Source organism: Alteromonas sp. a30 (genome assembly GCF_026788005.1).
Taxonomy (GTDB): domain Bacteria; phylum Pseudomonadota; class Gammaproteobacteria; order Enterobacterales; family Alteromonadaceae; genus Paraneptunicella.
In genome coordinates, this window is sequence record NZ_JABEPE010000001.1 from 461,370 (window position 1) to 517,362 (window position 55,993).

A 55,993-nucleotide genomic window follows, 5' to 3' on the forward strand; every position below is an offset into this window, starting at 1 on the left:
TGAGCGTGAACCAGCTCGGCTGGTTATCAACTATGGTCGTGACCCGAATTGGTTGCAGCGTTTATTTATGCTCACCGCCGATAGCCAGTCGGTGGGACATTCGTTGCAGCATCATCATCGCGATCCCGGCCCTCGCTGGTACATTCATGGTGCCGGCGGATTTCTTTCAACCACTTACGATATGTTGCGCTGGTATCAAACCTTGCGCACTCGTCCCGAAAATATTTTACAAAAAGCGTCTTGGGACAAACTCTTCACACCTTACATTGCAGAGCAAAATAAAAACACAGAGAAGCTTACAAGCCACTACGGCTACGGTTGGTCAATTGATAGGGATGAGCACGGCAATGAGCGAATTTCCCACTCTGGTTCGAATGGCTATAACCTAAGTGAGTTTACTTATTACCCAACTTTGGATGTGTTTATTTTTAAAACCACCAATAATTGGGATGATTCACCCGAAGATCTGATCAAGCAATTTGATGCATTAATTTTGGAACAAATTCTGCCGGAGCAGAAAAAGAAAAAGCTGGCACAAAGCCAGCTTAATTAAACGCAAAGAGCTAAACAATAAGCTCTACAGGTGACTGTCAGAATTACAGTAATTCCACCGCCATTGCGGTGCCTTCACCACCACCAATACACAGTGATGCGACACCTTTTTTCACGTTACGTTGCTTAAGTGCATTCAACAGTGTTACCAAAATACGCGCACCCGAAGCGCCAATAGGATGACCCAATGCACAGGCACCGCCGTGAACGTTTACTTTCTCACGGTCAAGTTCAAGATGTTTAATTGCCATCATAGTCACCATGGCAAAGGCTTCGTTAATTTCAAACAAATCAACATCGTCTACCGTCCAGCCCGCTTTGCTTAATACTTTACGAATCGCTTCAACAGGAGCAACAGTGAAGTTTTCAGGTTCAATAGAGTTAGTTGCGTGCGCCACAATGCGCGCTAATGGCTGTAAACCCAGTTCTTTCGCTTTGGATTCTGTCATTACCAATAATGCTGCTGCGCCATCGGAAATAGCACTTGAGTTTGCGGCGGTTACTGTTCCATCTTTTGCAAAAGCAGGACGTAGTGTTGGAATTTTTTCAGGCATCGCTTTGCCCGGTAATTCATCAACAACCACTTCTACATCACCTTTACGGCCTTTTATCGTCACAGGCGTAATTTCATCGGTGAACAGGCCGTTTTCAATGGCCGCTTTCGCTCGTGTCAGCGTGTTCAAGGCATACTCATCCATTTTTTCACGAGTCATACCTTCACTGTCCGCAGTGTTCTGCGCGAAACAGCCCATCGCTTGACCGTCGTAAGCATTTTCTAGCCCATCAAACGCCATATGATCAAGCATTTGAGCATGACCAAAACGGTATCCACCACGCGCTTTTGGCAACAAATAAGGCGCATTGGTCATACTTTCCATACCACCGGCAACCACGACCTCCGCAGAACCCGCTTTCACTAAATCGTGGGCCATCATGGTGGCTTTCATACCAGAACCACACACTTTATTGATCGTGGTAACGCCCGCAGATAAAGGCAAACCCGCTTTTAATGATGCTTGACGTGCAGGTGACTGACCTAAACCAGCGGGTAGCACACACCCCATGATCACTTCATCAATTACATTTGCATCAATGCCCGCATCAGCAACTGTTGCTTTAATCGCCTCTGCACCTAAATCTGTTGCAGAAAGCGCAGACAACGATCCCATCATCGCGCCCATTGCTGTTCTTTTACCTGCAACAATAACAATATTCTCGTTACTCATGGGTGTTTGTCCTCATCTGAGTTATAAGCTAAAAAATGGTGTGTATCCTGTCTGTCCTGACTTTGCGTTTCAATAGTGCTTTCGTACACCTTGTCTAACGTACAAGATTTTGAACGCAGAAAATATCAACCCAAAGCGACTAAGTCATTTCAATATTGACGACTCGAGCAGCATACTTTACCTTTACGTAAACCAATAGTTACGTAAACGTAAAGTTAAGGCAATGACGGAAAGGATATATTCTATCGGGGAGCTGTCCAGAGAATTTGACATCACCCCAAGATCAATCCGCTTTTATGAGGAGCAAGGCTTACTTGCGCCTGAGCGAAATGGTCAAAACCGTGTCTATAAAAAGAAGGACCGTGTCAGGCTAAAACTAATATTACGAGGCAAACGCCTCGGGTTTTCCCTTTCCGAAGTCAAAACCCTATTTGAACTGTACGACGATAGTTCCAACTCGAAAGCGCAGTTGGAAGCAATGTTGCGCATGACGGAAGAAAAACGCGCCATTATGTTGCAACAAATGGACGATATTAAAATGTTAATGAGTGAACTTGATGATGTGGAATTCCGTTGTCGAGAAGAACTAGCTGAACTTGATGGAGGCTCAGAAGAATGAACGCACCCTACCCTACTTTAAACTTCGGCTTAGGCGAAGAAATCGACATGTTACGCGATCAAGTATATGCCTTTTCGCAAGGTGAGATTGCCCCACTTGCAGAAAAGACCGATGCCGAAAACTACTTCCCTAACGAACTCTGGTCAAAACTGGGCGAAATGGGGTTATTAGGCGTGACGGTCTCTGAAGAATATGGCGGCGTAGACATGGGTTATCTCGCGCACGTTGTGGCGATGGAAGAAGTCAGCCGCGCCTCTGCGGGCATTGGCCTAAGCTACGGTGCACACTCTAACTTATGCGTAAACCAAATCTTCAAAAATGGTTCAGCAGAGCAAAAAGCTAAGTATCTCCCCAAATTGGTTTCTGGTGAACATGTTGGCGCATTAGCCATGAGTGAACCAAACGCGGGTTCAGACGTAGTAAGCATGAAATTGCGCGCCGAGAAAAAGGGCGATCGTTACATACTAAACGGCAACAAAATGTGGATCACTAATGGTCCAGACGCTCACACTTATGTGATTTATGCCAAAACCGATGTTAATGCGGGCTCTCGTGGCATCACCGCCTTCATCGTTGAGCGCGACTTCCCAGGTTTTAGTCGTGCACAAAAGCTCGACAAACTAGGTATGCGTTCATCTAACACTTGTGAGTTGGTTTTCGACAACTGCGAAGTGCCAGAAGAAAACATTCTGGGTGAATTAGGCGGCGGTGTTCGCGTCCTTATGAGCGGCTTGGATTACGAACGTTTAGTGTTGTCAGGCGGCCCCTTAGGCATTATGCAGTCGTGTATGGATTTGGTTGTGCCTTACATCCATGACCGCAAACAATTTGGTCAATCCATTGGAGAATTCCAGCTAGTTCAAGGCAAGGTTGCTGACATGTACACGCAGATGAATGCGGCACGCGCTTATGTTTACACTGTTGCCAAAGCGTGTGACCGAGGTGAAACCACACGTAAAGATGCGGCTGCTGTGATCCTCTATTCTGCCGAGTTAGCGACCAAAATGGCACTTGATGCTATTCAGCTTTTAGGCGGCAATGGTTATATCAACGAATTCCCTGCGGGCCGTTTGCTGCGCGATGCGAAGCTGTATGAGATTGGCGCAGGCACCTCGGAAATTCGTCGTATGTTGATTGGCCGCGAATTGTTTAAAGAGTCTGAGTAATTTGAATAAACGCTGCTCATCTACAGACCGGTTTCAAACTATCAGTTACCTGTAGAGAATTAGGAGCAAGTCCTCAGCCGCAAGGACGCGGCCACAGAAGTTATATGAGCGCCTACATGGAGGTATTTACGGCGAGTTTGCGATAAGTCTCTATGGGGTGACTGACAATGAAACACCGTTGTTTAGGTTAACCAAATAAGCTAGCTAAGCTAACAAAATAGGTTAGCTAGATAAGCTAACAAATTAAGCTAGCGAACTAAGCTAACAAATTAAGCTAGCGAACTAAGCTAACAAAATAGGTTAGCTAGATAAGCTAACAAATTAAGCTAGCGAGCTAAGCTAACAAGTTAGGTTAACTAGATAAGCAGCGTGCTTGGTGATAGCTTGAACAAAAGATGAAAAACGAAAACACGCTACAAGTTCATCCATGAACGCTCGACCTCGGCATCCATGCCTCGGACGGTTTTCTTTCTTTTCATTTTTTCTTCTCTATCCCCTTTGCATTGCCAACTTAGATTTAGCCAAGCTAATTGCTAATCTCTTGAATTAATCTCTTGAGTTAGTTTCTTAAATTAGCCCCTTGAATAACCTGTTGCACTGGAGAGTCATGTGCCACAAATAAAAAGCAAAATTAACGACAAGTCTCAAGAATTTGCGGAAAACCAACAACATATGTTGGCGCAAGTTAACGACCTGCGCGATAAAATCGCTCAAATCAAACTCGGTGGCGGCGAGAAGTCCAATAAACGCCATACCGATCGCGGAAAACTACTTCCTCGCGAACGTATTAACGCCCTGCTTGATCCGGGTTCACCCTTCCTTGAGTTTTCACAACTCGCCGCATGGGAAGTGTATGAGGACTACGTACCTGCCGCCGGCATTATTTGCGGCATTGGGCGCGTTTCCGGTCAAGAATGCGTTATCGTTGCCAACGATGCCACGGTAAAAGGTGGTACATATTATCCGCTCACGGTTAAAAAGCATTTACGCGCGCAAACCATTGCAGAACAAAATAATCTGCCATGTATTTATTTAGTTGATTCAGGCGGCGCCAACTTACCGCGCCAAGACGATGTATTCCCTGATCGCGAACATTTCGGACGCATCTTCTTTAATCAGGCGAATTTGTCGGGTCAGAATATCCCACAAATCGCCGTGGTAATGGGCTCTTGTACGGCCGGAGGCGCTTATGTGCCGGCAATGGCAGACGAATCCATTATCGTAAAAAACCAAGGCACCATTTTTCTTGGTGGACCACCTTTAGTCAAAGCGGCAACCGGTGAAGTCGTCAGTGCCGAAGACTTGGGGGGCGGCGATGTACATTGCCGAACTTCTGGAGTGGTAGATCACCTTGCTAATAACGATCATCACGCGCTACAACTGGCTCGTGATGCTGTAGCAAGATTAAACCGCACTAAACAGCCCAGTATTGATATTCGTGCTCCTCAAGAACCGCTTTATGATCCGAAAAGCATTTACGGCGTGATCCCCAAAGATACCCGCAAACAATACGATGTACGAGAAGTTATCGCACGTATTGTCGACGGTTCCGAATTTGACGAATTTAAATCACTGTACGGGACAACGTTGGTGTGCGGTTTTGCCCGCATTATGGGTTATCCGGTCGGGATTGTGGCCAACAACGGCATACTCTTCTCCGAGTCAGCATTAAAAGGCGCACACTTCATTGAGCTTTGTGCCCAACGTAAAATTCCGTTGGTATTCTTGCAAAACATCACTGGTTTCATGGTGGGTAAACAATACGAATCCGGCGGCATTGCCAAAAACGGCGCGAAAATGGTCACAGCCGTTGCTTGTGCCAAAGTACCTAAGTTTACCGTGCTGATTGGCGGTAGTTTTGGTGCCGGTAACTACGGCATGTGTGGTCGCGCTTATGACCCACGCTTCATGTTTATGTGGCCTAACTCTCGCATCTCCGTAATGGGCGGTGAACAAGCTGCTGGCGTACTTGCCACGGTAAAACGCGACCAAAAAGAGCGCGCAGGTGAAGAATGGTCCACAGAAGAAGAACAGAGCTTTAAGCAGCCGATTATCGACACCTACGAAGAACAAGGTCATCCCTATTACGCTTCTGCGCGTTTATGGGACGATGGCGTTATCGACCCCGCCGACACGCGCCATGTATTAGGTTTAAGCTTATCCGCTGCGCTAAATAACCCCATTGAAGAAACACGCTTCGGCGTCTTCAGAATGTAGGAGTTCAACATGTCTGAATCTGTTTTATTCTCGGTTGATAATAGAGGCGTTGCCACCGTTACCCTAAACCGTCCAGAAAAGCACAATGCCTTTGACGATGCGTTAATTGCTGAGCTTTCTAGCACGTTTGATAAAGTGGCTGCGGATGACAGCATCCGTGTGATGATCTTGGCATCTGAAGGCAAAAGCTTTTGTGCCGGTGCCGACCTAAGCTGGATGCAGCGCATGGCAGAATACGGCTTCGAGGAAAACCTCGCCGATGCCAACGCCCTTGCAGACATGCTTTGGAAGCTTAACTTCATGCCAAAACCCACTATCGCGAGGGTGCAAGGTGCCGCATTTGGTGGTGCCGTTGGTTTGGTTGCTTGTTGCGACATGGCGATTGGTAGCAAGCTTAGCAAATTCTGCTTAAGTGAAGTGAAATTAGGCTTAGTCCCAGCCACCATCAGCCCTTATGTTATTGACGCTATTGGCGCGCGTTTGTCTCGCCGTTACTTCACCACCGCCGAAGTCTTTTCTTCACAGCAAGCCTACGAAATGGGTTTGTTAAGCGAGTCAGTAACCGAAGAAGAGCTAGATGGCAAAATTGAAGACCTCGTTGGCAAAATTTTGAAAAATGGCCCGGTGGCCGTAGGTGCTGCCAAACAACTGATTTTTGACGTGGCTAATCGCCCGATGGACAAAACCATCGCGCAAGAAACCAGCCAATGCATCGCCAACATTCGTGTCTCACAAGAAGGTCAGGAAGGTTTACATGCCTTCTTAGAAAAACGTGCCCCTAACTGGCAGAAGGACTAACCATGTTTAAAAAACTCTTAATCGCCAACCGTGGCGAAATTGCATGTCGCGTCATTCGTACTGCAAAGCAAATGGGAATTAGCACGGTAGCCGTATACTCAGACGCCGATGCTCACGCCCTACATGTTCAATCTGCCGATGAAGCTGTGCATATTGGCCCATCACCAGCAAAAGACAGCTATCTACAAGGCGAAAAAATTATCGAGATCGCCAAGGAGCTTGGTGTGGATGCGATTCATCCGGGTTACGGTTTCTTGTCTGAAAACGCTGATTTTTGCCGCTTGTGTGAACAAAACAACATTGAGTTTGTTGGCCCACCGGTTGGCGCTATTGAAGCCATGGGCAGCAAATCTGCGGCAAAACGCATTATGGAAGAGGCCAATGTACCATTAGTGCCGGGCTATCATGGCGACGACCAATCACCAGAAGTCATCAAAAAAGCCGCCGATGATATGGGCTACCCTGTGCTCTTAAAAGCGGCCGCGGGTGGCGGCGGCAAAGGGATGCGTCAGGTGTGGTCGGAATCAGAATTCGATGCAGCTCTGGCTGCCGCGAAGCGCGAATCCATGAATAGCTTCAGCGACGACCATATGTTAGTGGAGAAATATCTCACACAACCGCGTCACGTTGAAATTCAAGTGTTCTGCGACAAATCCGGCAACGGCGTGTACTTATTTGAACGCGATTGTTCTGTGCAACGTCGCCACCAAAAAGTCATTGAAGAAGCGCCTGCGCCGGGCATGACAGAGTCCTTGCGCCAGCAAATGGGTGAAGCCGCGTTAAAAGCTGCCAAAGCCATTGACTATGTAGGCGCAGGAACCGTGGAATTTTTATTAGATTCCGATGGTTCATTCTATTTCATGGAAATGAACACGCGTTTGCAGGTTGAACATCCCGTCACGGAACTTATTTCGGGCCAAGACTTGGTTGAATGGCAACTCCGCGTTGCCAACGGAGAGCCATTACCGAAACAACAAAGCGAACTGCGTATTAACGGTCATGCTTTTGAGGCCCGCGTTTATGCGGAAGACCCCAACAACGAGTTCTTACCAGCAACCGGCAATCTCACCTACTTGCAACCGCCACTGGAAAACCGCTATGTGCGGGTAGATACCGGTGTATTGCAAGGCGATGATGTATCGGTTTACTACGACCCAATGATTGCCAAACTGATTGTATGGGACGAAAGCCGCGACAAGGCGCTCGCTCGTTTAACCAAAGCCCTGAGCGAATATCGCATTAAAGGTTTGGTCAACAACATTCCGTTTTTGTACAACCTTGCGAAGTCTGCTCCCTTCCAAAATGCCGAATTAGACACGAGCTTTATCGAAAAACATAACGACATTTTGTTCGTTGAACACAGCGCCAATGTTGAGCAGTTTGTACCAATGATGGCCGTGGTGCTGTTAATGCAAAAACAAGCCGACCTGCGTGCTAGCAACCAGCGCGTTATTGCCGATAAAGACCCTTACTCACCTTGGGCAACCACCGATGCATGGCGCGCTAACGAAACCCATCAACAGCATGTTGCGCTTGATGTGGGTGGTGATGTTCATGAAGTGGAAGTTGAGCAAAAAGAAGCCAACAACCACACCCAAGAACATAGTTTTGTTGTGCATTATAACGGTCATACATCACACATCAGCGTAAAACGCCAAGGTGATGTGTTTAACTTCAACGCTAACGGCCATCGTCAAGCGATTACCATCGCCCAAGACGATACTGGCTTCTCGCTTTATGCTAGTAAAGTCGCGCTGCATTTTGCTGAGCATAAGCCGGACCTTGGCTTAACAGACGAAGATCACGGCGCTGCCGGTTTCACCGCCCCCATGAACGGTACGGTAGTGAAATTGCTAGCCGATGTTGGGGACACCGTTGAAAAAGGCCAAGCATTAATGATTATGGAAGCCATGAAAATGGAACACGTACTTAATGCGCCCGCCACCGGTAAAGTCACTGAGTTCTTCTACCAAGAAGGCGATTTAGTCGACGGTGGCGCTGAGCTTTTAGCTTTTGAAGCGAGCGAGGAATAAGCCATGAATCACACTTCAATGGCCTACCCCAAACGCGCTACCATTTTCGAAATGGGGCCAAGAGATGGCCTGCAAAACGAAAAAACATTGATCAAGATTGAAGACAAAATCGAGCTGGTAGCAGGTTTAGCAGAAGCGGGATTAGTAAAAATTGAAACGGGCTCATTTGTGTCGCCCAAATGGGTGCCGCAAATGGCGGACAGTGGTGAAATCTTCAAACGCATTGAGCGCAAAAGCGGTGTGCACTACACCGCCCTAACGCCAAACATGAAAGGTTTCGAAGCTGCACTTGCCGCCAAGGTTAGCGAAGTGGCGATTTTTGGTGCCGCCTCAGAAAGCTTCACGCAAAAAAACATAAACTGTTCCATTGCCGAAAGTATCGAGCGTTTCCAACCTATTATGGACGCAGCAAAAGCGCACAACATTCCCGTAAGAGGCTATGTATCTTGCGTGGTAGGCTGCCCTTATGAGGGTGATATTGCCCCAGAAAAAGTCGCCGAAGTGAGCCAAATCTTATTTGAGATGGGCTGCTACGAAATCTCATTAGGCGACACTATTGGCGTAGGAACACCGGTTAAAATTCAACAAATGTTGGATGCGGTCATTGCTAAAGTGCCAGTGGAGAAGCTTGCGGTTCACTTCCACGACACCTACGGCCAAGCACTTCCGAACATTCTTGTTGCCTTGCAAAATGGCATTAGTGTCATTGATAGTTCAGTAGCGGGGCTTGGTGGCTGCCCTTATGCCAAGGGCGCGTCTGGGAATGTGTCTACCGAAGATGTTGTATACATGCTGCATGGCATGGGCATTGAGACTGGCATCGACTTGGACAAACTAGTACAAGTAAGTGCCAAAATTATGGGGGCGTTACAACGTCAACCGCAATCGAAAGTATCGCTTGCGTATCTGGCCAAAAGCCAAACGACCGCATAAAAATAAACCAATCTTTAAATAGCGACTTGTTTTCAACACTGTCGCTATTTTTCCCTATATCTTAATTTTAAGTATTTTTTTATCCGAAAATAATTCTTTATTTCTTTTCGTACATTTTATTCCATTAGAAAACTTGAATAATTGGTCAACAACCGATATATGTTAGCTGTTTTAACAAGTCTATATGTTTTAAACACATATAGTAAAACTCGCCACTCAACAAAAGAAATAAAAAAGAATAAAACGTTTTGTCTCATTTATATTCAACTATTGATTCAACGAATCAAGCAAGCCAGCTTGATCAAGTTTGCGTTCCTCCTGAATATGGACCACAAGTTTTATTTTTTAGCGGCGGTTCGGCTCTGCATAAAACATGTCAGGCCCTCATTGAGCATACACACAATTCAATTCACTTACTAACGCCTTTCGATTCAGGTGGCAGCACAGCGGAATTACGCAAACATTTAAACATCCCGGCTTTGGGTGATTTACGCGCACGATTAATTGCGCTAGTTGATAAAAAAAGAGAGGATTATTGCGAAATTATTGCCCTCTTTTCACACCGATTTAGTTCGACTATTTCACAAAAAGATGCACTCAACGTTTTGCAAAACCTCATTATTGGTCATGTAAAAAATATCAGTAAAATTTCACAACCTTTAAGGGAAATAATTCAACACTATTTGCGTGTTTTTGTAAAAAGCATCAATAACGATTTTAATTTTAGTCGAGCCTCAATTGGTAATTTAATTTTGGCGGGTGGTTACTTAACATATAAGCAATTAGAGCCATGCTTGTTTGAGTTATCTGACAAAATGTCTATCCGAGGTAAAGTACGACTCACAGTAAATGAAAACTTTCATCTAGTGGCATCACTAGAAAACGGTGAAACCTTAATTGGTCAACATAAAATTACTGGAAAAGAGACCTCACCAATCCGCAGCCCTATTAGCTCAATCCACCTTTCAGCAGAGCTACACAACAACCATCCGGTGAATTGCTGTATATCCGATATAAACCGCAAGCTCATAGAAAATGCCGATTTGATTTGCTATCCACCCGGCAGTTTTTACAGCAGTATCGTTGCCAACTTCCTACCCTATGGCGTTTCTCAGGCTATTAATAATAACCTTAATGCAAAAATTTACATTCCAAACTTGGGGAAAGATCCTGAAAGTCTTGGGCTTTCTACTAATGATAACATTGAAAAAATTGTAAGATTTTTAGGGAAACACCTATCTGTAAATAAAGGATATGAAAACAAACCGAGTAATTTGCTAACTCATATATTAATTGACCATAATAAACAGTATTATAATGGTCCAGTTAATGAAACCAAATGGAGAAAACTCGGCATTCAGGTAATAAAGCGCGATTTAATCTCTGATAAATACGCCCCTTATTACGATCCCGAGAAACTGTCAAAAGCAGTCCTGTCACTTGGTTGATTTTAAGGTCAAAAAAAGAAACACTTTGCCACTATGGTGATTAAGTAATGTCAGTATTATTAAGAAACATTGGTGTACTAATCACTTGTGCTTCGTCATTCACTTTACCCGTTCAGGCGCAAACCCAAATAAAAGGTTTAATTCAAGGACAGTATGCACTTATTACGGATGATGAAAAAAGCTTTCTTTATGGTGGGAATGGTACTGGATTGTTTAAATTTGATGACGAACATGACTCACCAGAAATTAGTCAGGCATTAATCCAGTTTACAACCGGAATAACGTCAACATTAGAGGTAGAAGGTGTGCTTAATCACACCCGGATACCCAACACTTTCACTCAATTTAGCCAACTTAATCTACGTTATCGCCCACTTTGGTCGGCCCGATATCGATGGCAATTCCGTGCAGGTATGTTTTACCCACAATTTGGTTTCGAAAACCCTGATATAGGCTGGCAATCTCCTTTTAATTACACCAATTCAGCTATTAGTAGTTGGATTGGCGAAGAATTACGAACCTTAGGTGGAGAGGCAAAATTAACCCTACCCGGTCGTGTTCGTCGAAGTCCTCATACCTTTGAATTAATTGGTTCCCTATATAAAAGCAATGACACAACAGGCACACTACTTAGCTGGCGAGGTTGGAGCTTCCACGATAAACAAGCGCTTTATAACGAAAAAATTAACTTTGCAGCGCTTCCTTCCCTTCAGCGAGAAAACTTTGTTCCCTTGCAAGCCTCGCGTGTTGAGCCATTTCGAGAAATCGATGGTAAATGGGGTGTGTATTTAGGCGCACACTGGAATTACAAACACCAGTCAAAATTGCGTTATTACTACTACAACAATCAAGCGGACGAAAATATTGTTGCTCGTGGTGGTCAGTATGCATGGCAAACCTTATTTCACAGTGTGTCTTGGCAATACCTAATCAACCGTAATTTACGATTTATCGCTCAGTTCATGGATGGCAATACCTCAATGGGCATCAACAAAGTCAATGTCGATTTTCGATCTTGGTATGGCTTACTCAGCCAGAAAATAGATACCCACAGGGTAAGTTTACGGTACGACTACTTCAAAACTGTCGATAAAGACCAGTATCCAAGCGACCAAAATGATAGTGATGGCTTCGCAATTACGGCTTCCTACAGGTATGATTGGACCCCCAATATCCAGCTAGGGTTAGAGTATATTTACACAGATCGCTTTCAAGCGAATCGGGTGCAATGGGGATGGGACCCCAATATTACTCAAGAACAACTGTTGGCGGTGGCACAATACCGTTTTTAAGTGAACACACATCAACAAAAACGAATACGTGTAAAGCCGGCATCAAAGCTGGCTTTTTCATTTTTGAAAGTCAAAAAGGATCCTGTTGCCGAGTGATGAAATTTTTGCCAACGTTAATCAACAACACTCTCTTGCCAATAATCGCGCTCACGTTTGGTTTTACCGTCGTTTCATTCTTTCAAGCAGAAACGCTTTTTTGGTTACAAGATAAAAGCTGGCTGCCTTACCCTTTACTGGTCGTTGCGGCCGTTATCGCATCTCAATTTAACCAAAGCCGCTATTTTTATGCTTGCTTACTCTGGTTACTACTTTTTGCAAGCCTCGATTCACCTTCTCTTCTAACGCAACCTTTCTCACCAAGCACATTGATGCTGGTACTTTCAGGTATTACAAGCCTGCTTGTCTGGCAAAAAGATAAAGGGTTAAGACTTTCTAGTCTCATCCTGACCAGCACTATGATAGTGATAGTTGCCGCTGCCATTGCTTGGATACTCAACTCAGCAATGTTGACCTCACTGCCTGCTTACCAGCTCAGAAGTAACGATTTCGCCGTTTTATTTCCCACTTTAGCGCAACACTTCTCTTTACTTGAATTCAGCCTATACGCGCTATTTTTCGGATTAGCCATGCTCCGAACCTTGATTACCCCGCAGCTTAACCACTCCCTATTGGCCGCATCAATGCTGTGTTTGTTTGTGGTGAACATGAACTTTTCATTGTCATTATTAGCCTTTGCCGCCAACCTTTTTGCTCTGATTGCTGTAACCGTCGTACTGTTAAATAGCCATAGAATGGCCTTTAAGGACGAATTGACCGGAATTGCATCGCGTCGAGCATTAATGCACTTTACGCAATCTTTATTTAACAATTACACGTTGGTTATGGCGGATGTGGACCATTTTAAATCCTTCAATGATAAACACGGGCATGATGTGGGAGACCAAGTGCTGCGTATGGTTGCCCAACAACTCAACCGCGTAAGCAAGGGCGGGAAAGCTTTTCGCTATGGTGGAGAAGAGTTCACTCTGGTTTTTCCGGGTAAAAAGCCAGAGCAAGTATTTGAAACCATCGATGCATTACGGGAAAGTATTGCCCAATACCCAATGACCATTCGTCAAGCGGATAGGCCAATTGCCAAGCCTAAAGCGAATTCACAAGATACTAAACCCAAAATCAATAAACAAACCGTCACTGTTACCATGAGTTTTGGCGTTGCTTTCAAAAACAAACAAATAAGTTTTGAAAAAGCATTAAAACAGGCTGACGAGGCTCTTTACAAAGCGAAAAAAGCAGGAAGAAATAACGTACAAGTTGCATAAGTACCAAATGGCAATATACGCTTCTGCTTACATCGCTTTATAGCGAATATATACGATTTTACGTACACCTGTAATGCACTTTGTTAAGCACATTCTACTTCTTTATCAACCTTTTTCTGAATCAAAGGTTCATTGTTTAGCTCTCTAAATAAGTGACGCCCAAGGCGTTCAATATTAGCCATTGTGGTCATTTCATTCGCACTAAAGAAGTCTAAACGAATTCCCGACAACACTTCTTCCTGGAACGCGCGAGCAAATGCATCCTCATCCATATTGATTGCCCTCGCTCGGCTACCAAATTGAATATCAGCAACTTTCTCAGTTTTGGGTTCTGTACCGTCAACCAGCCATTCAACCGTTACTCCTGTTCGCTGGTATATCTCATAACATGCTTTTAATGGCGGAGTTTTAGCAACTTTCCAGCCTTGTATAGTGCTTGGTTTAACGTTAAAAAATTTGCTTAGTTGATTATCATTTTCAACGCCACAGGCGCGATACATTCTTTTAAATATCGCCACAATATCAAAGTCCATAATTATTACCCTCTAGTGAAATAACAGACTTACGTTATACGTTTTTTCGTAAATTTGTGTTGACCATACAAATTTAATTATTTAGATTTACTTCCGCAATATATATGAACTTTGCTCAAATATCATTTGAACATAAGTGCAAATATTAAAACCTAGTTAACATTAAACCGAAAATATCTAGAAAATAATTCAACATAATTACATTGGTAAATTTTTTACATTAAAAATAATGATTATAAGTTATGTATAAAATTTTGAATTGGGGATACAACAATGAGATTTATTAAAGGAAATGATCTACGCTCTATGCGTCTAATCGCAGGTTTAACGACAGTAGAAATGGCGGAAGCTGCGGGAGTTAAAACACGAAAAACATATGAAAACTGGGAGAAAAACGTTGGTACGCCCAACGTCAATCAATTCATTGCGATGACCAAGGCATGCCACTTCCCACCAGCAGATGTTATTGTTCACTTTATGAGTAAAGAGCAAAACAATATGGCCTTGCTAATTGCACAAGGAAAATAATATTTTTTTCTACCATTGAGAGAGTGGCCGTTTGCGCTGTTTATAAGCAGTAACAGCGCGCGGTAGCAAAAAGCGTAAGGCAATTTTTAAATCTTTTATATCCTTAATTCATTTTGACGAACTTTCATATTTTAAAACTATACGAAAATACATATTTCCCCTTTACCCAGCCAAGTCAATCCACTCACACTAAGGTCAGTATTAAAACCTAGTTATATTTACCTGTATGCCAAACAAATTCCAAAAATTATCCCCTTAATTGGGTTTCTATCTTGCTTGAAAGCAAAGTTGGCGCTAGCATTAGCCTAAACACTTCAAAAAAATCGAACAATTGAGTCACATGTACCGCCAGAAGACTACACTCGAGCAGTGGAGAATTTTACAAGCCGTTGTGGATTGTGGAGGCTATGCTCACGCCGCCAAAACGCTAAATAAGAGCCAATCCTCTTTGAATCACGCCGTCGCCAAATTGCAAGGTCAGTTAAATGTGCAACTATTGGAAGTCAAAGGTAGAAAAGCATTTTTAACCAAAGCAGGGGAAGTGATGCTAAGGAGAAGTCGTCTTCTTAGTCAATCCGCACAAGAACTAGAAGAATTAGCGAATAATATTAATCAAGGTTGGGAGCCTGAAATCATCATTGCCGCTGACTTAGCCTTCCCTAGACCGGTGCTCCTACCGATTTTAAAACATTTTCAACCCTTATGCAGAGGCAGTCGCATTACATTGCTGGATACGGTATTAAGCGGTTCAGAAGAAGCGGTTAAAGATAAAAGCGCTGATATTGTTATCACAAATGAAGTTCCAAGGGGCTTTTTACACGAACCCTTAATTGAAGTGAATTTTGTCGCCGTTACCCACCCACAGCATCCGCTCACCCAGTTGCCATCTCCTATCGATCCGCAAGAGCTACAGCAACATGTGCAAGTGGTTATTCGAGATTCCGGGCAAAACCCTCATGATGATAGAGGCTGGTTGCGTGCGGAGCAGCGCTGGACAGTGAGTCAATTTCACAGCGCTGTTGATATATTATTGGAAGGCATTGGCTTTTGTTGGCTGCCTCAACATCATGTTGAACGCTATATTGAAATGAAGCAGCTTGTGACGCTTAACGTTAAAGGCAGTAGCTTCAAACGGGTGACTTTATCTTTAGTCAATCCCAATTCAGAACAGATGGGGCCGGGAACACAAATGCTAACCGAAATGATCCTTGCTGAAAGGCAAATTTCACAATAGGCTATGCGTTAGAGCTAAAAAGCTAGAACCGAAAGAAAGGTGGTAAACCAAGCTATGCGGATGACTCGCGAAGAACTCAGTCAATTAATGTTAGATAGCGCTCAAAATGCGATAGAAACAACACAGCAAGAGTTCAACATTGAACTAGACGGTTCAGCCGACAGTATCAGTAAAGTAGATGATATTTTATTAAGCTGGATTGGGCGCTATAAGGATCAAGCGTTAGAAGATAAAGCCGTATTTACACTCTGCAATATCTACGGAGCTTACATTGGAGAAGTGTATCGTCAATTGGTCGGTGGTGAATGGGCCTATGATGCAAGTGACGAAAATGCGCCTTACGTGGTGTTAGAATACGCCGATAAATCCTATGCGTTTGCAGGTATCTGCTATCAACGACTGGTTAACGATAGCACTATTAGCGTGAAAAAATACTTTGATAAAGCCGTAGCCAACGCCACACAATAACACCTTTCTTAATCCGTTTTTTCTACAGAAGTTGATGTATCTTGTTCGGCTTCTGTAGGTTGTGACCAATCTTCTACAAATGCGCTAAATAATCGGCTTTTCATGCAATAGCTGGCAGCCATCCCCGCAAAAACAAAAGATAGCGCAGTTGACCAGTTAAAACGCCAGTGTTGCTGCACTGCCATGGCAATGTGGGAAGCCACATCCAATGTTAATCCAAGTAAAATAATTGGCTTAAGCCAGAAAAACACCCAGCGATGCCCAGCTTTTGCTAGCCCTTCCCGAAACGACACAATCGACGCAGCAAACCACGCAGGCAATGCTAAAACAAGCGCTAAATAAAAATCATGGTTGTTTGGGTAGAATAATGCCAGTAAGGCACTGCTATCCTGTCCGAAAGTAGATAACGATAGCACCAACACCAAATAAGGGCGTAAAAGCAGCAGAATAATCAGCCACAACAAAGCATGAGGCTTAACCCTACCGTGTTGATCTAAATGATTAAGAGGAAGGTAAGGCGTCACAGGTTATTTCCTTTTCACAAGCATCGAGTTTAGTGACCCAGCACTTTCGCGGGTTCCACCTTACTGGCTTTAATCGCCGGGTACAAGGTAGCAAGCACACTTAAGACAAGGGCGATCCCTACTGTTAACCACACATCCTGCCAATGTAACTGAGAGGGTAAAAAGTCGATAAAATACACATCGCCAGACAAGACCTTGAACCCAAATAAGTGCTCGATGAATGCCGCAATATTGGATAAATTTAAAGCAAAAACAACCCCAACAACAGCGCCAATCAGGGTACCAAAAATACCGTTTACAATCCCCTGCACTACAAACACACTGGCGATAGTGCCTGACGTAGTCCCCATCGTTTTTAACATGGCAATTTCAGTTTGTTTTTCTCTCACCGACATCACCAAAGATGAAACAATATTAAAACTCGCCACCGCTATTACCAAGGTCAAGGCAATGTACACGACCGTGCGCACCAGTTGAATATCCTGATACAAATAGCCGTGGGTGCGCGTCCAATCTGAAATATATACATGCTGTGGTAATAAATACCCTAATTCACGTGTTTTGCTGCTGGCGATAAAGGGATCATCAAAGTGCATCGACAAACCCGAAGCTCCCTGCGTAACGCCCAAAGTTGCAGCGGCAAGATCGATATGCATATAAGCTAGAAAGCTATCTAAGTCGCCACCCATGGTAATTTCCCCCACCACGGTTAACCATAGAGACACAGGCGCAGACAACTTTAGCTCCGCGCTTGGTTTAGGCAAAAGCACCTGTACTTTGTCTCCCACGCTTAAGCCCAAATGTTGCAAAACACTTTTGCCCAACAAAAGCGCATTAGGCTCTTGTTCAAAAGCTTGCCATGCATTTTCTGGGGCAATCTTCAGTGCATTTTTCTGGCTAGCCTCTGCAACATCAATCCCCGTTAAATGTACGGCTTTATTTCTTTTGCCTCTTTGCAGCAGCGCGGTAGCTTTAATAAAAGGCTGAATATGGGTAACACGCGGATCCTGCGAAAACTGAGCCTTAATTTCCTGCCAATCTTCTAGTCCAGTGGGAGCAACAGCCGTTAATTCACCATGGGGGACCGTTGCTAACAACCGCTCTTTTAACTCTTTTTCAAAACCATTCATCACCGACAGCAACACAATCAAGACAAAGCACCCTAGGCCAATTCCCACGGTAGATGAAGACGCGATAAAAGCATTAAATCCACTACGTTTTTTGCTTTTACGGAAGCGTAAAGCAAGCTCCCACACCAAACTATTCATGAACGAAGCTACCATTACTTAAATGCAAAGTTCTATCTAACCTTGCCGCCAACCTCACATCATGGGTAACAACAACAAAGCTGGTTGAAAAGGCTTCTTTCAACGACAGCAGTAATTCATAAATTGCCTCACCGGTCTTGTCATCTAAGTTCCCCGTCGGTTCATCTGCCAACACCAATTTAGGGTTGGTCACTAAAGCTCGGGCAATGGCAACGCGTTGTCTTTCCCCGCCAGAAAGCGCCGAAGGCTTATGTTCTGCTCGCGCCGCTAACCCGACTTTTTCTAACAATACCTCTGCTTGCTTCATGGCTTGGACCTTTTTCATTCCACCAATTAACAATGGCATCGCCGTATTTTCCATCGCTGTAAATTCTGGTAATAAATGATGCTGTTGATACACAAAACCTAAATTTTGATTGCGAAAGTTAGCTTGTTGATTTTCAGTGAACGTATAAATATCCTCACCTTCAAATAACACTTCCCCATTCGATGGTTTATCGAGCGCGCCAAGTAAATGCAATAAGGTACTTTTCCCTGAACCGGAACTGCCCAAAATCGCTACTTGCTCGCCTTTTTCTACATCAAAGCTCACATTATTGAGTACCGTAATCGGCTTAGGACCTTCTTCATAAACTTTGGTCAAATTATGACAAGACAATAAAACTGAACTCATAGTTTTCCTTTTAAATCAATGGGGAAGACACACAGATGACCAAGGCTTTTACTCATTTTACTCATAACGAAGCGCCTCAGCTGGACGCACTTTTGCAGCACGAAATGCTGGGTATAACGTTGCCACTAAACACAAAACAAGCGATAACAAGATCATGCCTAGCAATTGATGCCACTGTATCAACACGGGCAGCACACCGTTAGGCAAATACAAATGAATGGGAATACCCACAAATAACAACAATTCATTAATATTAAACGCCAGTGTTAAGCCCAACGCACTGCCAAGCGCTGTGCCTTTTAATCCGTTACTGAGCCCATTAACTAAAAACACTAGCCACACTCCCCGCTGCGTTAAGCCCTGAGTTTGCAATATAGCGATGTCGCCCTGCTTTTCCGTTACCACCATGACTAAGGCTGAAACAATATTAAATGCCGCCACGGCAATAATGAGCAACAACATCAGGCTCATCATGTTTTTTTCCATTTTCACCGCATCAAACAGTGGGCCTTGTCGAGTGCGCCAATCATCAAACTCTACTGACAACAACATCAATTCAGTCTTTACCGCTTGATATTGAAAGGGATCGTTAAGAAATAAACGGGTTTGTGACAGCTCATCTGTTGACTTACGTAACAAGCGAGCTAAATCTTGAATTGCCACTAAAGCAACGGAGTCATCAATTTGTGACCCCATCTCAAATATGCCAACAATACGGAATTTTCGTTGACTCGGAATGCGACCAATTAGGGTATAACGCGTGCTTTCAGCACTCATAATACGAACCTGATCGCCAACATTAACATTTAATGCAGACGCCAATGCTCGGCCAATAACAATGCCATATTCACCCGCTTGCAAAAGCGACAAGTCGCCACTCAGCATACCGTCATTAACCTGAGACAAAGGCGCAATCCGATTGCTATCAATACCTTGCAATACAACCGGCCTTAATGCCGAATACGACTGTACTGCTGCTTCCACCTCAGCAAAGGGCATAAAAGCCTGAACATCAGGATGCTGTTTAATATCTGAACTTAAGTCAGTAACGGATTGTGCCACGACAAAATGTGGAATAAGCCCTAAAATACGCTGTTTGAGTTGACCTTCAAAACCGTTCATAACTGAGGCCACAACAATTAAAGCCGCAAGTCCTAACGCAATACCGGAGACAGAAAAGAAGTTAATAAAGGCGATAAAATGATTACTTTTGTTGCTATTGGCATAGCGCCAACCAATATACAGAGGAGCAAACAAGTTCACGCATCCTTTCCTAATACACTAAAACCACGAATTCTGACATATTCACACCCTGTTTACCTCATAAATGTGTTTAAGAATAATTCACCTGTAACGATTTGTCGTAAACCTTACCGTATCACTCTTCTGCCTACCCTTTGTAACATCAGCTTTATGCCTAACTCTTGAAAAATAAAAGACAATTAACAACGGCTAGCTAGTGACGAAAGGCATTGATTGGTCGATAATAAACAACAATAAACCTCCAATAAGCCTTATTTACCCATGTCTAATGTTGTTAATTTCAGATTCATTTTAATCGCTATTGTCAGCTTTATCCTTAGCGCTTGTTCTTCTAGTTCCCATGTTTTGCTCGGAAAAGAAAAATCGCCGATTTCACCACAAATGGTAGTGGTCTACAGTACGCCCCCCGCTTCCTATGAAAAGATTGCCGTAGTTAAATCATCGAGCCGCAACGCTTGGCGCTTTACCGAGAAAGGCAAACGCGCAGCAGCGATGGAAAGATTAAAAGAAGAAGCCGCTTCACTTGGTGCCAATGGTTTGCTTATTCAGCATCGGGGCCAACAGCGTTCCGGTTTTGTGAGTACCGGCGCAGGTAATATGGATGCTGATGAAACAGGTGACGGGGAAGGCTTGCCCCTAACCCATGAAACTCTTGAAGGAATCGCCATTTGGGTTAAAAAATAATGCATTTTCACTGTCGCCCTAAAAAAGATCATGCTTGCTTAAGTTGGGGCGGCACCCAAAACGCTCAACAATCCAACACGAGAGTGTGGCGTTTTACATCAATTCTTGGCTAATTCCGCGCCCTGCTTGCGCCAATTGGCTTTTACATGCATTATTCTGCGTTACTTATTTTCACGCGAAGAGGTGAGCAGTGTTACTCGGGAAGCGGTTTAACTTATTATTTATATTAACAGGGCTGGTCTATCTTCTATTATTGCCCTATCGTTCGTTTCCTTTCGACGCTTTGCTCAAAGTGATTCCAATCTGCATTTTGTTCTTCGCAGCATACTCACAACTAAGCGGGAAATTACGCACGCTGGTGTTACTTGGCATCGGTTTTTGCGGCCTTGGTGATGTACTCCTTAACCTTAGCTTTACCGACAGTTTCACCTTTGGCTTAGGTGCCTTCTTAGTCGGACACCTGTTCTACATCAGCAGCTTCCTCAAATTTGCCAACAAACATAATTTTATCGTTAAAATACTACTCATTATCCTCGTTCTTGCCAGTCTTGTAATGCTTGCACTGCAAATTCTCCCTAAAACGGGCGATATGTTAATCCCCGTTGCCAGCTACATGACTGTGATTGCGCTTATGGGCGTCTTCGCCATTTTAAGTTGGCGAAAAACCAGCCTACAAATATGGGGCGCACTCATTTTTATCATTTCCGATACCCTGATTGCGTGGGGGATGTTTCTCACCCCCGTGCCGAACCAAGGCCATTGGGTGATGTTGACGTATTACATTGCACAGTTATTCATTATTAGTGGCATGCTGAAGCTATTTACCGAAAGGCAGCTTAACCAGTTTCTATAGTCAGAATGGCACAACGTATTGATGGTGAAATGGCACAATGTTTATACCTGCACCTTTTTCAGTGGAAGATAATGCGACTATCGCCGACTTCCTAAAATACAATAGTTTTGGGCTGCTTGTTTCTATTATAGATGGGCGCCCTTTCGCCACCCCACTTCCCTTCTACTACCTTGAAAATACACAACATCTAGAATGTCATCTTGCAAAAGCTAACCCTCAATGGAAAAGCATTACTGAGCAAGAGATATTAATAACGATACAAGGCGCACACGACTATATTTCCCCTACATGGTATGAAAATAAGGGCGTACCAACGTGGAACTACCAAATGCTGCACCTCTATGGCAAAGCAACGGTTATAACAGATGAACAGCGTTTAGCTAAAATGGTAGGCACATTAAGCCAGAAGTATGAGGCAGGAAGACAGGTGTCAGAAAGTGAAAAATGGGATGGGAAATACAACGAAAAAATGCTCAAAGCCATAGTCGGTCTCGATATTGAAATAACCGAAATACAATGCAAATTCAAATTGAGTCAAAACAAAAGCGAAACCGACCAAACTCGCGTTATTGCCGAGCTTAAAAACGCGAATTCACCGCGCTTAGCCAAGGAAATGGAAAAACAACGTAATGCAAATTAAGCTTGTTCCTGCTGACGAATCCCACAAGGCCGCATTACTTGCACTACGCAAGCTGACGATGACGGAACACCTGCAAAGCTCAGGTGTGTTTATTGATGATAAGGAACACTTGCGTCGTTTAGAGATTAACTACGCTTATCAACATCTCATTCAAACCGAGTTCAATGGTTCAGTGCAAACGGTTGGCGGTGCGCAATTTTTAGAAAACGATGTTCAAATAAAGCTATTTCAAATTCAAGTGTATCCTGAGTTTCAAAATCGCGGCATCGGCGCAGCGGTCATCGACATACTCAAACAAAAAGCCCAAGCTTCGCAAAAACCGTTGCGGCTTACGGTATTAAAAACCAACCGCGCCAAAGGCTTATACGAAAACTTGGGCTTTTCTCAATATGGCGAAGACGAATTAGAGTTCTGGATGCAATGGCTTCCAAACTAAACTTGTTCGTCATGGCCTTTTTAATTAATGGTTACTTGATGTCAGAAAGTTCCGCAAGTAACGTTTGATAAACCGCTTCAAGTGCCAGAATAGAGGTTGCCTGCTCTACTTTTTCCTTCGCTGCCACATGAAAACCAGCCAATTTGCCAAGGCGTTCATGAGCCTCAAATGACTTTTCCTTAATCATGCGCGTTAAGTCATCAACAGATACCCCTCGCGCCTGAGCCTCCTGAGACAACAACGCATATCCAAAAGAGCCTTCGGTAGCACAATCCGTTGTAGCAGAAGCAATCAAATTCGTTTTGTAGGCATACTCCCTTTCTTTGCCGGGATAAAAGTCGACAGATTGCATGCGCTTTTCATCAATCATCAAGGCAAGCTGCTTTAACACTAGCCGTTTCTTTTGGGTAAGAAGTACCGATTTTTGCTCCTCTGCATTTGCCGCGCGAACCTGACCATCTTGCAAAACATAAATGTCATTTGTGGTGTAATTTTCAGGCGCGTCGTACCATGTGTAGTCATCTTGAGCGTACACAACCGGACTCGCCTCAGCTAAAGTCCCATCTTCATTAAATCTTAAATACATCCCAATCTCCTAAGAATCCAGCGTCTTACCTAGCACTAAGCCAGTTAGTTTAAGCTTCACATATGACTTGTTATTCACGTTCCAACCCGCTTTTAAATCGCCCTCGCCTAGCAACGAAATAATGTGAGAACCGGTGTGAAACCAATCGTCCGTGTACCGCCATTGGTACGGGGATAGACTCAGCGGATAATCCCCCTCTAGTCGCTTTCCAATTCTAATGACATCTGCCGAATGATAACTTGAACGATAACTTACCTCGCACACCACCGCCTTCACATCGGTTAGGTCAATACCAAAGTTGATATTCTCTACCTCATCTCGATGTTTAAACTCGTAAATGCGATAAACTGGCTCATCGAGCATGTACACGTCGTTATGATTTGGGAAGTTATTAGCAAGCAATTTACCGTGGATAACCACATCACCAGAAAACACGGCATCGCCAGAGACTTGCTGTGTACCAGCTACGCTTTGGTTGCCACCTGTGTTTTGGTTTCCCGATAATGTTTGGTCTCCCACTACATTTTGAGCGCCTGAAACGTTTTGAGAGCCACCAATTTCTTGGCTGCCCGAAACCGCTTGATCTCCAGTGACATCTTGTCGACCTGATACCGACAGGTTTCCCGTTACCGACTGATTTCCCGCAACACTTTGATCTTTGGCAACTGTCACGTTCGCTAAGAACTCAGCATCGCCAGTAACTTGCTGTTTACCCAACACATCCAAATCTTGTTGATACACTCCTTTGCTGGCGTAAATCAGGTTTTCGGATGAGTGCGTGCTGCGCATAACACCGGCAATGCTAATGCGATCGTTGTCGTCATTGCCAAGCTCCACATCCCCTTGCAGATGCTCAACATCTTTAGCAAAGGTTTCGCCATCAATAATTAAATCGTTATGCAATCGCAACACGCCTGAAATAGTGGTGTTGCCTGTGATGTTGGCATCACCTGCTATGTGCGCCGAGCCAGAAACACTGCTATCGCCGCCGATAGTTTGACTTCCAGCAATCTCTTGATTACCAACTGTGTTTTGGTTTCCCGTTACCGACTGATTTCCCGCAACACTTTGATCTTTGGCAACTGTCATATTCGCTAAGAACTCAGCATCGCCAGTGACCTGCTGTGTACCAGCTACGGTTTGATTGCCCGTTAATGATTGATTGCCTGCAACCGCTTGGTCTCCCGCAACGCTTTGGTCTTTAGCAACTGTTATATTCGCTAAGAATTCAGCATCGCCCGCGACTTGTTGTGTACCAGCTACGGTTTGATTGCCCGTTACTGATTGATTGCCTGCAACCGCTTGGTCTCCCGCAACGCTTTGGTCTTTAGCAACTGTTATATTCGCTAAGAATTCAGCATCGCCCGCGACTTGTTGTGTACCAGCTACGCTTTGATTGCCTGCAACCGATTGGCTCCCCGCAACACTTTGATCTTTGGCGACTGTCATATTCGACAGGAACTCAGCATCGCCAGTGACTTGTTGTGTGCCAGCTACGCTTTGATTGCCAACTGTGTTTTGGTTTCCCGTTACCGACTGATTTCCCGCAACGCTGTGGTCTTTGGCGACTGTCACGTTCGCCAAGAACTCAGCATCGCCAGTGACTTGCTGTGTACCAGCTACGCTTTGATTGCCTGCAACCGCTTGGCTTCCCGCAACGCTGTGATCTTTGACAACTGTCACGTTCGCTAAAAATTCAGCATCGCCAGTAACCTGTTGTGTACCAGCTACGCTTTGATTGCCAACTGTGTTTTGGTTTCCCGATAATGTTTGGTCTCCCGCTACATTTTGAGCGCCTGAAACGTTTTGAGAACCACCAATTTCTTGGCTGCCCGAAACCGCTTGATCTCCGGTAACATCTTGTCGACCTGATACCGACTGATTTCCCGTTACCGCTTGGTTTCCCGCAACACTTTGATCTTTGGCGACTGTCATATTCGACAGGAACTCAGCATCGCCAGTGACTTTTTGTGTACCAGCTACGCTTTGATTGCCCATTACCGCTTGGTTTCCCGCAATGCTGTGATCTTTAGCAACTGTCATATTCGCTAAGAACTCAGCATCACCAGTGACTTGCTGTTTACCCAGCACATCCAAATCTTGTTGAAACACTCCTTTGCTGGCGTAAATCAGGTTTTCGGATGAGTGCGTGCTACGCATAACACCGGCAATGCTAATGCGATCGTTGTCGTCATTGCCAAGCTCCACATCCCCTTGCAGATGCTCAACGTCTTTAGCAAAGGTTTCACCATCAATAATTAAATCGTTATGCAATCGCAACACGCCTGAAATAGTGGTGTTGCCTGTGATGTTGGCATCACCTACTATATGCGCCGAGCCAGAAACACTGCTATCGCCGCCGATAGTTTGACTTCCAGCAATCTCTTGATTGCCACCTGTGCTTTGATTTCCCGATAATGTTTGGTCTCCGGCAACACTTTGGTCTTTGGCGACTGTCATATTCGCTAAGAACTCAGCATCGCCAGTGACCTGCTGTGTACCAGCTACGGTTTGATTTCCCGATAATGTTTGGTCTCCCGCTACATTTTGAGCGCCTGAAACGTTTTGAGAACCACCAATTTCTTGGCTGCCCGAAACCGCTTGGTTTCCCGCAACGCTGTGGTCTTTGGCGACTGTCATATTCGCTAAAAATTCAGCATCGCCAGTAACCTGCTGTGTACCAGCTACGCTTTGATCTTTGGCAACTGTCACGTTTTCCAGAAACTCGGCATTACCCGTTACATGCAGGTGTTTGCTGGAAAAATCTTGATTCTCACTACCCGCAAGCTCGGCTTTTTTCGCGAGCCGTTCTTCCATATCAAGGTAAAGGTCGTCTGCAAGTTGCTGAATATCGTCGGTGTGATAGCGATAGGTTTGCAATCGATAGGTCACGTCCTCGGGCATCAAATCCCCAGAAGCCTCAATGGCTTCAATATTTGGCTCTTTATTCATAATGCGTCCAGAAGTGTTAAACGTTATAAGAAGTTCCAATGATAAGAATCAGAGGTTTGGAAGGGGCTAATTCAGCACCGGGGTTCGGTTGTTGCTGAATCACCACGCCCTGTTGTGCAGCATCACTCACCGCTTGATGCAAGGTTTCAAAAGCAATACCGGCATTCACTAATTGGGTTTCTGCAAAGGTTTGGGTGTTGCCAACTAAATTGGGCGCGACAAAACTGTCAATTTGCCCGTCCGCTTGCCTTGGTGTTGGTGAAAAGTTCAGTTCAATTTTGCTGTAGTGTTTGGGGTCAAGGTGCTCAAGCGTTGATAAATACGGAATAATCACCTTGTTGCTTTCTGTGCTTAAGAGCACAGACGCTTCCAATTTGACATCGTTGAGCACAAAGCCTTCGCTTTGCACTTGTGCCAATTGCTCGGCAAAGTCGTTAATTAAGTCTTTGGTTTCAAAAGCTAATCCAATATTAGCAACCGGTTCACCTTTGCTTGGCTCATCTTCATCCTCAACCGGCGGTTGATACAGTGCTGCTCTGGCGCGAAGTGTTCGAAGCTGCTCGGCAGCCGAAGGTTGAATTACTAAGTGGGCTTGCTCCCAACGCCCACCTACCAATTTGGCTTGCCAAGCGGGAGCGTCATCAAAATGCGCCTGCACACGCGAGTCCAAGTGGTTGCCTTCTTGTTGTGAAAGCGGGTAATACATAAACAGCGGGTATTCGTCGCCTTCTAAACGGAACAAACGATTGTTGTTAATTTCGTGATGTGAACGTCCGGTTTTCCACAGGCGAAAATCACTCAAATAGGCTGCAAAAGCAGGTGCCTTTAAGGTGTGATCAGCGCCAACAAATAACGATCCTGATGTTGGCAAATCGTAGGCTGGCGCTATTCGAACTTGGCTCCCTTGCGCCTCGCCATTAATGAAAATACGGGTTTTGCCATCGCGTTTATTCCACGTAATGGCGACATGTGTCCAGCGACCTGTGACCAAATTCACATCGGTTTGCAACTGCGCACCAGCAATATCCAAAGTAAGCGCCAGAGGATTCGACACCTTAACCCCAAGGGTACGCTGTGCATCATTGCCCACGTATTCCATCACCACAGATTGAGAAGTGGCATGATAAGAGCGATACCAAAACTCAAGGGTGAAACGGTTTTGGGGGAAGTTTTCCACGTTAGGTACGGAAAAGTGCGCTTCTTGCTGGTCTAAATGCAACACGCTGATATTAGGAATTACCACGGGCAAATCTTCGTTCTGCCACTCAATGAGGGTACCTTCTAATGTGCCGGAAACGGCGCCAGAATTGTCCGATTCACCCGCGTGATAGGTCGCTTCATTGAGCCCAACGCTTTGAGTAAGCGGCAGCCACGAATGTAAATCGGTTTCTGTGCCCGTCATCCATTGCGTAGACCACGCCTGAATTTGCTCTGGGTTTAAACATTGTTGCCAGCGGCGCACATCAAAAATATGCCCGTTTAACCCGCGTCCAATTTGCAGCGCTGCGGTGTTATCTTGCCAGTGAGCCTGAAGCGAATCTTGTGCTAAACACTCACCGTTTACAAACAAACACACCTGAGCATTTGCACTGTTTTCAATGGTAAACGCCACATGCACCCACTGACTAAACAGGTTCGCAATAGGCGCGCTTAAAGTTAACGTTTGAGAAGAAGCCCCAACATTCAACGCTAAGTGATTCTGGTTATTGTCGCGATACAAACGTAGCGCATAAATAAGCTGATTATCACTTTGCTTGCTGATGATATTCGCCTGCTCGTCGATGGCGTTGATATGTATCCAGCAAGACAGCGTAAAATCTCGATTTTCGCCCACCGCGCTATCGGCGTTTGACGAAATAAAAGCATTCTTCCCGAGATCGAGAATCGATCCGAGCATGAGTTCAGTCATAGTGAATTTCCAAAAGCTAAATTAAGGGCCGTTAAAGCAATGACGGTTAACAGCCACAAAAAGTGATGAGGCAAAAAAACAAATTGGCGAAGCTGGTAGACGTTAGGTGTTAATTAATAAGCTCTGACGACGCCCACACACATCAATCACCAGTGGAATACGGGCTTGCTGATCGACAAGGGCCACCTGCATTTTCAATGAATACACACCTTGGGCATTAGCCGATAAACGCGGCTGATGAATGTAGGTTGCATTGGGGTTTTCCTCAGTGCCAAGAGGTCGGTCGTTAACATAGGCCGCTAAAGTGCGATCGATATTGGCTTCAATGACCGGAAACTGAGCCACACCCGAAGCTTCGGTAATCGCTTCTCCTGAGTCGGAAAACAGTTGAATATTCACCGTTAGTTCATTGCCGGAAAAGGCTTGGCTGACCACGCTTGGATGTGCCACGTTTAACGGTGTATCTAGTGCAATAAAGCGTGTTTGAATAGCACTTGCAGCAACCGCATTTTTATTGGAAGCTGGCAATAACGACACTCTTGCTCCTAAAGCGCCAGCGGTAAGGGCCACTTTTAAATCCACGCCCAACTCGGGCATATGAAAAGGCATATTCGCGCGTAAAAGCTGCAAACGTGTTTGCGTGGCTTCCGCAGCAATGCCGTTTAACAGGGTAGCAATCCCAAAATCTGATGCAGGCATAATGCGTTCCTCTTATCCGTTAACATTGTTGTTAGCGGCGTCAATTACCGCCTGAATGCCTGATAGCGTTAGCGCATCTAAAGATGCCAATGCAATTTGCCCCAGCGCGTTTAAATAGGAAGACATATTGTTATTATCCAAGTCCGTCACACCGGCGCTTGTCAGCAAATCAGCGGTAATGGCATTCACAGTACGAAGTTGTAAGAAGCTGATAATTTGTGCTAGGGAATTGGCTTGCTCAACGGCGGTTTGTAGCGCGGCATCATCACTTACGCTGGTCATTTCAGCTAATCGCGCACGATAATGCGCTAAGTTGCGCTCGACCGCGCCATTCACGCCTGCGGCAAACAGGGCTTCCATCACTAACGGGCGTAAATCACGCTTGGCAACATAATCGGCAATCACCGCAAAGGCGTTGGTACGAGTGACTAATTGCTGTAGTGCTGGAATGTGTGGTAATTCGTCTGGGTGCAATTGGTTAAGCCGCGCTTGATAACGACTTAAATTCTCTGGCAGAGCGTCGCTAATACCGGCTTTGGCTAAGTCATTTAAGCTTACGTTTTGCGCGGTGTGGGCAATCAACTGCGCCTTAATGCCATCGAAGGCTTGCTCGGTCACATCTTCCAGCATTTGTGCCACGCGCTTTTCGAACAACCCCGGCGCATTGGTTGGCACTAACGTTGCGCGAATTTCGCTGGCAGCATCAGGAGTGAAATGCCCAGAAAGGAAATTACGCTCGTTCAACAACTGACTGTATATCTGCACGCCTTGGTTATTGTGCGCTAATTGCAGCGCCATTTTTAGGTTCACTTGGGTTTCGCCCAACTGATAAAACTCCGGTACAAACCCCAATTCCAGAAGGGAATATTTGTGGCGACCAAACAATACCTGATCCGAGGGCTCAGCTCCCGCCATACGCTGAGCAATGCTAAGCGATTCTTGATTTAGCTTTTCCTGCGTTTTTAAAATGCTGCCTGTAACGGCTTCTAGCACCGAGTTAAGCGGCGCTTGAGAGAGCTGCGCAGCCAGTTGATTGGGCGCATTGGTGTAGTTAAAAGTTCCCATACAATCTCCAGAATAGTGATTAACGTACTAAATGCCCGTTGCACAATGTCGGTTGCTATTAAAGCCATAAGACACAATGAGTTAGCGCGATCTAATACAGGTAAGCGTTGGTTTTATTCGCCCCACTCCACATCAATGGCAATGGGCATAAAAGGCAGTAAATAAGAAGTAAAGGATTGAATATGTGCTTGCAGCAAAATATCGCGCCCTTCCGGTTGCACGCGCAACAGCCATGTGCCACCGCGTTCACCAAATAATCCGGGACGCTGTAGTAGCGCTTCGCGAACCGCTTGCGCGGAGGCAAACGCTAGCGTGTCGAAGCCGCTAACAAAGCGCATTAACCACGCGTCAGCGGCATGTTTTTCTTGCTCGCTAAGTAAACAGTCGCCCCAAATGTTATTGGCAGGATGCAACCCCACCAGCACTTTCAACAAAGGCACTTGCGGTTCGCAGATTGTGGGACCTAAAAGTGCGGTATCGTCCGGCTCGCCAAGCACTAAATAATTGAGCCAATACAGGGCTTTTTGCTGCAAGGCGTGAGATTTGAACCAGCCGCTATCTTGTTCCAGCCAGCCTAATTCGCTAAAACACGCTTGTAGATGCGGAATAAACAAGCTCAAACCGGCATTATGAATAGGCACTAAATCCAGCGGTGCGTTACCCTCTATCCATTGCGGCCCAAGCATAAAGGCCGGGTGCTGCATAGGCGATACTGCGCTATCGACATTAGCCGACACCGGGTTTTCAAACGCCTTGCTCAAGAGCCACTCCAAACCACGTTGCCATTGTTCTTGACTTAAAAACGCGTTACTCACCGATACGGTTTTAGGCGCATTTTCAAGCAGTGCTAACCAGTGAGAAAAGTGTGGCAGCCCTGACCATGCTTGCAGCAAAATTGGCAAGGCTTGCATGATGCTTTTGCCTGCCATTTCGTTGCTAAAAATGGCGTGCCATGCCACTTGTGCAAGCGGGTCGAAAGACATCAACACCGGCGCTTGTTGCTGACGTAATGCATCTTGTGATTGCTTAAACAAAGCCAACAAAAAGGCCGCTAGCGATTGATTGTGTAATGATTCCGGCCAGTGTTCCAACAACGCCAACTTTTGCGAAAACGACGCGTGCGACACCCAACGCTCACGTAGCGCAGCATGCTGGTTAAAACACTCAATTAGCGCCTGAGCGTCTTGGGGATTATCCACATTTAACTCATCAACAAGGTTAAAATCGGCATCCTTAAACCACCACGGCAACACACCGTGTCGTAAAAAGAACAACAAGGCGTGTTCGTTGTCCTGAGACTCATTCGCTGCGGCTTGGTTTTCTATGTCATCAAGTCCAGCATCTTGCTCACCACGAAAGGCATACTGCTCATCCAACGGGTTGATTTCGATAAATCCATCGTCTAACTCTTCGGCAAACTCATCAGCAAAATACTCAGCGGCGGCTTCTAAATCGGTTTCATCAAAATGATCGGCAAAATCGCCATTCGTATCGCCAAGGTTTTTACCGAAGTCATTTCCACGATGAGCATTTGACTCGCCCTCCCCAAAAGTGCGATGAAACTCAGCCACTTCTTTGAAAAAGTCTTGATATTCCGTGGGTAATTCATCCCAATCAGGCCCTCGAAAACCATGAAACGCGCTTGATTGAGCAGTTGAATTAGCGGTTGAGTTAGCCGCATTATTCGCAGTATTCGAAGGCGTGTTCGCGGCATTGAGCGGCAACACCTTGGCTTTGTTGTCTTGAATTTGCCGTTTAATACTGGATTGCAGTAATTGGGGCAAATCCCGAACCACGTTTTGTTCATCAATGCTGTGACGGAACTCACCCAAATCAATTTCCAAGCGGTCGATGCGAATAAGCTCGTTACTTGAAGAAAGCCGCGTTAAGGCTTTGTCTAAAGCCGGTTTTAACGAACTCCTAAAATAACGGCTAACCGCATCTTGCTGACGTTTCGCATTGCTTTCATCCTCACTAGAAAACGCAAAAACCACGCGGTTAATCAGGTGCTTAGCCATACTGCCTCCTGCGCTACACTAAATGAGCAAGCAGAGGGTTGGCAGCAGCATCTACCTTTGCATTCAAGCTGTTTTCATTAGCCTCATTTTCGCTCGATTCATTTTCGCCAGCTTGGCTCACATCATTGGTTAGCATCGCTTGATAAGCGCTTCGCCATGTATCGTAAAGCCCTTTAAATGTTGGCCATTGCTCATCCGATAGCCAATGAATATGCGGGGCAATGTGGGCTGGAAGTTCTTGACGAATTTGATTTAACAACACCTGACGAAAACCCGTCTGCGCTAAACGCCCAACGTCTTTGTTGATCACTACATCCACTTGCATGGCATAAGGATTGGTGTAGTGCAAACCACGCACCCAACGCGCATCGAACACAAAACGAATTTGCCTGTTTTCTGGGTTAAGCTTTAAATCCAATGCCAGTTCAAGGGTGTGTTTATCCATCACTCGAACCGCGTAAGCACCCGTGTATTGTTCATCTAAAGTGTTGGCAAAGTTCGCATCTGGGGAAGCGCCTTCAAGCGCTTCTACATTGCCTTTGGCATCGGCAACACCCGCAAACGCCGCGCCAAACACGCTAATCACATCACCTTCTTGCAACCCATGTTCGGGCGCTTGCAAAATGGTGTAATAGTTACCGTCTTTTCGAAGCTCAGCACGCAATGTTGCGTGACGCTGAATGCTGGGCAAATCGGCTGTTGTTTTTGGGTACAACAAGGCGCGCTCAACCATTACAAAGGCGTTTTGCTCATCGGTAGTTAAGCCACAGAACGCATGAATACGGCGCTCAGCACCCGACACGGTTTTGGGGTTATGGTTTTGCTGCGGGTTTTGCGGCTGGTCTTGCTGCTGATTTTGCAAAGGTGCGGCATAGTCCGCGCCCAAAAAGCGAGTTTGCCCAAGCTCGGCTAATTGCGCCAAACAGGCTTGCTTACTTTGCAAATACTGCAAGAAGCCGTCGGTGCCAAAGCTAAAGCCTAACGAAGAATGATCGTTAAAGGCTTCGCCCAAACGCGAGAATAAATGATCTAATAAACGGTTTTCGCGCTGTGCATGTTGTTCGTGTGGCAGCGTGGTCAGTTCGCTTTCTACCAACCTTTTAATTTGCGACCAATAATCGTCAAGGGTAAGCACATCCATATCGGTCGCGCTAAATTCCCCTTCTTGATAAGTGCGCAACGGACGTTGTTTGCTGTTAAGCAGCTCGCCCATATTGGCTAATTGTTGATGATAGTTGGCAATAATTTGGTCGAATAACAACAAATAACCTTGCAACTGCTTCACTTGCGCAAGACGTGCGGGGCCAACGGAATCCGGCAATTGGTTATCAGCAAGGCCGTAAACCACAGGGAAATCCTGTTGCAATGAACGGTAGCTTAAATCCGTTGCAGTGCCTTTTGGCAAAGTAACATCGCGCCATTCAACGCTTTGTTTTAACGCTCGCTGACGTTCTGCTTTTTCCTGCAATTTTGTGCTGAGCACCTGCGAGTCGACTTCGCACAACACATTTTGCTTGAAGCAATCAATAAAGCCTTCAACCTTGATGTTTTCTGAACTTGCATCATCACCGTCGTCAACTACCGTCAGAATTGGCTCTAATCGTGGCACGCGCCCACTGGAAATAGGCAGTACCCATTGTCGCCAATCGTCATCTCTAGGGTTGGCAAAATTCGATAGCAACAAACTATGCACCACTTCCACTTGCTCAAAATCCAAAATGATGCGAATCAAATCCGACACCCGAATTTCTTCACGAATAGCAATATTGTTCAGTGAGGACTCTGAGTAAAAGCCATTTTCTAGCTTCGGCCCTTGGTAAATCTCGTTACTCGATAACCCTTGCGCCAACAAATCCGCTTTGTTCTGGGCTCTGAGCGGCGGGTTGATGTAGTGAGAAATGGCTTCGTGGATGTCAATTAAGGTTTGTTCCACATCGGCGCTGGCTTTTAAGCTAATGCCGCCTTTAATTTTAACGAATTCGGGCTCTAACAGAATCACTTCTTGCCATTGTTCACTCAAATTACGTTGTTGCTTTAACTGCGCTAACAAGGCTTGTGACAACTCAAACCGTTCACCCGAATCCAGTTGATGATTCGGCACTAATTCCACCAGCGCACGATAGCGCCCAGACAAGGTAATTTCGTGTTCGCCTTGCAGCTCATCGAAGGTGAAATCTTGGGTTGCCGCGTTCCAATAAAGCGGATTCTCGTTAGCAATGACTGGCTCCACCTGCACATTTGCCACCAACGGATGGTCTAGCAAAATACGGCGTCGATCGTTAATGCTAACGGGCGCGGTCGTAAGTGCTTCGTCGGCAGTAAAAAACTGGTTCGGCACGGTTTGCGCTGCGGGAAAGGCTAAATCTGGTAGCGGCTCAACTATATTACCGCGACTTTGCAGTAAATCCGCCAGCGGCAAATTTAGCTTGTTGCCTAAGCGCAAGAACTGGGCGATACACTGTTCTAAAATGGTGACGCCGGGGTCGGATGTGCTGTGGTCTGTCCATGTTGTTGATGCCAGTTGCTCAGCATCTTGCAGAGCCGTCGCTTTTAAGGCATCGAATTCGAGCGGGATTGATGCGTAGGTATCTGACACAATGATTCTCCTAACCGGTAAGCTTCATGATGAAATACAAGGCACAGAATGGAGGCATAATATCCAGTGCTTCACCGCCCCCTGTTGCATCCATAGTGATATCGGTCTTGGCTTCATCTAAACTAACATTTGAACTACTGCTATCCAGCGTGATACCCGTTGTTGCCCGACTCGTGTCTTTATCACCATCATGGGTAGCCTGTGTTCTATCGTCTGCATCATCCCCGTCGTTATTTCTGTGACCGCGATATACATGCGAGTGACCGGGGTCATTAATGTTATGATTATGGCCGGGGTCGTTAACGCCGTGATTATGCGCCGCTTCATTTAGGGTATGTTTATGGCTTGGCATGTTAGCGACCGAAATCACTTTGGTTTCGCTACCTGATTTTTGCAACAAGCTTCTTTCCGTTAGCCCACTGCCTTGGCCTGCACCAATAATGAAGCGACTACGTAAATCCGGTGTCCCGTTTTCACCATCGCATAACGCCCAACCATTAGGCACCTCGGTGCCCGACCACATGATAATTGCGCCCCTTGGCATAATTTGGTGGATCGCCCGTTCTGTTAATAACTTACCCGCATCTAACCCATCACCAAGATCATTGGAAATGGTATTCACCGTTTGACTCGCGCCAAGCTGTAGGCTGGTAGATATTTGCGCCGTGGCACCAACCTGTAAATGCTCATACACATTCACCGAATCGTTAATTTGCAGGGCGTCGCCATCGCCAGAATTCAAAAGGCCGGGAATCGATACCTGATCACCGTTGGTATCGCCCAATTGAATTGTGCCGCCATTGGCTTGAGCAACCGACTTAATATCAATTTCCTGATTAACCGTCAGCTTGCCTTTAATTTCCACGTCACTATCCACCACTAAAGCATCGTGCAAGTACATAGGGCAATGCATATCCACTTGTGGCGACGTGCTGGTGGTCAACGCATTAAAGCTAATGCCTCCAAAGCGGTTAATGTGCATAAACGACTGGTCACTGGTTTCGTTTACAATGCGCGTGTCACCGTTAACGTAAAAGTTCGCCCCCTCGATTTCGCTTTCCACTTGCGAACGCACGTAAATGTTACCGGCGTTGGTAATGCGTGTTGGGGTATCATCGTTGGCAAAGTCTTCAACGTACAAGGCATCGCCCGCATCGTCGCTTTGGTTAATGTGTAATTTAGCTTTGGGTTTGCTCATGCCTAAACCGATGTTACCCGAGCCATCTTCCATGAAGAAATGCGTGTTACCAGAAGGGTCGGCAATGGTGTAACCGGAGTCGTTGTCGGAGAGCAAACTCATACGCCAATGATGGTTATCATCATTGTAGAAATCCAAAATATTTAATCCTGCCCCGTTACCTTTAATACGCACAGGCAAGTAAGGTTCTAACGGTTTGCTAATGCCGTCATCTAAGGCATTAAAACCGGAATCAAATACATCGGCGTAATCTTGCGCGGTGGGTTGTGCGCCGGTACGAAATTTCTGTTTTAACTCGCGACGATTCTTTGCTGTCATAGCGTTACCTTATTCTTTATTTGAACGAAAAAATGGGGGACCAAAATTGGTTTAATGTAGATATGAATTTGTTTGCTTAACGTGAGTTACTGCACGATGTTGTCCAGTTCAACCACCATGTAGCCAACACCTTGATAATCTTCTGGGTCGAAGTGTTCGCTAGCGATAACATCAACACGGTGAAAATCGCTGGACACCAGCATGGCGTCTGGGCGATCAACCCGCACCGAACCGCCTAACACCGGCTCCCACACTTGCCTTTCTTCATCAGTACCCGCATTCAGGGTGACGCGCTTAAAGCAGGTCAAGTTCGCCACGTAATCTACGTATTCTTGGCGTTCAAGATGGTCAATTACTTCCGAGAAATAGAAGCGATTACCCATTTGAATAGGCTCGGCTTGTGCATCCACCCAAGGCGTTAACAAGGCTTTAATCGCCTCCACCACATGAGTTTGATAAATACCCGGCCCAAAACCTTGGTTAAAGCGCACCGCTACGCGGAAACGAATTTCTTCGTGTACCGGATTAATCACATTCAGTTGCACTTGCGGCGGCGCAACGCGGCTTAACTCGGTTTGAATTTGAGTGAGCAAATCCGGCGATACCGCAGGCTTTAACACGTTATCAATAGGTTGGCCTTTCATTTCCGGCAGCACCACCAAGGTTACTGCTCCCGGAGCTTGCTGAGTTGCCTGTGATCCAGATACACCGGGTTCTGCCGATGGCAATTCGTTGTCTGCCAAGCATTTCACCTGACGAATTTGCGCAAAACGCGCTAGTAGCAATCGCTCATAATCCCACAGCGTGACCGCCCGGTTTCGATGCCGCAAACGCTCGCTAACATCACGGTAAAACGCGGTATCCGATGCTTCAGCGCGTCCAGAAACCGAGGCATATGGCTGCTCAACCGAGGATATTTTCCCGTTTGCATTTACCAAACCTTGCACCGAACCTGCGCTTAAAATGGGGTCTGTGTTAGCGCTAATGGGAGTAACACGATTCGCGCGCATGGCTTGCGGGGTAATGGCTTCGATGCGTGCGGCAGAATCGGCGTTGTTTAGTACCTGTGCCACCAACCAATGTTTGCCTTGCGGTAACAATGGGCCGTTTAGGGCGATATCGTCGGGTAAGCGCACGCGGATCAAACCAGAAAAGCTCATGGAGCGCGTGGTGTCGTCCAGCAGATTTTCCGATGGCAAGGCTTTTAAACCTTGCTCACTACGGTAATACCAATGCAGCGCTGGTGTGGATAAATTCGCTTTACCGGTTCCTGAAACGACTTGCACCAGTAAGTTAATTTCATCTTGCGGATTGGCTTTTTCCAGTCCCAAATACAAATACCCTTCGTCGTCGAATTGCGGCAACAAACTCGCGCCTAATTCTAAGCGATTGGGGTTAATGGTTTGGTTCACATTAATGCCACCAAACGGATGCAAATGCGCTAAAAGAGAATGCTCGTCGGTATCGTAAATATCCGGCGTTAATACCTCTTCCGCCTGATAATCCACACTAAACGACCTTACCTGAGGCGTGTACGGCTCGTTAATTAATGGCAGTTCCGCGCCTTCGCTTTTCGAGGCTTGCAAGCTAAGTTTACGCACCACATGCGGATACAGCTTGTGCTGAAAATCAGGGTTGTTTAGCGTCAGTTTAAAATAACGCTCGCTGTCTAATGGCGACGCTGGTGCCACCGTTGAATAGCGTGGCAAAAACTGGTAGCTAGAATGCGCAAAGCCGTGTTCAACCTCAATATGGCTGGTGTTTTGCGCATCGGTATTGAGTAGCAGTAAGTCCTGCTCTTGTTCAATAAAGCTGCGCTGATTAAACAAGCTCATTTTCACCTGATACGCTGAATTACTCAGCGCAGGCACTTGGTCTGGATAAGCATCACGATACGCTTGATAGTGCTGGCCCAAGTTTTCCGGCAAATCCACCCATTCCATGTTCAGCCGAATGTTGGAGAGCTTTTTGCGCGCCAACTCATAGTGACTAAAGTACAAAGACGACCCCGCATAAGGCTGCGAGCCAAAAGGTTGGAATGGCTGCTCCGCTGCCAACAGGGTATCGTCGTTGGCTAACTGCAATTGGGTTAAGCCACGCACATCCACATGGACTCGCACATTATGCAAACGCACATGGGAAAAGTATTCGTAGGCGATATCCACCGCTTCTTGGGCTTGCGTGGTATCAACAATATTGGCCAGTTTAATTTGTAACACAGGTTCGATAGGCGCAAATCCCGGTACGGCTTCTGAGGCTGGCGCAGGTGTGACTGCTGGCAACGTGGAATCTAAATGAATATCGAACACAAACCCCGGATAGGTTGAAAACTTCTTAATTCGGGGGTCGTCAAAGTCCGCTTCGGTTGTCGGCTGAATATTCACTAACGCTTGTGCGAAAGGCTTTTCCGGGTCGTTATCGTCGGTGCCATCCGTGGGTTCAACCAGTTGGCGAATACTTAAGTTAAGGCCACTTGGGAAGCGCAACATACGGTTTAGGTCGCGTCCGCTGAAGAGTAATTTGTCGTTAGCACTATTGTTTGAATCGCTGTTTGCAGCGCTGCGCCCAACTAACCCCTGCGGAACAATATCGCCCACAATGCTTCTATCACGCAGCGTCAGCGAGGTAATACGATGATGTGTTGAGGCGTTACTGGAACCATTAATGCTGCTCATCATGCTGGCGGGTAACACGCCCAACAACGTGACTTTTGCGGTGAGATTATCGGGCAGAATTTCGGTAACACTTAGCACTTCACCTGAGTGCAAAATCACGTAATCGCCTTGCTCGATAATTTCACCCGCGCTACCAAAACCGCCATCGGCTGGTGCCAGCGACACTTCTTGCTTGACTGGCGCGTAGGTTAACGTGGTTAATGGCGAGGTACTTTGAGTAAAGGCAAGCTGTGGCACATGCCAGAATTGCTGGTTCGATAAGCCTTCAACTTTACTTAAGTAGATAAGCTGAAGCTGGGTTGAGGTGGCGTTATACACTTGCCAAATAGAGCCATCATCCCACACCACGCTATCGCCATTTTTGATGTTCACTGCACTCACAGGCAAATTGGTTAATACCAACAATGCTTCTGGCGAATGCGCGGCAACTAAATCGTTACCAATATTTTGAATGCTATAGCTAACTTGCTCGCCATGTGTTTGGGTGTTCAAGGTTTGCCAGCCATCGTCGCCACTTAAGCGCAAATCAAAATGCAAAGTGCCTTGGTCTTTCGCCAGTTGCAAATCATCTAATGGGAAATCCGCTTGCTGACACGCCACTTCCACACGAATACGTCGCTCGCCTTCTGCCAAATGCAGCAGCGGCGACACGACCGCCAAACCCGGGCCATAATATTTGTCGCTGCCTACGGCCACATCAAGGCGACCAAAAGCGGGATTGGAGCCATCTAAGGTGGCGTTTTCTTCGGCCACGATATGCTTAACATCGTATCTGCCGGGGCGCGGCGTTTGTTTATTGCGGCGACTAAATTCAATGCGCTGCAATTTGTAAAAGAAGCGATACCACGACGTTTCTGGCGCTTGGGTTACATCTAAAATCTGGCTTATGGGCAAACCATAAAGCGATGCAGAAGTTAAATGGCGCTCGTAAATAAACAGGTAATCGGCAACGCTTAAATCCAATTTAGACAAGTAACGAGCCACTAATTTCGTGCTGTCTTTTAGGTTTTTCGGATCATCTTTTAGTTGGTGGTATAAGGTTTCTAAGGTGTCAGAGGTTGACGGCATTGCCGGTAAACGGTCGCCTGGCTGCGGATCGCCAAAAATATATTCAAACAACACTTGTAGCTGACCTTTTTCGCCTTTGGTAGAAGGCAGATATTGGGTCAGCAAGTTTTGCATTTGATCTTGTTGATAGCGCTTGGTAAACGCCGCTTCCACCTTGCTCATCGCCACAATCCACTCACTCTCATCGGGGAAGGTGTTCGACCAGCCTACCGCTGCTTGATACAAGCTCATGTAACCTTCAAACACAGCCACATCGGTAAAGCCAAGCTGATGCAGCACGTAGTTAATGTAGTCCTGTTTTTGCGCCACATCGTTGCTTGTACCGCCTTCACCAAAGGTCTGATAACGATTAAGCAAGAAGGCTAAATCAATCGTTTGTGGGATATTTCCGCCAGCTTGCGTGCCGTAACGGGGAAAAACGCTGCCTTCAATATGCTGAGTGAGCTTGTATTGGAACAGAATATCTAAATCGGTTTTTGCCATTGAGCGCACGTGAACATCTAATGCACTATCAAAATCACCTACATCCACAAAACCAAGCAAATTCACGATGTAATCTTGGAATTCTCGGGTATAACCTTGCTCAACGGGGTTGAACAAAAAGCGGTCTACCAAGAAGGCTAAATCTACCGCTTGGTCGAAGTAACGGCCTTTAGGGAAGCTCGGTAACACATCACCTTGGAAGTATTGACCAAGCGCCCAGCGTAGTGCGACTTCAAATCCGTTTTGGTAAGTTTGCCTGAGTTGATTAAGGCTAATGTAGTGGCGATTAACACGAACGGATTTCACTTCGCTAAGCTGCGCTTGATTCACCTGATAATTGGCATCTAAAGCAAACTGAATCGGGTTGCCATCGGCATCGTTTCCGGCATTAAATAAGGTCCCTTTGGTTAGCGTAGTGCCTGCGGAATTGCTCGGGGATTTCGCAATAAGATGCACGTAATCCGCTTGCCCTTTTGCTGGCGACATTTGCAATACGTCGCGATAGTAAAAGTCTAAATGCTGTTGCGTTAAGGTAGCAAAACGCGCACGCACCGCCTGACTCATTCTTAGGAAAATGCCGACTAACACGCGTTGTGGCTGACTCAAATAGGACAAGCGATCTTGCTGTTCGCGCTGCAACGACAAAGGCGCATCGGCTTCCACCGCAAAATCCGTAGGGTTGGCTAAGTACGCGAGCATTTCTGCGGGATCAGCTTCGAAGAGTCCTTGCCAATCTCCCGCGTCTTGGTTGTCTAAATCGAAATAGCGGATATGTGCGGCTAACTGTTGCATTAGCGCTAATTGCTGTTCAACGGAACGCTCTTCAATAGACACATACTCTGCGCTAAGCTGCGCAGCCAAACGCTCATACTGCTGCGTGCCGTAGCGCGCAATCGCTTGATTCATATTCATAAATTAATTTTCCAGACAAGGGGGTTGCAAGAAAGCAAGGGGGCCGTTAAGTGCTACGCTGTTTTGATATAAAACTTCGGGTCGGCAAGCTGTACACGCACTTTCCCCATGTATACGTTCGTGTCGGTAGAACCATCACTTGGCGACATGGCTTTTAGGTCGTTGCTTACCTGCACATCAAAGGGTTGACCTTTCAGTACGATTGGGTCTTTTTGAGCGATAGTCGTCAGCTCAGAAACATGGGTTTTGGGTAACGATGTCAGCGCGACTTTAATCACACCAATAATGGAATGCGTTGCCGTTGAGTAATTCACAGACACCGTAATGGAGTCGACATCCGGTTGCTTACACAACGCCTTTTTTTCGCTTTTCCAATGACTGCTGCCCTTCAAGGTAATGTGCAATTCGCTGCCTGCGGCTTTGCAAATCAACACGCCACTTGGGGTATTTTTAACAACCGCGGTTCCCGGTAAAAACGTGACGGCGGGCGTAACGGCGATGATCAAGGTGTCATCGGATTTAAGCGCGATATCGAGCATACGCGTTACCTCCTAAAAACGACAAAGCTACACGGGCAAGCCAGTATTCAAATTAAATGGAATTTGCGTCACCGCGCTTTCACCTTCCGGTGTTTGATAGGCAACCTGCACAATAAGCTCGGCATCGTTATTCGGATTCGGCCCAACTTGAATATCCTGAATGCCAATGCGCGGCTCATGTTCGTCGATAGACTGCTCCACAATGTCTTCCACTAACTCCAGCAATTCAAACGACATGCCTTGAAACGCGTAAGCAGACACATCGCAACCATAGCTCGTATGAAAATTACGTTCACCAGGGGCGGTGGATAACATGATCTGCAAACACTTGGCTAAGTTATCAAGCCCTGTTTGCATTAACGGCTGGCGCGTGTCTCGCTCAAATGTCGGCGGGAATGCCCAGCCCACTTGTTGTAACGGGGGAATATCAGCCATGATAGCTCCTAAAATTTAAAGTGAAATGGGGTAAACGACAACGCTATTACTTGGGTTTGTCGACATCCATTGCTTCGGTTGCGAATTGAATATTTTTTGCTTGAAATGTGAGGGTATCGTTGGCGAAATCGTAGGTTAAATAGGTTTTTCGCTGAGTTTCATTTCCTTCTTCGTCGTATTCGATGGCGTTGTAGGAAATGGTTTTTTTATCAATATCTTCTTCTAATTCAAAAGATAGGTAATTTCCGGACATATAAGCTCTCCCGATAGCGCGTCATGAGTTAACAACAAGGATGCAATCTATGCTTCACGCTGAAACAGTGGTAGGTCGATACCCGCCAATGCAACGCCATGAGCAGGATCACTTTCAGTAAAGCTAACAAGAATTAAGTCTCCCTTTTTATAGGAGGGCCACACCTGACGGCGGTTTTTATGCTCTACGTTATCTTTCTTTTGCTTGTCGCCTTTGACCTTTGAGCTTGCACTACGAGTTATTTTTCTGAACGTAAAAACAGTATTAATATCAAATAAATGCGCCTTTACATCGCCATCTTTTCGCGGTGAATCGTCGTTAACAACGGCAATGTGAATACCTTGAAGTCCAGGAAGAATCGACTTTGCTGGGGGGCGCTGCATATCGGGAAATTCTTCGATATGAAATTTTGGTGATGAGCCCCACTCCAAGGTGGTTTCCCAACCTTTTTCGGTAATTGAATGGTTAATTCGGGTCAGCAACGCTGTTGCTTTACTTGGATCACCTTCAAAATCAATAAGATTTCCCATTCCCTGACCAACAAAAAGTTTACGGCCCAGAAAAAGGGCAATATTGCCTTTTTCATCAGGTTTATCGGGTTTATCTTGTTGATAACGCCCTTCATCCACAAGATCATTGTTTATCAATTTCATTTTCCCGCGCAGCAAGGCATTTCGAACCTTCCATTCTCGCGCACGCGCCATTTGAATACCAAAATGAGAGGTAGACTTTTCGAGACGTTTAGGCAGATAAGATGGCCACGCATTAGGTAATGCCAAGGTTTTTGCGGGCTTATTGCTGTTTTGGTCTCCCGCTAACAATCCACTTCGATAATTTAACAACAGGTCTCTGACTTCTTTGTTGTTATCTTTAGGCTTATCATTGTGATACTGAAATTCGCCGTAGTTGCCCCCAGCCGCCTCGGCATTTTCGATTTCAAGAATTTTACTCGCTGTTTTTTTGCCAAGAAGATAGTCATAACCTGCACCTGTATCAGGTTTTAATTGCACTGTAGGTTGAACAACTGGCTTACCGACATGTTTCTCAAACTCAATTTTATCCAGCGAAATTTTACTGTTACCTTGATTTGCGCCTATTTTGTAGTCGCCTAAGTGTGATGTGTGCTCATAATTATTCATATCCAGCGGCTTTTGCTGGAAAAACATCAGCTTCTGTTCAAGCTTTTCATCCGCGCTAATTTCCTCAACAATCCAAGCTCGATAAAGATCCGCAAGGCACACTAAAAAGTCCCAATCCGAAATATGTCGCTGCATAAGAGGATGCATTTCTGGGTTTTGTTCGAAGGTAAAAGAACGGTGTTGAATTTTTTGCGTTAGTGCATTCAGTGGGCTTTTTAAGGTGATATCGACTAAATCACCGTCGGATGTAATCTTTGCGTCAATTTTAACGATAGTCCCAATAAAGAGCAGCTTTGCTTCGTTTTGACTGACTTTAAGGGTTAACTTGGAGCCTAATTTTAATCTACGCTTAATGAATTTATCGCTTGGGTCTAAAAAAGTAATGTTAGCGGTGGGAATACGATTAACTTCCCTTGTGACTCTTATCGAATCAATGACTAAAGGGTCCTTCTCACCAGCAATATTTTTATCATTAGTGGTATCAATCAATTCAATTTTTAAATTCGACATAGCACTACCCGTTATCCGATGAATCTTCTTTGAATACGCAATCTAATTCGGCTCTAAGCACACGACCATCGCGAGTAAAATGCGTGTAATTGATATCAACGCTGTCTAAATAACAGGGGTAGATCTTCTTTCTTTTCGCTTTAAATTTACCGGCCTCAAGACCTCCAGGCCGATTAAACACTCTTCCCCAAACCAACCCTAAATAGGCATTTTGCGCGTCTTTATCGCCATCTTTTAGGGTTTTTTGCGTAGTTAAATTAAGAAAGCGTTCAATAGCACGCCCAACATGGCCGTCTCTGGCTCCCAACGGGACGGCATTGACACCTGAATGCAACGGGCTGACGTTTGAATTGGCAAAAGTTGTATCTTTGTATAGCCCTTTTAGCTTTTCTTCATTTGCGATTGCCAATAACCGGCTTGCAGAATAACCAATGTTCTGAAAATTATCCGCTTCATAGTTATTCAACAAGGTGAAAACATTCCTACCCGAGTAATGAAACGCAGATGAATCGGTTAGTACCAATTTAAAGGAAATTTCTTCGGCCTGATTACTAGCAACAGATAACGATGCCCCCGTTGAATTCAAACCGACCTGACCCGCTAAGGTATTTTTGTATTTTATTTTCATCGACTCTGGATTAATCGGCGCAACAAACCCTCGGTCCCATTGCCGTTTTTCTCTTTTAACATCGCTGTAAGCACGAATTTCCAATCGACTGGTCAATGCGGTAGCAATGGCATCACTACCTATAGCGGCATGGTTAATAGGCATGGTTTAACGCTCCTGAAGTTGTTCCAGTTGCTTACGTAGTGAAGCCACAGAGACAGTTGAGTTTGACGATGAAGGTGCTTTTTTGCGTGAAGGTTCTGAGTTGGCTTTAGACGATGACTTGACTTCTGCTTTGATAATCAATTCTCGGATTTCAATCATGCTCAACCCCCTTAATACAGAATGTGCGCAAATTGGTGACCGCTGCCACCCTCAGCATAGATTTGATGTCGATGGCTGTAAGCGAATTCCATACTTTCCATGAAAATACCGTTTTCATCGGAATCTAAATCTGAATTCTCCCATTTAACAGGAATCGCATTGCGAAATAACCACGCTTCCAGGGGCTTACTATTAGGGTCATTAAGCGTGACAAGCACCTCACCAGGGATCGAAATAAATTGATTCATGGCAAGAGAGAATTCTTTGCTGGTAAGGGAACTCCCAGTATTAACAAAGCCGCGTTTTAGCACTAAATTATCGTGGCTGACGCGCGATGGAATATGCATCATTTCGTTATTAAACCCGCCTTCTGAAATAACATCGGTTTGCACTGTAGACGATAATCCCGACACCTTGTTAAAGCGAAAGTCCAAAGGGTTGATGCCAGACTTTACTCCATCGTATGAACTATCATCGATGTTATCTGCAAACCCTAATAATGTGGAAAATGCCGCTAATTCTTCGATTCGCAAATGGGTTATTGTGTTAATCACGACTTTTGCAAATTTGAAATAGTTTAAGTAACCGGGAAAAAAGGTCACTTGGAAATAAGAAACCACGGGCGGTGCGTGCTTGCCCGCATTAAAACTTAAACCATTTCTTAGGTCTTCTGTATGATCAACAAAGCTCATTTTTCTTCCCCCACAAATCCATCCGTGACTTTCATCGCATCAGCAATAAAGGTTAGCTCGGCAACATTGGCCCCTTTGTACGGGTTGCGTTTAATGATAGCTTTTTGCGGAATGCCATTGGTAAGTTCAATAAAAGGCCGAAAGTTGTAACTGGTTCCGCTTGGGTCTCCGTTGCCAACGTAAACTTTTACGGTATTTCTATCCAACGCACCTTTGTTGATAATCTCAGCCCACTTGTAAATACTGCGCTCGATTGAGCCTTTACCAGAAATGGGGTCAACATCGGATGTAACATCGTCAACTGTTGAACGTCCTTTATAGTCATTTTTAAAACGACGATAATTTTGAACCGTATCACCACTGCTGACTTTTAGTGACTGACGAAAAGTAAACTCAACAGGATTCGTGGCAGCCTTTACATTGGCTAAATTACCTGTGCCTTCAGTGTAAAGACCAATGCCAACATCGGCTTTCATGCCAACAATATTGTCGAAATGAAATTCGCTATACTTACCTGCTTGGTATGAGGCATCGTGATAAACAAGAATAAACTGATTGTTGATAAAATGTGCAGCCATAACTCCCCCAAAAAAAGAGCGCGCGAAGCCGGGTCAAAGACTCCGCGCACGGCTAAATAGCTGTGTTTAATTGTCAGTCACCCATAGAGATTTATCGCAAACTCGCCGTGGATACTTCCATGTAAGCTCCGCAGCCGCTTCCCTGCGGCTGAGGGTTTGCTCCTAATTCTCTAAAGGTGACTGATAGTTTGGAACAGATATTTAGGTTAAAAACTTAAGGAAATTCAACCTCAAGGTCTTCGGCGATCAGCTCGATTTTTTCCACCGCAATGGTGTTTTCTTCGCTGTCCCATTCCGGTGCATGAATGGCAATGGGGAAGCAGCGTTTTACACGCCACGTTACCGCTGGCTCATCGGTTTTTTGTGCATTGTTGTACAAGGTAATGAGGATTTCTTTTTTATCCACATCGCCTTCACGAACTTGCTTAAACCATGAATACAAACCTTGTAAGCCTTTGCCTACGCCGCGTTCGAGCGTTAACGTTACCGGCTCGATATCGCCAGCAATGTTTTCCATCGCACCAAATTGGTTAATGGAACGCGCGGTTTTTAAACGTAGGTTTAGGCCGTAAACCTTCTTACAGACAATGGGCGCATCTTCACCGTCTAGGGGGTCGACAAACTCCACGCTGTAGTTAGAAGACAATAATGCCATAGTGTGTTACTCCAATTTTGAGCTGGTCAACGCGGCAGTAGATAACGATTTACGCTCGCCATTTTGCCCAAAGTTAACCAGATAAAGATGTTGAAATGTGCCACCAAACGGCAGCATAAAAGCGGTACTGGATTTGGTACTGGCTCTTTGGTATTAGTTGTCTAATACGTGATGGGTGAAGTTGATAATGATGAACTCCGCAGGACGACTTGCTCGAAGGCCAACATCAATTTTCATGCGACCATTCAAAATATCGTCTTCGTTCATTGTTACGCCTTGACCAATACGCACGAAGAAGGCTTGTTCTTTGGTATCGCCCACCAAACCACCGGCTTGCCAAAGGTCTTCTAGGTAGCTTTCCATTAGCGCACGCACTTTTAACCATGTAATGGGCGTGTTCGGCTGGAATACCGCAAAACCTGTGGCTTTTTGTAACGATGCTTTTACCATGTTGAACAAGCGACGCACGTTGATATAACGCCATTCATTGTCGTTACCTGCCAGCGTACGCGCCCCCCAAACTAAGGTGCCTTTGCCGGTAAAGGTGCGAATAACATTGATGGATTTACCCGCGTTAACGTCTACGTTGAGGTTTTCTTGTTCGCGATTATTTAAACGACGCACAGGCTCAATAACGGAAGCAACACCAACGTTTGCGGGCGCTTTCCACACACCGAACGTGCTGTCGTTTGCCGCATAAATACCGGCAATCGCAGAAGAAGGTGGTAATACCATGCGTTGCAATTTCAGCTCAGCAAGAATGTCGTTGTATAACGCGCCTTTATCAAATTTGATGTCGCGCAATTTCACATCAGAAGTGGCGAAATCTAATTCCGTTTTTGACAGCGCTAAAATGCTAGAAGCGGCACCAGTGCCCAAGGCTTTGATGTCGAACAATTGTGTGTCGGCGATGCCTTGCCAAGCAGCAATGACGTCTTCAAGAGTGGCATCGGCAGCAACAGAAATGTGTAACTCAGAATTCTGGCCTGGATCCGCTTGCGGTGTAATTTCAAAGCCCGTTTCCGTTTGGTCAACTTCGATGCTTACAGCCGGTTTATTGCTTTCAGGACCATAATAGAACACGCCTAAGCCGTTCATGTTCTGCACATAGCGACCTTCGTGATAGCTAAGTGCGGTGGGTGCAAATGGAGTAACAAGCGCTTCCGATGTGCCTTGCAGTGCCATGCTGAATTTACCGCGTGCCGATTTCCCTAGCGCATTCCACACTTTGAATAATGCAACCGACGAAATGCTGTCGGTATCTTTTGCCAGCGTTACCACAAGCTCAGCGTCATTCACCGTAATGCTGGTGGATTCTGCCGTACCCGATGTCACCACAGATACCTTAGCGCCTTTGCCTTCATCACCTGAGAAGAAAAACGCCACGCCGTTCGGATCGGTAGTAAATTGCGCCACTTCATCATCGTAGCCCGTTAAGCGCACCGAATCTTCCGTGAAGGCATGGGAAATAGTAGTACGCACATACGGATAATACGCCGCGCCGTGGATGAGGTTGTTGTTACCTACACTTTCACGGAACGCTGCCGAAGCATCGTCAATGCCAAGTTCCGCGCCGTCTGCATCGTGATTTAACACATCTAAAATGCAGAAGCGGTTTTCCATGGAAGAACAATGTAGCAGAGCTTGTTGAACCAAGTCGTGATAGTCGTCGGGGTTCAAGTTCACCGCGTCAGTTAAGCAAATTAACGATGGTACGTCGTCTTTTTCTAAGCTTAACAATGCCTTTTCAAAATCGCCTTTGTCTGGCACTTGATCATAAGTACCAAGTGAAATCACATAACATACGCCGCCACCATTTTTGAAGAATAACTCCAAGCTTGGGGTCACGATGTAAGAAGATGCTGGCGTTTGGATATCTAAAATTGAATAGCCTTTTACTTTTACCGTGTAGTTCGGGTCTAAGTAAGCGCCGCCGAAGGTATTCTGATACTCTAGCATGGAGCTAATTGGCACCAGTTGTGGTAAGCCGTCAGCGTCACGTTCTAGTGTTTTTTCTGTGTACCCGATGAACACAGGAACCGCAGTGGACACTTGTGCGACGGACGGTGCTAGTGTCGATGTTTCCTTGGTATAGACACCGGGTGTTTTATGATCGTTCATTGAAGATCCTCATATGTTGCAGAATGGTGCAGGGTTAACAACGTGACGTGCACTTAAGAAACAGCGACCGCCACACATTAGGAACTAAAAACAAGGGTGATATTGGGATTTGCCCCTATCTATTGCGAGATAACGCAAGAAACAGTTAGTCGATAGATTTAAAATTGGAGATTTCCGTTGTCAGAATCGGTAAGCCAACCAACACATCGTCAACCAGATGCATGGAGGCGGTAACTTGAACCAATAAGTTCAGCGCCCCTAACTCATCTCGTTGTAAGCCGGAAAATTGTAATGAGTGAATTTGATTGGCATTTACCTCTGCCACAAAACTGTGTTGTAGATAAGGTGCAAGCGCTTGTGCGTCTGTTTCAACACGTTTGATCACATCACTTAATAACAAACGAGCCGCTTGGGATTGGGAGTCAACTTGTTGAAAATACGCATCGTTTTGTAATGCTTCCGCACCAACCCTTGCCGAAATGGCGAAAGTACAATCCAGCCATAAAGGCGCTAACGTACGATAGGTCGCGTTGTTTTCATCTTGTTGCAGGGTTTCACCCACGCCTTTTAGCTGGGTATTTTCATCGGCCTTAAGCAAGGCTAAATATACCTGTGCGCTGGCGCTTTGTTCTTGCGCTGCATCCGGCGTAGGCATTATCTGTAGCGTTGTCACCAAAGGCGACATCACGCCTTGCAAATAAGCAATAAGCGACTGCTCGAGATCAACCAGCATAAAACCTCCAAAAAACATTCAAAATTGGGTACAAGTCAACATGGGAAAATAAGTAAAGAGGCAGGCTCCGCCACATCGCTATTGTATTTTCGATGTGCGCAAATTCTGTTTGTGGGAAGTAGACGCAAGGTGTTTGCGGATGTGACAATTGCACTTGAGATAAATGTGGTATTTTTGAAAAATGCATCGAAAAGCCGTTTGCAAACAGCAATCCCAACGCGCAATCAAGCAACACATTGGGCATGTCTTGTTGCTGATATTCTTGCTTCACTAAGCCAATTCGTACTACCCTAACATCACGTGACCTTTAAGAATTTCGCTGTCCAACAATGGATAATTTAACGTTAGAAGAAAAACGCGAACAGTTTCGAGAATATTTCGCCGTTAAACACGAAACCAATATCAACATTACGCCTGTTGCCGATGGTCAACCCATTCCTGATGTGGATCACCTTACCGAACACATGCCTTACGCCTTTCGTATTGCCAGCGACATTTCTACTATCGAAGCTAAAGCCATTCGCCCGCTACGAAACTTAAGTGATCACGCCTCCGAACTGGCTGAATTTTTGAATCATCAGTCGCATAAAATCGACTTGATTATGTCTTACGTGTTGCGGCAAGAAGACGCCGTTGATTTTCAATTTCAAACCCTGTCATTTGGCGGCAGTGGCGTTACGGTTAAAACCGACAAACCCCTGACATTAGGCTCAACCCATGAAGTTAAACTGTTTCTAGACGTAGAAGCCAGCGCAGTATTTTGCTTTGGCGAAGTCATTGAATGCGAGCCTGCAACCAACGAGTCAACTTGCGAAAATACGGCACCGCAATACAATGTTTCGCTCATCTTCACCCGAATTCGGGAACAAGATCAGGAATTGTTAGTGCGTGCCAGTCTTCACATACAAGCACAGCAATTACGTAAAAACAGACAGCCGACTAACCCTTAATCAAAGCAATTTCCACTATTCATGACCAGTAGCATTTTCGCGCCTGCACTGCCCAAAAAAGCAGGCGATCATCAGCATTGGGCAAACCTGCAAGGTAGCGCGGCTTCTCTTGCTATCAGTCAAGCGGCAAAAACGTTCGCTAATCGTGTGTTGTTAGTTACCTCAGACACGCCTAGTGCATTGAAATTAGAAAAGGAAATCCGCTTTTTTTCAGATGCCAAGGTACAAGTTTTCCCTGATTGGGAAACCTTGCCTTACGATAATTTCTCGCCGCATCAGGACATCATTTCCCAGCGTTTAGAGACCTTATATCAGCTCACGCAGCCTAAATCCGGCATCTTTATTGTGCCTGTAAACACCTTGTTGCAACGCATGGCGCCAGTGAATTACTTAGGTCAATTCCTATTGATGCTGGAAAAAGGCCAAACACTGAACATCGACGAATTTCGTTTGCGTTTAGAAAAAGCCGGTTACACCCATGTTAATCAGGTAATGGCACACAGCGAGTTTTCTATTCGTGGCAGTATTATCGACTTATACCCAATGGGCAGTAAGCTACCGTTTCGTATCGACTTATTCGACGACGAGATTGACAGCATTCGCACATTCGACCCAGATAACCAACGATCACAAGAAACCGTTGAACGTATCCGTATGTTGCCTGCCCACGAATTTCCCACTGACGAAGACGCGATTGAGCGTTTTCGCAAAAACTACAAGGCACAATTCGACGGCGGCATAGGTAAAGGCTCGATTTTCCACGATGTAACAAGCCGCGTACTTCCTGCGGGTATCGAATACTATTTGCCACTGTTTTTCGATAACACCGCCACTTTGTTCGATTACTTGCCCAAAGACACACTCATTTTATCTCATGGTGATTTGCAGTCATCGGCTGAATTTTTTTGGGCAGACTTAAACGAGCGCTACGAGCAACACCGCTGGGACCCACTTAAACCACTTTTGCCGCCCACCGAACTATTTTTGCGTATTGAACAACTTTTTGCTGAGCTAAAAAACTGGCGTCGTGTATCGTTGTTTTCCGAAGTGGGCGAAGTAGACAAACCCCAAATATGCAATTACGCCATCGACAAAATTGGCGACATTGCAGTCAATCCACAACTAAAAGTCCCCACGAGTAAAATCCAAGAAAGCGTTAAAAACTGGCTGAAAAACGGCTACAAAGTGCTGTTCTGTTCGGAGTCTCAGGGGCGACAAGAAACGTTACAAACCCTGCTCAAAAAAGCTGACATTAAACCCAAAACGGTGTCGGGATTCGATGCATTCCTGAGCAGCCACGACAATATTGGTATTTGCGTTGGCTTAGTTGAGCACAGCTTTATTATCAATGAAAGCGATGCCCCACTTGCCTTTATCACCGAAACTGAATTGCTGGGGCACAAAGTCAGCCAACGCCGCTTGCGCGACAAGCGAGAAGCCACCGACGAAAGCGCCGTTATTCGCAACTTGGCAGAACTCACGCCGGGGCAAGCCGTGGTGCATTTAGAGCATGGTATAGGGCGCTTTAAAGGCTTACAAACCTTAGATGTTGGCGGCATCACCACCGAATATTTAACTATTGAGTACGCCAAAGAAGCCAAGCTTTACGTGCCAGTTAGCGCTTTACATTTAATCAGTCGCTATACCGGTGGTGACACCGATGGCGCCCCATTACATTCACTTGGTTCAGATTCTTGGAGCAAAGCGAAGCAAAAAGCCGCTGAAAAAATTCGTGATGTTGCTGCACAACTATTGGATGTGTATGCTCAACGCGCGGCAAAACCCGGCTTCGCTTACCCTGTGGAATGGGATGGCTATCAAAGCTTTGCCGACAGCTTCCCGTTTGAAGAAACCGCCGACCAGCAACAAGCCATTGCCGCAGTGCTCAACGATATGCAGTCCCCGAATGCCATGGACAGATTGGTATGCGGTGACGTTGGCTTTGGTAAAACCGAAGTGGCCATGCGCGCGGCTTACATTGCTGCCAGTCAGAGTAAACAGGTCGCGATATTAGTGCCTACCACCCTACTTGCTCAACAACACTACGAAAACTTCGTTGACCGCTTTGCCAACACGCCAGTACGCGTTGAGGTGATGTCACGCTTTAAAAGCACCAAAGAGCAAAATCAAGTGTTGGAAAGCCTTGCTGCGGGCAACGTGGATATTGTCGTCGGCACCCACAAGCTGATCCAAAAAGATGTGAAATTCCACAACCTTGGTTTAGTCATCATTGATGAAGAACATCGTTTTGGTGTGCAACAAAAAGAAAAGTTCAAGGCACTACGCGCAGAGGTCGACATCCTGACACTCACCGCCACGCCGATTCCACGTACCCTGAATATGGCGCTTTCGGGCATGCGAGATCTATCCATTATTGCCACACCACCAGCTAAGCGACTGGCTATCAAAACCTTTGTACGCCAAAAGGACAAACCATTAGTGCGCGAAGCCATCATGCGGGAAATATTGCGCGGTGGTCAGGTGTATTTCCTACACAATGAAGTGGAGAGTATTGAAAAAACCGCGCAGGACATTATTGAGATAGTGCCTGAGGCGAAAGTCGCCGTAGCCCATGGTCAAATGCGCGAACGCGACTTAGAACGCGTAATGTCAGACTTTTATCACCAACGCTTTAACGTATTGGTGTGTACCACCATTATCGAAACTGGTATCGATGTGCCATCTGCCAATACGATCATTATGGATCGCGCCGACCATTTAGGCTTAGCGCAGCTTCACCAATTGCGTGGTCGTGTGGGTCGCTCACATCACCAAGCTTATGCGTATTTACTCACGCCGCATCCAAAGCGTATGACCAAGGATGCGAAAAAGCGCTTAGACGCCATCTCATCACTTGAAGATTTGGGTGCCGGTTTTGCCCTAGCCACGCACGATTTAGAGATTCGTGGCGCAGGTGAGTTATTAGGTGAGGACCAGTCCGGTCAAATGCAAACCATTGGTTTTAGTTTATATATGGAAATGCTCGAACAAGCCGTGGAATGCCTAAAAGAAGGCAAAGAGCCCACCTTGGATTCCGTGCTTTCCAAACAAACGGAAATTGAACTGCGTATTCCGGCACTACTACCAGAAGACTACATTCCTGATGTGAACACGCGTCTTTCGCAATATAAGAAAATCGCCTCGTGTAAAAACACAGACCAACTGGAAGATGCTCAAGTGGAGCTTATCGACCGCTTTGGTTTACTGCCCGATGCCACGCGCAATTTAATTGCTATCAGTGAAATGAAGTTGGTTGCCAACAGGTTGGGGATCACCAAAATTGAAGCCAGCGGCGCAGGTGGCGTGATTGAATTTTCGGAACAAACCAAGGTTGACCCCGGTTTTTTAATTCGACTGCTACAATCACAACCGAATATTTATAAATTGGATGGCCCACAAAAACTCAAATTCAAAATTCCCACAGAGAATGCAAATGAGCGTGTTAAACTCATCAATAGCATGTTGGAAGAATTCGAAAAACAGCAGGTAGCTTAGGCCTTTATGCAAACTTTGTTCAGTAACCCGCTTCAAGCGCAGCGCTTGTCGCGCTCAATAAAAGCGGCGTGTTTTGCGCTTGGTGGCGTGTTTAGTGGTATCAGCCCAACACTTCACGCACAAAGTGACAATTGGTGGTTTGATGTTGAAGTGATTTTATTTAAACGCTTAATAGACGGCAGCCAGTTGCGTGAAAGTTTCCCTTATGAGATTAGCCCCGTGGACTTGCGCCAAGCTAAGGACCTCATTAGCGAACGGTTATCGCCCGACACCCGTAAAATTGAGCAGCTCTTGCCACTTTGCTACCACGAGGATCCTAGCGCGGAAATTCAGCTTCCCTTGCAAACCGCTCCTGCATTTCGTATCGACGAGACCTTGTTTGCCCCGCACAATATTGAGTTTACAGCGCCTTCCCTCTCTGAACAGTACTCGGCACTTGAAGAACAAGCTGTCGCCTATGATGAATTTGAGCACATTCAGCAATCTGAGGCGCGTACTCAAAAGCCGCAAACGACTCAGGCTGAACCCTCGCTAGAAACCTTACAAATGGCGTTTTCTATGCCAGAAGATGAACCCACGGAACCGGCTGAGGCGGCGCAATCCAATGAAACACAAAACACGCTAAATTCTGTTGTTAGTGAGCTTAATCAAGATGGTGCAGCGCTTGAGCAATCCAGTGAAATGCTGGCCTCAGAAGTGGGCGGTGCCGATGAAGCGGTTATGCAGCAAGATGCGAACGTTGAAGCAAGCTTCGCTCCTGATTTACTTCAGTCTGACACGCCGGATAACAGGCTTATTCAATGGCAGGTGCCAAGCTCGCTAGCATGTCGTTTTGAAGAGCAAGCCCCGGTTGCGCTTCCCTTCCCGGACTCGGTTCCTAATCCGTTACTGGGATTAGCGCGCAATGATGTACGAGGGCCGTATTTGCTACCCGCCTCTGAGTTTAAGTTAAGTAAGCTCGCAAGGGGGTTAAGTCGTAAGCGTAATATCGATGGTTTGTTGCACGTTGCTTGGCGTCAGCGTGTGGAGTTTGGTAAGGAAAAGGCATCGGATTTTCGTTTATACGCTGGTAAGAATTTCTCGGATACGTTTACTTATGAGGGGTATCCATTGCCCCCTGAAGCGGATGCTAATTCGATGTTGGGGGAACAGGAAGGTCTTTCTGATGAAACGCAGCAAGGTGTTTTGTTGAGTGCTTCTGCTTCGAATTTGGTTGATGAGATTGAGCAGGCGTTAGCGGCGTTGGAGCAAACGGATGTTCTGGCGTCTGAGCAAGCGTCGACGTTGCCAATTTTGGAGGTGCCTTTAGTCCCGGAGCATGTGAAACCTGAGCAGGTTTGGGAGTTGGACGGGCGCTTTAAGTTGTATTTGCAGAATATTGGTCGCGTGCCTTATTTGCATATTGATAGTCATTTGAATTATCGCCAGCCGATGGTTTTGGATGATATGTTGTTGCCGGAGGCGTTTCGTGCTGAGGCATTGGCGGAAGAGGGTTCGGCTCAGCCGCGTTATTTTTTGAAGCCGTATCCGTTTATGCAGCTACGCCGTGTGATCAGTAATCAGATTCATTATTTTGACCACCCGATGTTTGGTATGGTGGTGCAAATTCGTCGTTATCGTTTACCGAGTTTTATGCGTTAGTCTTTGAGAGCCTTGCTAGCCCAAGCGTTAACGCTAAGTGGGCTTCTACGCTAAGCGGGCTTCTGCGCTAAGTGGTGCTTCTGCGCTAAGTGGTGCTTCTGCGCTAAGTGGTGCTTCTGCGCTAAGTGGTGCTTC

Annotated in this window: 47 protein-coding genes (1 of these 47 running past the window's edge); 21 read left to right on the forward strand and 26 right to left on the reverse strand. The window is 45.7% G+C overall.

The annotated features are described in order from the left end of the window. Positions 1 to 553, forward strand: partial view of a serine hydrolase domain-containing protein gene (locus HJG39_RS01915; RefSeq protein ID WP_268406150.1) — the 3' portion only. The gene continues 632 nt to the left of window position 1, outside the view; the window shows 553 of its 1,185 coding nt (coding positions 633–1,185); the start codon falls outside the window, past its left edge; it ends in the stop codon at positions 551 to 553. A gap of 43 nt (positions 554 to 596) precedes the next feature. On the opposite strand, the gene HJG39_RS01920 is transcribed toward HJG39_RS01915, so the two are convergent. Then, a complete protein-coding gene (locus tag HJG39_RS01920) occupies positions 597 to 1,778 on the reverse strand; it encodes a thiolase family protein (RefSeq protein WP_268406151.1) in 1,182 nt (393 codons plus the stop codon). A gap of 223 nt (positions 1,779 to 2,001) precedes the next feature. On the opposite strand from HJG39_RS01920, the gene HJG39_RS01925 reads away from it, so the two are divergent. The 9 genes from HJG39_RS01925 to HJG39_RS01965 all read left to right on the forward strand — a co-directional run bounded on the left by HJG39_RS01925 (position 2,002) and on the right by HJG39_RS01965 (position 13,603). Then, positions 2,002 to 2,397 carry a MerR family transcriptional regulator gene (locus tag HJG39_RS01925; RefSeq protein WP_268406153.1) on the forward strand — a complete coding sequence of 132 codons (396 nt, stop codon included), beginning with the start codon at positions 2,002 to 2,004 and terminating at the stop codon, positions 2,395 to 2,397. Then, entirely contained in the window at positions 2,394 to 3,563 is a 1,170-nt protein-coding gene (locus tag HJG39_RS01930) for an isovaleryl-CoA dehydrogenase (protein ID WP_268406155.1), read from the forward strand. The genes HJG39_RS01925 and HJG39_RS01930 overlap by 4 nt, the downstream gene beginning before the upstream one ends. A gap of 609 nt (positions 3,564 to 4,172) precedes the next feature. After that, on the forward strand, positions 4,173 to 5,780 hold the full coding sequence (locus HJG39_RS01935) for a carboxyl transferase domain-containing protein (RefSeq protein ID WP_268406157.1): 1,608 nt from the start codon (positions 4,173 to 4,175) through the stop codon (positions 5,778 to 5,780). A gap of 9 nt (positions 5,781 to 5,789) precedes the next feature. Then, on the forward strand, positions 5,790 to 6,578 hold the full coding sequence (locus tag HJG39_RS01940; protein WP_268406160.1) for an enoyl-CoA hydratase/isomerase family protein: 789 nt from the start codon (positions 5,790 to 5,792) through the stop codon (positions 6,576 to 6,578). Between the two features lie 2 nt (positions 6,579 to 6,580). After that, positions 6,581 to 8,611, forward strand: a complete 2,031-nt coding sequence (locus HJG39_RS01945; RefSeq protein ID WP_268406163.1) for an acetyl/propionyl/methylcrotonyl-CoA carboxylase subunit alpha — start codon at positions 6,581 to 6,583, stop codon at positions 8,609 to 8,611. Between the two features lie 3 nt (positions 8,612 to 8,614). Continuing rightward, positions 8,615 to 9,544 carry a hydroxymethylglutaryl-CoA lyase gene (locus tag HJG39_RS01950; protein ID WP_326849233.1) on the forward strand — a complete coding sequence of 310 codons (930 nt, stop codon included), beginning with the start codon at positions 8,615 to 8,617 and terminating at the stop codon, positions 9,542 to 9,544. A gap of 248 nt (positions 9,545 to 9,792) precedes the next feature. Next, positions 9,793 to 10,992: a GAK system CofD-like protein gene (locus HJG39_RS01955; RefSeq protein WP_268406165.1), complete on the forward strand. Its 1,200-nt coding sequence runs from the start codon at positions 9,793 to 9,795 to the stop codon at positions 10,990 to 10,992. 47 nt (positions 10,993 to 11,039) lie between these two features. Next, the gene (locus HJG39_RS01960; protein ID WP_268406167.1) at positions 11,040 to 12,284 is read left to right on the forward strand and encodes a hypothetical protein; all 1,245 of its coding nucleotides are present in this window, start codon (positions 11,040 to 11,042) and stop codon (positions 12,282 to 12,284) included. Between the two features lie 95 nt (positions 12,285 to 12,379). Further along, positions 12,380 to 13,603, forward strand: a complete 1,224-nt coding sequence (locus HJG39_RS01965) for a GGDEF domain-containing protein (protein WP_268406273.1) — start codon at positions 12,380 to 12,382, stop codon at positions 13,601 to 13,603. 83 nt (positions 13,604 to 13,686) lie between these two features. Here the strand turns inward: HJG39_RS01965 and HJG39_RS01970 are convergent, their stop codons facing one another. After that, the gene (locus HJG39_RS01970; protein WP_268406169.1) at positions 13,687 to 14,136 is read right to left on the reverse strand and encodes a helix-turn-helix domain-containing protein; all 450 of its coding nucleotides are present in this window, start codon (positions 14,134 to 14,136) and stop codon (positions 13,687 to 13,689) included. A 273-nt stretch (positions 14,137 to 14,409) separates the two neighbouring features. Here HJG39_RS01970 and HJG39_RS01975 point away from each other — a divergent pair, with 273 nt between their 5' ends. From HJG39_RS01975 to HJG39_RS01985, 3 genes are all read left to right on the forward strand, one after another. After that, on the forward strand, positions 14,410 to 14,664 hold the full coding sequence (locus HJG39_RS01975) for a helix-turn-helix transcriptional regulator (protein WP_268406171.1): 255 nt from the start codon (positions 14,410 to 14,412) through the stop codon (positions 14,662 to 14,664). A gap of 340 nt (positions 14,665 to 15,004) precedes the next feature. After that, on the forward strand, positions 15,005 to 15,898 hold the full coding sequence (locus tag HJG39_RS01980; RefSeq protein WP_268406172.1) for a LysR family transcriptional regulator: 894 nt from the start codon (positions 15,005 to 15,007) through the stop codon (positions 15,896 to 15,898). A gap of 54 nt (positions 15,899 to 15,952) precedes the next feature. Then, positions 15,953 to 16,366, forward strand: coding sequence for a hypothetical protein (locus HJG39_RS01985; RefSeq protein WP_268406175.1), 414 nt, complete (start codon positions 15,953 to 15,955; stop codon positions 16,364 to 16,366). A gap of 8 nt (positions 16,367 to 16,374) precedes the next feature. Here HJG39_RS01985 and HJG39_RS01990 read toward each other — a convergent pair whose 3' ends face one another. Genes HJG39_RS01990 through HJG39_RS02005 form a run of 4 tightly spaced genes read right to left on the reverse strand, consistent with a single transcriptional unit; the run spans position 16,375 to position 20,094 of the window. Beyond that, positions 16,375 to 16,890: a DUF2919 family protein gene (locus tag HJG39_RS01990; RefSeq protein ID WP_268406177.1), complete on the reverse strand. Its 516-nt coding sequence runs from the start codon at positions 16,888 to 16,890 to the stop codon at positions 16,375 to 16,377. 29 nt (positions 16,891 to 16,919) lie between these two features. Beyond that, on the reverse strand, positions 16,920 to 18,158 hold the full coding sequence (locus HJG39_RS01995; protein ID WP_268406178.1) for a lipoprotein-releasing ABC transporter permease subunit: 1,239 nt from the start codon (positions 18,156 to 18,158) through the stop codon (positions 16,920 to 16,922). Then, positions 18,151 to 18,831, reverse strand: coding sequence for a lipoprotein-releasing ABC transporter ATP-binding protein LolD (gene lolD / locus HJG39_RS02000; protein ID WP_268406181.1), 681 nt, complete (start codon positions 18,829 to 18,831; stop codon positions 18,151 to 18,153). The genes HJG39_RS01995 and lolD overlap by 8 nt, the downstream gene beginning before the upstream one ends. Positions 18,832 to 18,888: 57 nt before the next feature. Continuing rightward, positions 18,889 to 20,094 carry a lipoprotein-releasing ABC transporter permease subunit gene (locus HJG39_RS02005; RefSeq protein WP_326849234.1) on the reverse strand — a complete coding sequence of 402 codons (1,206 nt, stop codon included), beginning with the start codon at positions 20,092 to 20,094 and terminating at the stop codon, positions 18,889 to 18,891. Between the two features lie 261 nt (positions 20,095 to 20,355). Between HJG39_RS02005 and HJG39_RS02010 the strand changes: the two genes are divergently transcribed. The 4 genes from HJG39_RS02010 to HJG39_RS02025 all read left to right on the forward strand — a co-directional run bounded on the left by HJG39_RS02010 (position 20,356) and on the right by HJG39_RS02025 (position 22,707). Further along, positions 20,356 to 20,778, forward strand: coding sequence for a hypothetical protein (locus HJG39_RS02010; RefSeq protein ID WP_268406183.1), 423 nt, complete (start codon positions 20,356 to 20,358; stop codon positions 20,776 to 20,778). 190 nt (positions 20,779 to 20,968) lie between these two features. Beyond that, entirely contained in the window at positions 20,969 to 21,631 is a 663-nt protein-coding gene (locus HJG39_RS02015; RefSeq protein WP_268406185.1) for a lysoplasmalogenase, read from the forward strand. A gap of 37 nt (positions 21,632 to 21,668) precedes the next feature. Beyond that, positions 21,669 to 22,271: an FMN-binding negative transcriptional regulator gene (locus HJG39_RS02020; protein WP_268406188.1), complete on the forward strand. Its 603-nt coding sequence runs from the start codon at positions 21,669 to 21,671 to the stop codon at positions 22,269 to 22,271. Further along, positions 22,261 to 22,707: a GNAT family N-acetyltransferase gene (locus HJG39_RS02025; protein ID WP_268406191.1), complete on the forward strand. Its 447-nt coding sequence runs from the start codon at positions 22,261 to 22,263 to the stop codon at positions 22,705 to 22,707. Before HJG39_RS02020 ends, HJG39_RS02025 begins: the two co-directional genes overlap by 11 nt. Positions 22,708 to 22,738: 31 nt before the next feature. Here the strand turns inward: HJG39_RS02025 and HJG39_RS02030 are convergent, their stop codons facing one another. The 20 genes from HJG39_RS02030 to HJG39_RS02125 all read right to left on the reverse strand — a co-directional run bounded on the left by HJG39_RS02030 (position 22,739) and on the right by HJG39_RS02125 (position 49,772). Continuing rightward, positions 22,739 to 23,293, reverse strand: a complete 555-nt coding sequence (locus HJG39_RS02030) for a hypothetical protein (RefSeq protein WP_268406193.1) — start codon at positions 23,291 to 23,293, stop codon at positions 22,739 to 22,741. A 9-nt stretch (positions 23,294 to 23,302) separates the two neighbouring features. Next, complete coding sequence (locus HJG39_RS02035) at positions 23,303 to 26,245, reverse strand: hypothetical protein (protein WP_268406195.1); 2,943 nt, start codon at positions 26,243 to 26,245, stop codon at positions 23,303 to 23,305. Between the two features lie 16 nt (positions 26,246 to 26,261). Next, positions 26,262 to 28,154 (reverse strand): LamG-like jellyroll fold domain-containing protein, encoded by a 1,893-nt coding sequence (locus tag HJG39_RS02040; RefSeq protein ID WP_268406197.1) that lies wholly within the window; start codon positions 28,152 to 28,154, stop codon positions 26,262 to 26,264. A 102-nt stretch (positions 28,155 to 28,256) separates the two neighbouring features. After that, positions 28,257 to 28,853, reverse strand: coding sequence for a hypothetical protein (locus tag HJG39_RS02045; RefSeq protein WP_268406198.1), 597 nt, complete (start codon positions 28,851 to 28,853; stop codon positions 28,257 to 28,259). Between the two features lie 12 nt (positions 28,854 to 28,865). Further along, on the reverse strand, positions 28,866 to 29,918 hold the full coding sequence (locus tag HJG39_RS02050) for a hypothetical protein (RefSeq protein ID WP_268406200.1): 1,053 nt from the start codon (positions 29,916 to 29,918) through the stop codon (positions 28,866 to 28,868). Between the two features lie 113 nt (positions 29,919 to 30,031). After that, positions 30,032 to 31,936: a contractile injection system tape measure protein gene (locus HJG39_RS02055; RefSeq protein WP_268406201.1), complete on the reverse strand. Its 1,905-nt coding sequence runs from the start codon at positions 31,934 to 31,936 to the stop codon at positions 30,032 to 30,034. 13 nt (positions 31,937 to 31,949) lie between these two features. Continuing rightward, on the reverse strand, positions 31,950 to 34,532 hold the full coding sequence (locus HJG39_RS02060; RefSeq protein ID WP_268406202.1) for a hypothetical protein: 2,583 nt from the start codon (positions 34,530 to 34,532) through the stop codon (positions 31,950 to 31,952). A 10-nt stretch (positions 34,533 to 34,542) separates the two neighbouring features. Continuing rightward, entirely contained in the window at positions 34,543 to 36,048 is a 1,506-nt protein-coding gene (locus tag HJG39_RS02065; RefSeq protein WP_268406205.1) for a phage tail protein, read from the reverse strand. Positions 36,049 to 36,134: 86 nt separating this feature from the next. Continuing rightward, positions 36,135 to 41,186 carry a hypothetical protein gene (locus HJG39_RS02070; protein ID WP_268406206.1) on the reverse strand — a complete coding sequence of 1,684 codons (5,052 nt, stop codon included), beginning with the start codon at positions 41,184 to 41,186 and terminating at the stop codon, positions 36,135 to 36,137. Positions 41,187 to 41,239: 53 nt separating this feature from the next. Next, entirely contained in the window at positions 41,240 to 41,725 is a 486-nt protein-coding gene (locus HJG39_RS02075) for a hypothetical protein (protein ID WP_268406209.1), read from the reverse strand. Between the two features lie 27 nt (positions 41,726 to 41,752). Next, positions 41,753 to 42,160, reverse strand: a complete 408-nt coding sequence (locus HJG39_RS02080; protein WP_268406211.1) for a GPW/gp25 family protein — start codon at positions 42,158 to 42,160, stop codon at positions 41,753 to 41,755. A gap of 46 nt (positions 42,161 to 42,206) precedes the next feature. Further along, positions 42,207 to 42,413: a hypothetical protein gene (locus tag HJG39_RS02085; protein ID WP_268406213.1), complete on the reverse strand. Its 207-nt coding sequence runs from the start codon at positions 42,411 to 42,413 to the stop codon at positions 42,207 to 42,209. A gap of 47 nt (positions 42,414 to 42,460) precedes the next feature. Then, the gene (locus HJG39_RS02090; protein WP_268406215.1) at positions 42,461 to 44,062 is read right to left on the reverse strand and encodes a hypothetical protein; all 1,602 of its coding nucleotides are present in this window, start codon (positions 44,060 to 44,062) and stop codon (positions 42,461 to 42,463) included. Between the two features lie 4 nt (positions 44,063 to 44,066). After that, a complete protein-coding gene (locus tag HJG39_RS02095) occupies positions 44,067 to 44,834 on the reverse strand; it encodes a CIS tube protein (RefSeq protein ID WP_268406216.1) in 768 nt (255 codons plus the stop codon). A gap of 3 nt (positions 44,835 to 44,837) precedes the next feature. Further along, a complete protein-coding gene (locus tag HJG39_RS02100) occupies positions 44,838 to 44,993 on the reverse strand; it encodes a DUF5908 family protein (RefSeq protein ID WP_268406218.1) in 156 nt (51 codons plus the stop codon). Positions 44,994 to 45,004: 11 nt separating this feature from the next. After that, a complete protein-coding gene (locus HJG39_RS02105; protein WP_268406220.1) occupies positions 45,005 to 45,685 on the reverse strand; it encodes a phage tail protein in 681 nt (226 codons plus the stop codon). Beyond that, entirely contained in the window at positions 45,682 to 46,263 is a 582-nt protein-coding gene (locus HJG39_RS02110) for a hypothetical protein (protein ID WP_268406222.1), read from the reverse strand. The genes HJG39_RS02105 and HJG39_RS02110 overlap by 4 nt, the downstream gene beginning before the upstream one ends. Before the next feature lie 214 nt (positions 46,264 to 46,477). After that, positions 46,478 to 46,918 (reverse strand): phage tail protein, encoded by a 441-nt coding sequence (locus HJG39_RS02115; RefSeq protein ID WP_268406225.1) that lies wholly within the window; start codon positions 46,916 to 46,918, stop codon positions 46,478 to 46,480. Positions 46,919 to 47,071: 153 nt separating this feature from the next. Continuing rightward, positions 47,072 to 49,039, reverse strand: a complete 1,968-nt coding sequence (locus HJG39_RS02120; RefSeq protein ID WP_268406228.1) for a phage tail sheath C-terminal domain-containing protein — start codon at positions 49,037 to 49,039, stop codon at positions 47,072 to 47,074. A gap of 145 nt (positions 49,040 to 49,184) precedes the next feature. Then, entirely contained in the window at positions 49,185 to 49,772 is a 588-nt protein-coding gene (locus HJG39_RS02125) for a hypothetical protein (RefSeq protein ID WP_268406230.1), read from the reverse strand. A gap of 141 nt (positions 49,773 to 49,913) precedes the next feature. Here HJG39_RS02125 and HJG39_RS02130 point away from each other — a divergent pair, with 141 nt between their 5' ends. The 4 genes from HJG39_RS02130 to HJG39_RS02145 are packed head-to-tail and all read left to right on the forward strand — an operon-like array spanning position 49,914 to position 55,858. Continuing rightward, positions 49,914 to 50,066, forward strand: coding sequence for a hypothetical protein (locus HJG39_RS02130; protein ID WP_268406232.1), 153 nt, complete (start codon positions 49,914 to 49,916; stop codon positions 50,064 to 50,066). A 35-nt stretch (positions 50,067 to 50,101) separates the two neighbouring features. Continuing rightward, positions 50,102 to 50,722 (forward strand): PilZ domain-containing protein, encoded by a 621-nt coding sequence (locus HJG39_RS02135; protein WP_268406233.1) that lies wholly within the window; start codon positions 50,102 to 50,104, stop codon positions 50,720 to 50,722. Positions 50,723 to 50,743: 21 nt separating this feature from the next. Further along, positions 50,744 to 54,217 carry a transcription-repair coupling factor gene (gene mfd, locus HJG39_RS02140; protein ID WP_268406235.1) on the forward strand — a complete coding sequence of 1,158 codons (3,474 nt, stop codon included), beginning with the start codon at positions 50,744 to 50,746 and terminating at the stop codon, positions 54,215 to 54,217. A gap of 6 nt (positions 54,218 to 54,223) precedes the next feature. Then, entirely contained in the window at positions 54,224 to 55,858 is a 1,635-nt protein-coding gene (locus tag HJG39_RS02145) for a CsiV family protein (RefSeq protein WP_268406238.1), read from the forward strand. Positions 55,859 to 55,993 lie beyond the last annotated feature (135 nt).

Coding starts and splice junctions, on each gene's coding strand:
- HJG39_RS01920 (WP_268406151.1), bottom strand. CDS start 1,778: ATGAGTAACGAGAATATTGTTATTGTTGCAGGTAAAAGAACAGCAATG.
- HJG39_RS01925 (WP_268406153.1), top strand. CDS start 2,002: ATGACGGAAAGGATATATTCTATCGGGGAGCTGTCCAGAGAATTTGAC.
- HJG39_RS01930 (WP_268406155.1), top strand. CDS start 2,394: ATGAACGCACCCTACCCTACTTTAAACTTCGGCTTAGGCGAAGAAATC.
- HJG39_RS01940 (WP_268406160.1), top strand. CDS start 5,790: ATGTCTGAATCTGTTTTATTCTCGGTTGATAATAGAGGCGTTGCCACC.
- HJG39_RS01945 (WP_268406163.1), top strand. CDS start 6,581: ATGTTTAAAAAACTCTTAATCGCCAACCGTGGCGAAATTGCATGTCGC.
- HJG39_RS01950 (WP_326849233.1), top strand. CDS start 8,615: ATGAATCACACTTCAATGGCCTACCCCAAACGCGCTACCATTTTCGAA.
- HJG39_RS01960 (WP_268406167.1), top strand. CDS start 11,040: ATGTCAGTATTATTAAGAAACATTGGTGTACTAATCACTTGTGCTTCG.
- HJG39_RS01965 (WP_268406273.1), top strand. CDS start 12,380: ATGAAATTTTTGCCAACGTTAATCAACAACACTCTCTTGCCAATAATC.
- HJG39_RS01970 (WP_268406169.1), bottom strand. CDS start 14,136: ATGGACTTTGATATTGTGGCGATATTTAAAAGAATGTATCGCGCCTGT.
- HJG39_RS01975 (WP_268406171.1), top strand. CDS start 14,410: ATGAGATTTATTAAAGGAAATGATCTACGCTCTATGCGTCTAATCGCA.
- HJG39_RS01980 (WP_268406172.1), top strand. CDS start 15,005: ATGTACCGCCAGAAGACTACACTCGAGCAGTGGAGAATTTTACAAGCC.
- HJG39_RS01985 (WP_268406175.1), top strand. CDS start 15,953: ATGCGGATGACTCGCGAAGAACTCAGTCAATTAATGTTAGATAGCGCT.
- HJG39_RS01995 (WP_268406178.1), bottom strand. CDS start 18,158: ATGAATAGTTTGGTGTGGGAGCTTGCTTTACGCTTCCGTAAAAGCAAA.
- lolD (WP_268406181.1), bottom strand. CDS start 18,831: ATGAGTTCAGTTTTATTGTCTTGTCATAATTTGACCAAAGTTTATGAA.
- HJG39_RS02010 (WP_268406183.1), top strand. CDS start 20,356: ATGTCTAATGTTGTTAATTTCAGATTCATTTTAATCGCTATTGTCAGC.
- HJG39_RS02020 (WP_268406188.1), top strand. CDS start 21,669: ATGTTTATACCTGCACCTTTTTCAGTGGAAGATAATGCGACTATCGCC.
- HJG39_RS02025 (WP_268406191.1), top strand. CDS start 22,261: ATGCAAATTAAGCTTGTTCCTGCTGACGAATCCCACAAGGCCGCATTA.
- HJG39_RS02030 (WP_268406193.1), bottom strand. CDS start 23,293: ATGTATTTAAGATTTAATGAAGATGGGACTTTAGCTGAGGCGAGTCCG.
- HJG39_RS02035 (WP_268406195.1), bottom strand. CDS start 26,245: ATGAATAAAGAGCCAAATATTGAAGCCATTGAGGCTTCTGGGGATTTG.
- HJG39_RS02040 (WP_268406197.1), bottom strand. CDS start 28,154: ATGACTGAACTCATGCTCGGATCGATTCTCGATCTCGGGAAGAATGCT.
- HJG39_RS02045 (WP_268406198.1), bottom strand. CDS start 28,853: ATGCCTGCATCAGATTTTGGGATTGCTACCCTGTTAAACGGCATTGCT.
- HJG39_RS02050 (WP_268406200.1), bottom strand. CDS start 29,918: ATGGGAACTTTTAACTACACCAATGCGCCCAATCAACTGGCTGCGCAG.
- HJG39_RS02055 (WP_268406201.1), bottom strand. CDS start 31,936: ATGGCTAAGCACCTGATTAACCGCGTGGTTTTTGCGTTTTCTAGTGAG.
- HJG39_RS02065 (WP_268406205.1), bottom strand. CDS start 36,048: ATGACAGCAAAGAATCGTCGCGAGTTAAAACAGAAATTTCGTACCGGC.
- HJG39_RS02070 (WP_268406206.1), bottom strand. CDS start 41,186: ATGAATATGAATCAAGCGATTGCGCGCTACGGCACGCAGCAGTATGAG.
- HJG39_RS02075 (WP_268406209.1), bottom strand. CDS start 41,725: ATGCTCGATATCGCGCTTAAATCCGATGACACCTTGATCATCGCCGTT.
- HJG39_RS02080 (WP_268406211.1), bottom strand. CDS start 42,160: ATGGCTGATATTCCCCCGTTACAACAAGTGGGCTGGGCATTCCCGCCG.
- HJG39_RS02085 (WP_268406213.1), bottom strand. CDS start 42,413: ATGTCCGGAAATTACCTATCTTTTGAATTAGAAGAAGATATTGATAAA.
- HJG39_RS02090 (WP_268406215.1), bottom strand. CDS start 44,062: ATGTCGAATTTAAAAATTGAATTGATTGATACCACTAATGATAAAAAT.
- HJG39_RS02095 (WP_268406216.1), bottom strand. CDS start 44,834: ATGCCTATTAACCATGCCGCTATAGGTAGTGATGCCATTGCTACCGCA.
- HJG39_RS02100 (WP_268406218.1), bottom strand. CDS start 44,993: ATGATTGAAATCCGAGAATTGATTATCAAAGCAGAAGTCAAGTCATCG.
- HJG39_RS02105 (WP_268406220.1), bottom strand. CDS start 45,685: ATGAGCTTTGTTGATCATACAGAAGACCTAAGAAATGGTTTAAGTTTT.
- HJG39_RS02110 (WP_268406222.1), bottom strand. CDS start 46,263: ATGGCTGCACATTTTATCAACAATCAGTTTATTCTTGTTTATCACGAT.
- HJG39_RS02115 (WP_268406225.1), bottom strand. CDS start 46,918: ATGGCATTATTGTCTTCTAACTACAGCGTGGAGTTTGTCGACCCCCTA.
- HJG39_RS02120 (WP_268406228.1), bottom strand. CDS start 49,039: ATGAACGATCATAAAACACCCGGTGTCTATACCAAGGAAACATCGACA.
- HJG39_RS02125 (WP_268406230.1), bottom strand. CDS start 49,772: ATGCTGGTTGATCTCGAGCAGTCGCTTATTGCTTATTTGCAAGGCGTG.
- HJG39_RS02135 (WP_268406233.1), top strand. CDS start 50,102: ATGGATAATTTAACGTTAGAAGAAAAACGCGAACAGTTTCGAGAATAT.
- mfd (WP_268406235.1), top strand. CDS start 50,744: ATGACCAGTAGCATTTTCGCGCCTGCACTGCCCAAAAAAGCAGGCGAT.
- HJG39_RS02145 (WP_268406238.1), top strand. CDS start 54,224: ATGCAAACTTTGTTCAGTAACCCGCTTCAAGCGCAGCGCTTGTCGCGC.